Source organism: Syntrophomonas sp. DTU019 (assembly GCA_913757435.1).
Lineage (GTDB): Bacteria > Bacillota > Syntrophomonadia > Syntrophomonadales > Syntrophomonadaceae > DTU019.
Genome location: CAJYDM010000001.1, coordinates 230687 through 288357 on the forward strand (window position 1 = coordinate 230687; position 57671 = coordinate 288357).

Below are 57671 nucleotides of genomic sequence, written 5' to 3' on the forward strand. Positions count from 1 at the left end.
TTATTGTCACCGTGTCCGTAGGAATGCATCATAATGTCCGGGTTTTTCTCCAATATGATCTCTTCATTTATCATCGGATACAGATCCTTTGAGGCGCCGATTATATTCTCACCGCCGGATAATGATATCAGTTCGCCGATTAAGGTATGCTGGGAGGCGCTCATCAGGGGCTCATGCCATATTTCATAGAATACCTGGGGTTTTTTACCCTGGGCTTGAGCCACCTTTTGAGTGACCGCCTCGACCCGCTGGCGCAGGCCTCCTACCAGGCTCTGGGTGGCCTCTTGCTTACCGGCCGCCGTACCAATAGTGGTCATGGTCGAAAAAATATCTTCTATAGTCCTGGGAGTAAATACCAGTACTTTGACTCTGGCCGCTTCCAGGGCAGTTATGGTCTGTTGGTGCATATCCCCCGCCAACACCAAGTCGGGGCTGACCTCGATAATCTTCTCTACACTGGGGGTGGAGAAACCGCCGATTTTAGGCTTGGTTTGAGCTTCTTGAGGATAGTCACAGTAAGTCGTGACCCCTACCACACGTTCTCCCAAGCCCAGGGCAAAAAGTATTTCAGTATGGCTTGGCGACAGCGACACTATCCTCTGAGGCTGCTTGTCCAGTACTACTGTACGCCCGACATCATCGGTAATAGTCATAGGATAGCCTGCACCCGTATCTGGGCTGGTCTGAGGCTGGGTTTGACTTTTTTCACACCCTGTCGAGTGAGCTAATAGCAATACCATTAAACATAGAGCAGCGATCCTCTTCACTCTGCTATACAATACCACCGTCTCCTTTTCCCCCCGAATAAAGCATTCCCCTATGTACAAGAACCTTTCTTTTCATTTTATTGCAAGTGTTGCAGTTTGACAACTTGAAGCAGGTGGGTGGTAAAAGCTTTAGCAGACCAATTATACAGGCAATCCTGGGGAAAGCCTGCGGCGACCTGGTTCAGTCTCAGTCAGCTTGACCAGCATTGCCTGGCTTGCCAAAACCGTCTGAATAAGACACAATAAATCTAAGTTTACCTGCCGATTCAGGAGGGATGTGTACAATGCAATCAGAATCTCCTAAGACCGCACCACCCCAACCCTCTGATGAACTGCGTGCACAGGTTATCGGCTTCTGCCGTGAAAACGGGGCTGATCTTATCGGTTTTGCCCCAGTTGAGCGCTGGGATGAGTATGATGAAGTGCCGGTGCCATTTCGGCCGCAGAGCCTGTTTCCACCAACCCAAACGGTGATTGTCATCGGTATGGCTATGCCTCTGCCGATCGTTGAAACGACGCCATCATTTTTGCATAAAGAACTATACACTGCGGCCAATCAAGAACTGGACAAAATCGCCTACAATTTGACCCGTTTTCTGAATCGCCGCGGGCAGGCCTCATATTTCTTTACCAGAGATGGTTATGCCAGCCTGAGTGCATTGAAGCAGAAGCCCCAGGCTGCCTTCGGCCACGTAGCTGCAGCCCGCTATGCGGGGCTGGGCAGCATAGGATTGAGCCACAATCTGCTCACCCCGGAATATGGCCCCAGGGTCCGCTTTGTATCGGTATTTACCGCGGCTAAGCTTGATGGTCAGCCAGTTATGACCAAAGACCTGTGCATTAAATGCGAGGCTTGTGCCAAATGTTGTCCCAAAGATGCTCTAAAAGGGCGCGAAGACCAGATACTGGGGGATTACGACCTTAATGCCTGTATAGATCAGCACATTGATCTGGTAAGGAAGAAATGTTATCCTTGCGGGATCTGTATCAAGGTATGCCCCATCGGATCTGACCGCAAACTCTACAAACAGAAGGGCATAGTAAAAAAATACCTGAACGAAGCCGATAAGCTGGCGTCTGATCCCGACCATCCAGACTACCGGTCCTGGACCCATGTACGCCGCCACGGCTGTCGCTTGGTGGAATGAGGAGGATGGATTATGGATTCCTATCGGTTAGAGCATTTTATCGAAGATATGGAGGATTTTTTAGCTAAGCAGCCTGATCTGTCACAAATAATGGCTGAGGGTAAGCAATATGTTCAGAGCTTGCTTACCAATTCGGCTATACTGGATGATATTTTGACCAGCCTGGTCCTTGATGATGCTTTTTTACAGGCCCAATACCAGGCCATCGATCCTAATGATATCATAATTTACCGTAGTCCCCAGCGTACTTTCTCGCTGCGGGCTTACATATGGGAACCGGGAGTGCGTTACCCCATCCACGATCACGGTTCCTGGGGAATCGTGGGAGCATATCTCAACCCGGTGCGGGAACGCAAATACACTCGCCTGGATCACGGACAGGATGCCAATAGCGTAAGGTTAGAGGTCAAATCCGATGAAATACTGCCCCCCGGGCAGATAACTACCGTATTGCCTATTGATGATGGCATCCATCAGATGGAGAATCCCGGAGACCGCGTAGCGGTATCTTTGCATGTCTACGGTAAGGCGATACGCAAAGGCTACATTCAATATTACGATCCGCATTTCAACACCGTAAGACGGGTTTATCCGCCTAACAACTATACCCGCGCACTGGCCATCCGCACTCTCGGCGCCATAGCGCAGCCCTGGGCCAAAAAGGTTCTACAGCAGGGAACCCAGAGTAATCTGCCCGAGTACATGAAAGCTGAATGCCATGATGCTCTGCTGAGGTGATTTAATTTACAGCAACAAAAATACTGCCCACAAACTGCAAACACAGGCTGGATCGCTTCCCATCAGGGATGACCATCCGGCCTTTGACTTTCTTGAGCCATACCTGCCAGGGCCTGCCAATACTGCCAGAATATAAGCTGATATATCCAATCCAGCCAGGTCAAACTACATAGTGATACTAATTATGCAAAGGAGCCCATCATGAAACGAATCCTGGTGATAATGTGCCTTATATTGATTTTATTATCTGTATCAGCCTGCAACCAAGCGCCGCAGAGAAAACCTACTCTGGTAAATGATGATGTCCATCCCCGCGGGGGGCAGATGACCACAGAAGTATCTCCGGTGGCTTCTTCCCCAGGCACCCTGAGCTGGTACGTAATGCGCAACAAAGACCATCAACCTCCCAGCATAGACCGCAATATCGGCTTTAAGTTGAACGACTACCAGGCATATTACATCGGCAGCCGCAATAAAACTATCTTTCTCACCTTTGATGAAGGTTATGAAAACGGTTATACCGCCTCAATTCTGGATACTCTAAAATCCCATCAGGTCCCGGCGGCCTTTTTCGTTACCGAGCCCTACATCAAATCCAATCCCGATCTTATCAAACGTATGGTCAATGAAGGTCATCTGGTAGTCAACCACAGTAAAACTCACCCCTCCATGCCTTCAATGACCGGAAGTAAGGAAAAATTCAGCCGCGAACTCCTGGATACAGCTCAGGCTTTTAAGGATTTGACCGGGCAGGAGATGCCCCTATTTTTTAGGCCGCCCAAAGGTGAATATAGTGAAACCAGTCTTAAAATGACCAACGACCTTGGTTACAAGACGGTTTTCTGGAGTTTTGCCTATCAGGACTGGATGACTGATCAACAGCCCGACCCTGAAAAATCACTGCGCTTGATACTGGATAATCTCCATCCCGGTGAAATAATGCTCCTGCATGCGGTATCCAAAACCAACAATGACATCCTAAGCCGGGTTGTCAGCGGAGCACAAGCTGAAGGCTATCGTTTCGCGCCTCTGCATGAACTGGAAATGGTGGATTAGGAATAGGCATATATGATCACAAGGAATCGCATTTCAGTGTAGCCCCAACTGAAAAAGGAGTATCCTATGTTATTTCGCCGCCAGGTAGAACAAGTAATCGAACAACGCCGCAGCCAGAAATCTCAACCAGGCGAATCACACAGCGCTCTGGATTGGTGGGATCTGTCTCTGATCGGGGTGGGCGCAGTAATAGGTGCCGGTTTTTTCTTGGGCACTGCGCTTTCCATACAGCGAGCCGGGATTTCAATTTTAATAGCGTATATTATAGGAGGATTGGTTGCCTTTAAGGTCTTCAGTTCACTGGCGGAAATGTCGGCTCGCGATCCCCAGCGGGGTTCTTTCCGAGTCTATGCCCGCAAAGCATTCGGTCCTCAGATGGGCTTCACCAGCGGTTGGATGTACTGGTTGGCCGGCGTCTTGATCATGTCTACCGAGGTCGCCGCTCTGGCCATCTTCAGTCAGTTCTGGTTGCCGACTGTCCCTCTGTGGGTGTTTGCTGCTATTTATTCCGTCCTGGCTCTGGCCATAAATCTGCTCGGGGTAAGGGATTTTGGTAAAATCGAATCACTGTTCGGAATTGTCAAGATCTCGGCCCTGTTGATATTTATTGTTTTTGGGCTGCTTATGGCTCTGGGAGTAGTCAACCTGGTGCGCCCCCCAGCCTCGGACCTCACCAGTTTAGCGCAGTGGTTCCCGGATGGTTTGAGCGGGTTTTTGAGCGCCTTGATCTTTGTGCTTTTCTCCTACGGAGGTATTGAGGTTATGGGAATATTGGCCTACGAACTGAAGCAATACAAGGACATTGGCAAATCGGGGCGGATTATGCTCAGTTCTTTAACTGCGGTTTATGCTCTGGCCCTACTGCTGATTTTTGTAATGATTCCCGGATATGCAGTCAGTACGGCTGAAAGCCCTTTTGTTACAGCTCTGTCGACATTCGGATTCGGATTTGCAGATTCACTCCTCAACCTTATAATCATCAGTGCGGCTTTTTCCACCATGGTAGGGGCTTTATTTGCGGTTACAAATGTCCTGGTCTCACTGGCGGATGATTTGGATGCGCCTATTTTGATGGCCTGGAGGAATAAACGCGGGGTGCCGGTCCCAGCCCTCTCCCTCACCGGTTTGGGACTGCTTTTCGCCATCATCATGTCCTTCCTGCTGCCCAATACAGTATATGAATACCTGGCTACTGCAGCCGGAGTTATGCTGATCTTGAACTGGATTACCATCTTGCTCTCAAATCTTAAACTGGCTCCGGGTTATAGATACAAAAATGCGGACATGACCATGCACCGTCTTCAGCTGGGCTGGTTGTCCTATTTGGCTATTGGTATGATCATTGTCACTATCGCCGGGGCTACTATACATCTGAGCGAGCGAATCGGCGTGATGTTCAGCTTGAGTATGGCCGCCCTCATCTTCATAAGCGGGAAAATTAAAGCCCTGGGCGAACAACCCGGGTCACTGGCACCAGCCCGCAAACCTAACCCGGATTCTTAAAGATTTTTATAAGCCGTATCAAAAAAGGAGGCCTGACGGCCTCCTTTTTTCCAGGAATCGCTACTTGGGGGCGAAGGTGCTGCAATCGGTTTGATTTGAATTGCTGGCATTACGAGGTTGGATCTCAATCTGGGATGCCATGCAACAGTCTCCCTCTCCATAGTAATAACAGGAGTTGACAACACACTTGACCCCGTTCAGCATGGAGTCTTGTTTTTTTACTTTGCCCTTCAAAATAACGCCTCCTTTGTATAGGACTAAGGTTAGTATCTTTGAAGAACAAGGACAGTATACCTGAATCATGATTGTAAATATTTCATCCCAGCTATCATCTAAACGACAATTTACAGTTTCATTATTTGTAGGTCCGCAGAGTTTGGAGGTATTTATCCCTAATGGTTCAGGTCCCAACATAGCTCATCAAGTGTTTACCCTCCGCTGGCCTGCTGGTCTAAGCCTGCCAATACCTTATTGAGCATCTCTCCCAGGGTGGCTTCCTCGCTCTTATCGGCGTATTTTGCCTTGGGAACGTCCGGGAAGAAGCGAAAGATACCGTCGATAAGCACCTCGGAATGAGGAGGGCAACCGGGCAGGTGTAGTCCCAGTCCGGCATGGTGCTGCTGGCACAAACCCACAAAAACATTGTTCTGCTGTGGATCGATATCCGCATCCAGGGTGGGACCCAAAAAAATGTTGACCTTCTGCGGTAAGGGGCGATCAATGATCATGCGCTTCGGATCCTGGGGATCAGGTTTGCGCAGTTTGCTAAGGGTGAAGTGAAGATAACCCTTGCAACCCGGGCAAGCCTGGCCAGCGTGGACCACCACATCCTGACCGCTGCTGATATCAAGCTGGGGTCGTTTAAAGGCATCACACAGGGTCTCTGGATCGGGACCGAGAACATTAATGAGCTCGCTTTCGATCGGTCCGAAGCCCTGGAGGTAGGCCAGCAAAACCGGCGGTGATTCGGTGGGAGCGATGCCCATAACACGCATAGTGACAGCATCTACCGCCACCGGGTTGGTGCCCCCGATGAGCAGGTTCATGGCTTTGGGGGTGCCGGAGATAGGGCCGAAATCCTCCTGTGCGGTGGTTCCATCGATTATGATCAGGTCTGGTTTGACCAGATGGCTGATATTAACCAAGTTTTGCCAAAGCCCGAAGAAATGCGACATATATTTCTCCAGGGGTGGAACTGCTCCTTGCAGATTCTTGATGCTCAAAGACACGGTGGCCGCGAAGTGAATTTTCATCACCGGCATGCTTATTATTACATCAGCCTTTTCCAGGGTGACCGGAATCTGCCGGGACAACATGCGCTTGCCGCCCGGCACAGTTTTTTCAACCAGTTGATCGGTATTCAGGTCCACCAGACTGACTCTGGCTGGATCTAAGGCCACCACCTCGTCGTAGCCATAATGGACAAACATCTTGGTGGTGGCGCTGCGGTTGATGGAAGAGCCTTCAGCAATGATGACCCGTGCTGCAGTGGGCAGGAGTAGTTCCACCATGGCCTTAACCACCTTTTTGTCGGTCACTACCCCGCCTACTACCGTACCGTCCTTCTTTAAACCGTGGTCACTAACAATGTTAGGCTTGATCAGCACCGTTTGTCCAGGCTTCACGTAACGCTCCAACCCGCCCAGTTTATCTATAAGACTGCTCAAGGCTCTCTTGATCTCAACATACTCTAACGACTCGGCAACGGATTCAATAGCCACCGTTTCTTTGCTCTGATATGGCTTAAAGGCCGGTCGATCCTTGATCTTGTCAAGTAGTACGGCGGTGCTCAAATCCAGCTTGATGGCCTGCCACTTACCCCGCAGACACCTGTGAGTGGGGCGAAAGCCATAGTCCACCAGCATGTCATAGCGCTGCTTGTCCTGTGCCCAGACCTGGCAGGCTATCAGATTTTCCCTCTCTATCAGAGCATCTAGTATGGCCGTTTCCAATCCCTGACCCTGTTGCCGCCACACCCATAGTTCCGTAACCAGGCTGTTGTCCCGATCAAAAACCACCAGCCCAGTTTTTTCATTCTGATGGTAGGCCCAGTAAAACTCTATATGAGCCTGTTGCTGCCAACTCTCCCAGCTTTGTTGGAGGGAGTCCGCTTCTAACCCGAGCAGTTCATAGGCTTCCTGCAAAGATCGAAGCATCTGCGGGTATTCTTGGATCTCGGCCAACCTCAAATCGATACGCAATACTATCATCCTCCCCAGACCTTACTCCTCTGTTCTCTGTCTGTTACGGTTGCAACCGTATAGCGGTAATTTGGTTCTGTTGCCTCCCCTCCATATCGTCAATAAGACTCCATTTTCGACCTAGTTCTTAATTCTAGCATACTTGAATACTTGATTAGAATAAAGATGCTTAAGCCTTTTCAGTCAGTTGGTTATTTATAAAGGTTGGGGATATAAGGAATGAAAGTGAGAAGTGGGGTTTAGCTAAACCTCCAGATAACCACAAGGAATTGAGCGTATTGAGTACACTCCCCAGCCATCGGGTTATCCTAGAGTTGAAGGCGGGTGACGGTGCAGCCGGGCAGAGGTTCTTGCCAACCTGCTTGCACAATCCAGCGCGGCATCCCTGCGGTTGACCCGGACTCCCTTAATAATATATTATATGCTCTAATGCAAGCCGATCAGTTTAGCATATTAATAAACCAGTAGCCGTCTTCTTCAAACGGTTCCCCGAAGCGTATGGATAGCGGGGCTGAGAATATCGGACCATTAGTGACGACGGTATGGTATTCACCATTTTCACCTGCCGCATCAGCTCCCTGCGCCTCGATTTCCTCCAGCAGGTCTGCATCCAATTCACGCCCCAAGAAACTCTTATCCAGCTTGCTAGCCTGAACCACAACAATAGTGGCTTTGAAACCGGCTTCCAAAAAATCCTTCAACAGCTGTTTCCGAGGCCGCTGCCATAATGGATGGTGAGGCGTGATGCCAATCGGTTTACAGACGTCTTCGACCCATTGCAGATGATCGTCAATATCTATGTCACCAAAGACCCCATTGTCGATTTGTCTGGATTTGAATTCCCTTAATACTTCGGTGAACACAGAGGTGTAATCTTCCCAGGAGGCAGAACGTACCACCAGCGGAATTCCCAATGCCCGGGCTTGATTCTGCAAGACTGACAAAGGCAAACCATGGGAGCGCGATTTTTCTCCCCCTTCAGTCAACATGGTAAGCAGGCAAGCGGGCCGACCGCCTTTTAAGACCGCTCTGTATAAGGCCAGACAGGAGTCTTTCCCCCCGCTCCAGGAACAAAAAAACGCTTTATCCTTAATTGGCATAACATTATCCCTCCCAACTATATTTCCGGGGACCAACGGCTGGGTTCAGCTAGCAGCTGTATATGCCTGCAACAGCAAGCTTGCACTTTATATCACATATTCTAACAACAGGCCTTAAAACCCTTTTTTTCAGGAGACCTTTGTCAAAATTGATTCTATTTTCGAAAATTTCTGTTAATTCAAAGAAAGATTCTCCCACCATATTAAAATGAGTATCGAGCTGCCACCGATAACAGGAAAATCAAGCATTGACTGACTGTCTGAGATAGTGGCCATTCTCAATCAGGTCCGTACCGAACCAACCTGCCTTTGCCTTGCTTACATTATAATATAATAATAGCTAGCTAGAACCAACTGCAGGATCAGTATCATCGGAAGCCCATATTTAAAACTGAGATGGCGGGTTTTATGGCTGAACTGATACATAGCCAGGAGGCTGCCGAGACTGCCACCCAGAATGGACACCGCGAACAGGGTTTTCTCCGCTATTCTCTTTTCCCCGCGTTGTGAGTAGCCTTTGTCCAGTGCAAACAAAACATAGCTAAGGGTATTGATCGCCAATAAGTAATAGAGCAGAACTTGATACGCTAAACCGGTGTTGCTCATGCGTATTCCTCCCCCGGAAAACTCTCCCTTTTACTTGGCAATCCGCTGCCACCCCAGGCTTGCTGTGAATAAAAGCTTATAAAGGTGTGACTTTGGAGTTTTCGACCGGGTTCCCCTGGATAACCATATTATACCCAACAACGTTGCTAGCTGTGAATATTTTCGGCCATCAAAGCAGCAGATCTCCCGCTGCCGCAGAAGCTGAAATAACCATATGTTTTTACAGCCCGGTCCTAGTAGTTTAACATATAAGTAGCATAGGTGAATTCTGGACTTAGGTAGGTGAAATCTGCTTGCGTGAGGATATAATGGTAACATACGGTGAAGGCCGCCTGAGTATTCAGCTTCAGGCTATTCTGACCGCAGACGGGGTAGCAGTCACCCTTACCGGAGGCGAGAAACCTCATGTGGGCGGAATGGCGCTGAGTGTGCCCCGTCACCCCCCAATCATTCCGGCTCAACGTCCCCACACCTGGATCATTCCCCGCTGCGGGCATCGTGATTCTGATGTGGCTGCCCTGGTGGCCGAACAATTGTGCAAAGATACAGGTTGTTGCGTTGCTGTTATTGCGGGGATTCATATCGATTCGGCCACTCCGTCGGAGATTGGTATGCTGGTTCAGAACAGTCAGCAAGCAACCCGCCTGCTGGCAGATAGGATTAAAGAGATAATGGAGATTAGAGATGCATAACAATCTGCGTTCCTTCATGGAGCAATTACGGCGTGAAAAGGAAATCGTGGAGGTCAACGCCGAAGTTGACCCATACCTGGAACTAGCTGAAATCCATCGCCGGGTGGTCGAGGACAATGGCCCTGCCCTGCTTTTTACCCGAGTCAAGGAGAGCCGCTTTGCAGTTGTCACCAACCTGTTCGGATCCCCACGGCGCATGGAAATGGCCATGGGACCCAAACCGCAGGCCATTGTAAACCAGGCTGTCGATGCTCTGCACCGCCTCGTGCCGCCCCGCCTCCAAACCTTATGGCAGGAAAGGGGCTGGCTGCTGGATGTGGCCCGCATCGGCTTGAATTTCATTCCCTCTCATCGGGCCCCGGTGACCAGACAGCTGATGCAGCCCGTAAATATAAAATCCCTGCCCGCCATCACCAGCTGGCAGGAGGATGGCGGGGCTTTTTTCACCCTTCCTCTAGTATATACTGAAAACCCACACAACCGGGAACACAACCTGGGTATGTACCGTATGCAGGTATTTTCTGAAACTCAGACTGGAATGCACTGGCAGATCCACAAAGGCGGCGGATTTCATTTTCATGAAGCCGAGCGGTTGCAACAGGCCCTGCCGGTTACGGTGTTTCTAGGCGGACCTCCGGCTTTGACAGTGGCTGCGATAACCGCTTTACCTGAGCCTTTGCCGGAATTGCTGTACGCTTCATTTCTTTTGGGAGATAGAATAGCCATGACCAGAGTGGCGGGCCATCCTCATCCCCTCGTGGCTGAAGCTGAATTTGCCTTGTGCGGGGAGGTGCCTCCAGGAGTGCGTCGGCCTGAAGGCCCTTTTGGAGACCATTATGGTTACTATTCACTGGTCCATGATTTCCCGGTTTTCAATATCAAGCAGATTTATCATCGCCCGGATGCTATCTATCCTGCCACCGTGGTAGGTAAACCCAGACAGGAGGACTATTACATCGGGGAATGGATGCAGGATTTACTCAGTCCGATCTTCCCCTTGCTGATGCCAGGGGTCAAATCCCTGCGCAGCTATGCTGAAGCCGGTTTTCACACCTTAAGCGCGGCAGTGGTGAGGGAGAGCTACTTCCGCGAAGCGCTGGCTCACAGCTTCCGCATCCTGGGTGAAGGCCAGCTCAGCCTCACCAAAGTATTGTTGATAACCGATGTTGACCTTGATCTCCGGAATTTTCCACTGCTCTTGGAAAACATCCTGATGCGCCTGGAACCAAGCCGCGATCTTATCATCCTGCACCATACCTCAATGGATACCCTGGATTACACCGGGCGCCAATACAATCAGGGCAGCAAGGCTATCATTATGGGTATTGGCCACCCCATAAGAGACCTCCTCAGGGAGTATCGAGGCAAGCAGCTCCCCGGCGTCACCAAGGTAAAGGCCTATTGCGGCGGCTGCTTGCTGATCTCCGGTGCAAGTTACAGGGACAACCCGCAACTGGCTGCCGAATTGGCCCAGGCATCGCTGCCCGACCTGAAGAACTGGCCACTGGTGGTGCTTGTGGACGATGTAGCGGCGATTGCCGATCAAACCTCTTTTCTGTGGTCGGTATTTACTCGTTTTGATCCCATGCTCGACATATATGCGTGTCAACAGATGCGCCAGAATGCCATTGAGTACCGACTGCCCTTTATCGTCGATGCCCGCATGAAACCGGAATATCCTGCAGAGTTGATACCCAGGCCTGATATCGTCCGGCAGGTCGACCGACGTTGGAGTAGTTTATTCAACCATCCCTGAGCTATCGCACCAAGATTATGAAAAGCGGAAGCCGTCTCATCTATCAGATCGGTATTGAGTAAGCTGTAGGAGATGGGTAAAGTGGGCATGCAAGGCAAGAACCGTATCCAACTGGCCGCCATTTATGGTAAATAGCAGAGGCCTCAGCCGCTGCTATTTTCTGTCTTATAAGGACCTATATCTTAAGTCCTGTAAATATTATTACAAAGAACATCAATCTTCTGCATTTTTTATCGAATATATAAATAGAGGCAACATGGAAGTTTCTGATGCTGTAAAACTAGATATATTGATTATTACATATGGCCGCACTACCGGCCAGAAAGGATACTGCGATGAAAAAAACCACCTTTTGGCTTGCGTTTTCATTTACCCTTCTGCTTGCTTATATAGCAGTGGCTGATACATCACTGCACAGCTATCTGACCGGCATTACCCCCGCCAAGGCTTTATCCGGCAGCGAAGCCATACCAGCAACAGGTACCAATCAGCCCGAACAGGTTTTGCCTGAGGCAGAAAAGACTACTCCTCCGGCTATTGCCGATCCTCACCAAAGTCAATCCCCTGATCGTGCCTCTATGACCGAAACATCGCCTGACAGAATCGGGTCAGTGACACCTGTTCCGGCGCTTCCTGCTGGGGATCAGGCAGTTGGTGCCCAACCCCAGCCAGCACCTCCGGCACCCGCATCCCAACCTAAACCCCAGCCTAAACCTAAATCGGCCACCTCCCCGGCTGCACACGATAAATCGACGCAGCCGGCAGGTTATGCTCAGGAAATGCTGGGCTATATAAACACCGTCCGTGCACAGAACGGGCTTTCCCCGCTCACTCTCAGCAGTACGCTCTGCAATGGTGCTTATTTAAAATCTAAAGATATGGCGGTGAACAATTACTTCAGCCACAACTCTCCCACCTACGGGGACCCCTTCACCATGATGAAAGGCCAGGGCATAACCTACCGCCGGGCAGCAGAAAACATCGCTAAGAATTTCAGCGTTCTGGCCAGCCATAATGCTTTTATGGATTCCAGCGGGCACCGTGCCAATATCTTGAATGCCTCGTTTAAAAGGGTCGGGTTGGGATTCTATCAACAGGGCAGCTACTTATATGTAACCCAGTGGTTCACCGATTGAACCAGGCCATTTAATCAAAAAGCTCCCTTTTTGTGACAGCCGAGGTGGCGAAACGCCACATCATTCTGGAGCGGGAAAGCCATACCAGGCGTACATTGTTGCGTTGATTACTAAGCATCCGCTCTACCAGGTATTGAGCCACTGTTTCCGGTTTATCCCCCAAAATATTAAAAATCCTGCGGGTCTGTTTATCTACAGGCTGGTTATCGCGGGGTCTTTTGATGAAGTCAGTAACCATCATACCAGGGCTGAGGGCTCCCACCAGTATCCCGGTGCCTTCGGCCTCTCTGGCTAAAGCCCGTGTATAATAGGTCACCGCCCGCTTGCTAGTGCCGTAAAGGCTCATTCCCGGGCGCAGCATATCGTTGCTGCCAAAGCCTTCCATATTGAATATCTGACCACTGCCCTGCTTTAGCATGCCCCGCATGGCTACTGCGCAGCCGTACATTGTTCCCAAGAGATTGATACCAATTACGTTCTCGATCTCTTCATTTCCCAGCTTCCACAACGGCTGATGCAGTTGAGCGATGCCGGCATTATTGATCCAGTAATCGACCCGCCCCCATCGCATTTGAGCACTCTGCCACAGGTTTTGCAGTTGTTCGCTTTGCTGCACATCACACAATACCGCATCCACATTGCTGTAACCCTGAAGGACTTGTTGGGCCGCATTCAAATTGGCAGGATTCCTTCCTGATATGGTAACACTACACCGCAATTCTAAAAAACAGCGGGCCATCGAGAGTCCCAATCCCCGAGTGCTGCCAGTGATAACCACTTTTTTCATGCTACTCCTCCTCTGTTCATAGGCTTATTGTGTTGAAAAAGCAGCAATTTTATTATAACTCCTAATCGAGGGCGCAAGAAAAAAGGCCCGAAGGCCCCAATGGTATGGCGTGTATGGCTATGATTTCAGTGTATCATCAAGTTTGAAAATGGCGGCAATGGTCCGGTGTACATTATGCGGAAACCCTGCTTTAGGGTGATGCAGAAATACGCAAGAGTTGGTATAGTATAAGCCCATCTGCTGAGCCAGGCGCAGGACGGTATCATCTGCCGTCCCCTGCTGAAACCATACCCGCCTGATGCCCTTATCCAGGCACTGCGGCAACAGGGTTGCCGTTACCTGAGGATTGGTAAAGAATATCACCCCATCCACCTCAGGAACCTCTGTTAGCGATGGCAAACTTTTGATTCCTCCGATGTTTGTCTCTCGAGGGTTTACCGCCACCAGCTTGCAGCCCTGTTCAATCAAGAATTTGCAGGCCCCCCGACTGAATGACTTAGGGTTGCGCGACAGCCCCACCACCGCAAAGCGTTTATACTTGGTAAAGAAGTCTTTCACGGTAGTGCTCCTTTCCTGCTTATTGACTGGGTTCATCATAACATTTCCTTTTTATGTCATCAAGCTATGGCCCCTGCCGTATAAAACGGGGTTCTCCCCAATGCCAAAAATTTACTTCGAAGGCATTCCCTTTTATTTGGGCAAGTGGGAGCCAATGGAAATAGTGTTGAGACTGCACCCACTTTCCTCTTACACACAAATGGAATAAAAGAGAAGGCTGCCACTTTTGAGACAGCCCTAGCAATTACAGTTTTGTGGTCAGGCTGAGGCGGCCTGTATGTTGAGTCACTTTTCTTAGATGACCCCCGCAGAACGCAGATCCTTGACTTCTTGCTGTGAATAACCACCTACTGCCATCAAGACTTCATCATTATGTTCGCCCAGGATGGGGAATTTCAAGCTCAGTTGCCCCGGAGTCTCAGACAATTTGATGGGGATTCCGGTCATGCGTACGGTTTTCCCGGTATTGTTCACATTCTCAAGTTCTACGATCATTTCGCGCGCTTTGACCTGCGGGTGCTGGCATACTTCATCCAATCCCAGCACCGGAGTGAAGCAAATGTCACTGTCGGCAAAGAAATCCACCCACTCATCCCTGGTCCGCTGTGCGATTATCTCAGATATTTCGGCGATAATCTGTCGCTGGGGTTCTTTTTCAAACTGTTTTTCAATGAGATCGGGACGGCCGATTTTTCTGCAGAACTCGGCATAGAATTTTTCCTCAACAGCTCCCAGACTTACATATTTGCCGTCCTTGGTGGCATAGACCTGGTAAAAACCATAACCACCCGACAATAAACCATCTCCGGAAACCGGCAGGGTGTCCAGACCGGACCACTCACCCAGGGCATAAGCCATCAGACTTACCGAGGCATCCAGCATGGACACATCGCAGAGCTGTCCCTGACCGCTCTTCTGGCGGGCAGCCAGGGCTAACAGAATGCCGATGACCGAATGCAAGGTTCCTCCTGCAATATCGGCAATTTGAGTTCCGCATATGGCCGGCTGGCTATTATACACCCCGTTTACACCGGTGATACCTGCCAAACTCAGGTAATTGAGATCGTGCCCGGCAACATCGCGCAGGGGACCGTCCAGTCCATAGCCGGTGATGGTGCAATAAATAATTCCCGGGTTTATGGTTTTGAGCTGCTCATATCCCAAACCCATCCTGTCCATTACACCGGGTCTAAACTGGTCCACCACCACATCGCTATTGAGCGCCAGGCGTTTGAAAACCTCCTGCCCCTGCGGCTTTTTGAGGTCTAGGGTGATACTCTTCTTATTGCGGTTCACGGTAAAGAAACGCGCGCTTTCACCACCTATCAACGGCGGGAGCATACGGCCCAAATCCCCTCCTTTGGGATCCTCCACCTTGATAACTTCGGCCCCGAAATCGGCCAGCATCTGAGTAGCAAAAGGGCCGGGCAAATATCTTGATAAGTCCAATACACGGATGCCTTCCAAGGGTAAACTCATTCTCTCTCCTCCTCTTCATACGTTTCACTTCTGCTTGGCATGTAAGTCTAAAGACATCACCTCTCTTGCGGCGCCATTGCGCCTAAATTGGTATAGTCAGGCGGACCATTTTATCTGCCAGAAACATGGACAGGGCGTATCGCATTAACCCGTAGGAGAGCTTCCCCGGGTATGGCCTAAGTGTAAGTGCTGATCAAGTGACATAGACTATTATTACGATCCATAATATTCATAACATGGCAATATAAGCACAAAAAGCATACCCTTCGGTATGCTTGGTAGGATTAGGTAAATTCTAATACTTGAATACATTGTATAACAATCAATTTTTCAGTACAACACGCTCTATCTTGCCACTGCAGTCATTTGCAGCCGAATGCAGGGGTTTATACGAAATCCCTCGGGATAAAGTGTACCCTGTAGTTTCCGTAACCGATATTTATCGTTTTGACACCGATTTAATAATCCCCACAAAAAACCGGCCGACCAACGTTTGCTTCGGGCACCGACCGGCTGATGACCAATAATATTCGTCCAGACTGCCTTGCTTACATTGACACCTATAGCGCTGCAGCCGGATCTAAGAGCCTCCTTTTTATAGGCATTCCTGCACTCGTTTGATCAATAGATTCACACACAGGGTTATGTTTTCCGGGGTATATATCTGCAGGTCGCCACGATAATAATGCCTGAATAAGATGTCCACCATTTGCTGATGATCAATTCCGTTATCGCTCATGACTCGTATCCTTTCAAAGGCATCGCGGGCTGCACCCAGGGCGCGCTCATAGAACGCTGGAATCTGCTCCCCGGTCCACAGGGTGCCGTGGGCTATCCCAACAACCCGGGCGGGGTAGCCTTGTATGCGCTTTATAGAATCCATATACATCTCATAGCTCTGAAAGAATATCGGGAAAATGGCTTCATCAGAGATTTGAAATCCTGCCACATCAGATGCGAACAGCACTTTATCTTCGGGCATATATGCTGCCAGACTGCAAGGACTGTGCCCCGGGGCAGCGATTATCTTCAAGCGGCAACCGTCTCCGCTTTCCAGCATATCACCATCTGCTAGTATGATCTGTACCGGCAAAGGCTGGGGTTCCGGCACCTCAACCGCTGCCTCCAGCATTCCCTGCGCCATTAGTACCTTTACCATCTCCCCATCCTGAGTAAAAAATCCCTCCATGACCTGCTGCTTCTGCATCACCTTGCTGGCATAAGGGCTGGATGCCACCAGGGCTTGTGGAAACATCTCCCGCAGATAGGGTATACCACAAATATGGTCAAAATGGGCATGCATTGCCAAAAGGGTTGAAACTTCAGGCTGAGCACTGAGGCTATGCCATTGCTTCCGCAGATTGGCCACTGCGCCGCTGACTCCGCATTCTACAATGATAGCTTCCCGTTTGCCAACTACAAAAAAGTGAAAGAGGCGGTTGCCCAAACAACTGATGTTTTCTGTAAGTTTTTGGTTCATCAGGTTCCCCTCCTCAATTGCCCCAAGAAATAGTAAACTAATTCTATTATATTCCATTCAGCCGAGAAAATGAAAAGCAGCGCCATGGCACCCAGGGGAGTTCTCCTCATTTAACCTGCTGGCTCTAGGGGCTGCGGATTATAAGAATAGGCCGCTGAATTAGCGGGAAGGGCGATCATGTTAAAAAGAAAAATAAGTGAGATTGATCTTTTACGGGGTGTTTCTTTTTTAGCCATAGCATTGCAGCATGCTCTGGCCAGCTTTATCTACCTGCCGGCAACATCACAATCGAATGCGCTGATTTCGGCTTTTCTGTTATTGTTGAGCCGCTTTGCAGTCCCTATGTTCGTTTTCATCACTGGTTTGGTGTTGTTCTATAACCATGGCGATGACGCTCTCAATTACCCGGAGATGGTCAAACGCCGCTTTTCACAGGTTTTCATCCCCTATTGGGTGTGGACCATGTTCTTTTTTGTATGGACCGGTCTGTTATCGGGGCTAGATCCTAGCAGTGAAACCGATATACTGGCCCGGATCGCACAGCTGACCATCTCCGGGGATGGGTATTACCATCTATGGTTCATCGTGATGATACTGCAATTCTACCTGCTCTTCCCCTTATTCAGATATGTAATACGCCGTGGGAGCGTATGGGCGATATGCACTCTGCTGGTAAGTTTCTTGCTTTATCTGGCCTATCTGTGGGGGTATCACCACTTGGCCCCGCTCCTTTATGCCAACAGCAACTCGCCGCTTATTAAAGATATTCTGGATTATCGGGACCGCCTGTTTGTGAGCTGGTTTTTCTATTTCATGCTGGGCGGGTTTGCGGGCTTATACATTAAAAAACTGCGCAGTATGGTGCGGCGCATCCAGCGGTTGAATTGGGTGGTGAATATCACTGCTTTCGCCGTGATCTTCTATCAGATGTCCCAGACCCTGACGCTTACACCCGCAGGATTCTACACTATCAATTACCAACTCACCCTGCCTTTAAGCTATACTATGACGGTTTACCTGGTGTCATCTCTGATTACCGTTTACTACCTTGCCATTACCTGGCTGTATCGGGTCAGAAGGTTGCGGCAGCTGTTGCGCAGCTTCGGGCAATGCTCATTTGGCTGCTACTTTGCCCATCCCTTTATTCTCCATTACACCGATTCTTTTACCAGGTTTGCTTTTTCAGGTTTTAATACCATAATACAAATCATTATCACCTTTACAGCCTGTTCTGCGTTAACCCTGCTATTTAGTTTTGGCTTAAGCAGGATGCGGACTCCGGTAGGCGACCTGTTTGTAGGCAAGGTTCCGGGGGCGCGCCGCAAGGCAAGTCAAAGCCCAAGCCATTCGGCCTCTTTAACTCTGGAGAGGTAGTCATTACCCAGCCGGTTTACCGGCTTGTTTCATCGACAGGGCTACTTTGTGGCGCTCCTTATCCACCGTAAGCACCATCACTTGTATTACCTCCCCAACTGCTATTACGTCAAGGGGGTGCCGGACAAAGTGCTCTGCTATTTCTGATATATGAACCAGGCCGTCCTGTTTGATGCCGATGTCGACAAAAGCGCCGAAGTCGACCACATTGCGCACGGTGCCTGGCAATATCATCCCCGGGTGCAGTGCTTCTATATCCAGGACATCACTGCGAAACAGCGGTGGCGGCAGATCCTCGCGAGGGTCGCGATGCGGTTTTAAAAGGCAGGCAATAACATCACGGATAGTCGGTTCCCCTGCTCCCAACTGCTGGGCCAGTGCTCTCACATCCAACCGGGTGGCTTTCTCCTGCAAAGAACCGCCCCCGATCTCCACTACAGAAGAACCCATCCGGTGAAGTACCTCCTCAGCCAGCTGGTAAGACTCGGGGTGGATAGCAGTGCTGTCCAGGAGATTGTCCTGCCCATAAATGCGCAGAAATCCGGCCGCCTGTTGGAAGGCTTTGGGCCCCAGGCGCGACACTTGCAGGAGTTCATGGCGTCGGGCAAAAGGGCCATTACTGTCACGGTGGCGGACGATGTTGCGGGCGGTGGTTTTCGACAGGCCGCTCACATAAGAGAGCAAAGCTGCCGAAGCAGTATTCAAGTCTACTCCGACCTGGTTCACTGCTGTTTCCACCACTGTACTCAGACTTTCGTCCAACTCCCGTTCGGGCAGGTCGTGCTGGTACTGGCCTACCCCTATGGAACGTGGTTCGATTTTTACCAGCTCAGCCAGCGGGTCCTGCACTCGGCGGGCGATAGAAATTGCGCTGCGCTGTGCTGCATCCAGATCAGGGAACTCCTCCGCACCCAGAGGTGAAGCGGAATAGACGCTGGCCCCGGCTTCATTGACAATGGTATAAGGCACCTCTATAGCGTGATTTCTGATCATATCCGCCACAAACCGCTCTGTCTCCCGTGATGCGGTACCATTGCCGATGGCGATGGCATCCACTCCATACCTGTCAATAACTTGCAGCATTATGCTTTCAGCCTCATCATTTCGACGATGTGGCGGCGTGGGGTAGATAACCCCTACCTCCAACTTCTTGCCGGTGCTGTCAACCACCGCCCACTTACATCCGGTTCTGTAGGCAGGGTCTATCCCCAACACGGTTTTTCCGCGCACCGGGGGCTGCAAAAGCAGGCTGTTGAGGTTGCGGGCGAAAATGTCTATGGCCTGGCGGTTGGCCTGCTCGGTCAGTTCATTGCGCAGATCCCTCTCTATGGCCGGTTTCAACAGCCGAGCCAGGCTGTCTTCAACGGCCTTACTGATATATAAGGCTTTTTCCTTGGTTGCAGCGTATTGTCTGTTCAGTTTTTCTCGGGGTTTATCGCTATCATAAAGCAGAGCTACTTTTAAATAGTCCTCACGTTCGCCACGGTTGATGGCCAGTATGCGGTGAGCGGGGATCCTCTTCACCGGTTCCTGATAATGGTAATACATCTTATAGGCTGACTCCGCCGTGGCCTCCCTGGCCTTGACCGTTATAACCCCGTTATTCCGGACATAATCGCGCAGCCAACTCCGGTTGCCAGCATCCTCAGCCACCTGTTCAGCGATGATATCCATAGCACCCTGTAGAGCCTGCAGCGCATCAGCCACCTCTTGGTTAACAAATTGCGCTGCTATTTGCAGGGGGTCGCCATCCTGGGGTGAGAGCAGCCATTGCGCCAGAGGCTCCAAACCTTTATCTCGCGCTACCGCAGCACGGGTGCGGCGTTTGGGACGAAAGGGCAGGTAAATGTCCTCAATCTCAACCAGTCGAACCGCATTTCTGATTCTAGCCTCCAGGTCAGGCTGCAATTTACCCTGCTCACTGATGAGACGGATCACCTCATTTTTGCGGTTTTCCAGGTTGCGATGCCATTTGAGTCTTTCTTCGATGAGTCGGATAGCGACCTCATCCAAGCCTCCGGTCATCTCTTTACGGTAACGGGAGATAAACGGTACGGTGTTGCCGTCCTCCAACAATTTAGCCACCATACTGATCTGATGGGGCGGTAGGTTTGTTTCCAAGGATATCTGCTCATAAGTGAACTGCATTGATTCTGCCTCCATAACTGATAAAGCCAGCCCAGTTATTTACAATACTTTTAACTAGTGCTGGCAGCAATAATCATTTGTTTAGCCGGTTAAGATTGATTTCCCATTATCAGCGGAATTCAACCTGCCAGTATTCCTTAAATAATTGACATAAAGAATTCCACCTGCGGGGATAAGAATTCGAACCGCTTTTCTTGATTCTGAAACCTTCAAATTCGATTCGGACTACCCATTCACCGCCCTTGCCCTCATCTGCTTCATAGCGCTCCCCCCAATGGAGCAGCCCGGCGTCCTTGAGCCCATTTATAAATCCCTCTAAGTCAGGATGTTGCATATTGATGACCTGTTCTTCAAGGGCAGGTTCGTCGCTGCTGCTCTTGTTCCAGCATTGGTATTTACGCCACAGGCCACGCCTGGCCTGGATGTCGAGTTTCACCTCTACGGTATCTGAGTCCGGGTGGGAGGAGGCTGCGTGTATAAAGACAATGTCTCCATAATCCTTGTCTAACGGCACTTGGTCAACCCATATACACTCCTCACAGTCCTGGCAGGGGGGATGATGATGCGGATGGGCCTGTAAACACAGCCCGCGTCTTTTGAGCGGGCTCCCCTTCGAGCTGCCGGGTTGGAATGCTGGTTCCTGGCCAAATTGACTCTTATTGTCCTCTCTACCCATTGATATACCTCCGCAAATGTCTCTTTACCAATTCCAGGACCCGTCTGCGTTCCAGCGGCTGGGAGGCGCCTCAGCCAGACCTGTTTTTATCCTCAACCTGTCATTTAAGGTGCTCTTCTGCTTGAAATATCCTTGTTCGACGCACACCGGATCGGCCTGGTAGGATTTTTGTTCAGCTTCGGCCAGGCTGAGCGCTTTGAGATTGCTCTCATCCAGGCCAGCAGGATATTTTTTGCCTAAAATGTATGGGGGCGCATAATAAATACCGCTGCTCTGATCCACATAGACCACCGCTTGGGGCGGCGCTTTGTCAGCAATAATAATAAATTGGCCTACCAGTCCCAGTAAAATCATTATCCCTATCAGGATGGCCAATACGCTGTATACTCTCTCCGATTTAGGCATCTCCAATTGCATCGAATTTATCACCTCGCCAGTGTTATTATCTCAGTTTTATCCAAGTGTCAGGTTGTTAAGCATAAGACCCGCTAAAATTAGCAGGTCTTCCATAAAAAATGCGCCAATCTCGAATTGCTCTGGCCAATCCGACAGCCTACGCCTTAAGTCAACCGTTTTGGATAGCAGAAAAAACGCCAGAGTAGCCCTGCAACTGGTTTCCGCGCTCTTAATCCCAGCCTTAATGTATTTCGTCATGGGGATAATCGTTTCCTGCTTAAAATTCCAGCCACTCGGTGAATGGCACCCCAAGGCCGTAGCTCTTACTAACTACAGCTCGGGGGTAGGAGGCTGACCGCTTACGGACAGCCTCTTCAGTGCTCAACTACTGGCAGGCTATTCAATATGAGCCGCTTTGGCGAGGGCATTTACATAGGCCAGTGCACTGGCTTCAAAAATATCAGTGCTTATACCCCGACCAACCACCAGGCTGTTTTTATAACGTATCTTAACGGTAGCATCCCCCATGGCTTCTGACCCGCGGCTGACTGACTTGAGGGAATAGTCTTCCAGCTTTACCGTTTTGCCCACAATACGATCAACAGCTTTGAAAACCGCGTCCACCGGACCAGCGCCGCAAGCCGCATCACTGCTTACCTGGCCATCAATTTCCAATGTCACTGTGGCGGCAGCATGGGCTGCCCCACTGGAAGTGACTGACAGCTGCTTGATGGAGATGCCGTTGACTTCCTTAGTGGCATTGCCCATTAAGGCGTGCAGGTCATCGTCAAATATCTCGCTTTTCAGGTCGCCTAATTCCAGAAATTTAGCATATATATCATCCAGATTTTCCTGTACTCCGGTATACCCCAATTCTTCCAAACGGTGCTTCAGGGCGTGCCGTCCGGAGCGTGCACTGAGCACTATCCGGCTGCGCGGGATGCCCACCACCTCAGGGTCTATGATCTCATACGTGTTGCGCTCTTTTAGTACCCCATCCTGATGGATTCCCGAAGCATGCATGAAAGCATTGGCACCCACGATGGCCTTGTGGCTTGGCACCGCTACTCCGGTAATCCTTGAGACCAGGCGACTGGTAGCGGCAATTTCACGAGTGTTGATCATCACATCCACCCCATAGAGGTTCTTTTGGCTGTAAACCGCCATTATCACCTCTTCCAAAGAAGTGTTCCCGGCCCTTTCACCAATGCCGTTAATGGTACCTTCTACTTGAGAAGCCCCAGCCCTGATGCCCGCCAGCGAATTAGCCGTAGCCAGACCCAGGTCATTATGGCAGTGGATACTAATGACTGCATGGTCTATGTTGGATACGTGGTTCTTCAGGTAGGAAATCAACTCCTCATACTGCCATGGGGTGGAGTAGCCTACCGTATCAGGGATATTAACTACCGTCGCACCTGCCGCGATGACTTTGCTGACTATTTCTACCAGGAAATCACGCTCACTACGGGAAGCGTCTTCGGCGTAGAATTCAACATCACTGACGTATTTCTTAGCCCGCTTGACTGCTGCCACCGCGGCTTCGACAACCTGAGAAGGCGACATTTTCAGCTTTTTGGCCATATGCACCGGAGAAACCGCAATGCCAGTGTGAATACGAGGTGCTTCGGCATCCCTCAAAGCCTCGGCACATGTATCAATATCTTTTTCAACTGCACGGGTAAGACCACAAATGGTGGCCCCTTTGATCTCTTTGGCGATAGTCTTTACCGAATTGAAATCGCCAGGTGAAGAAGCTGGAAAACCCGCTTCAATAATATCAACGCCCAGTTTTACCAGTTGGCGTCCAATAACCAGTTTTTCTTTGACATTCAGGGTGATGCCCAGGGATTGTTCTCCATCTCTCAAGGTGGTATCGAAAATATACAGCTTGCGCATAGTGTAAGTCCTCCTTTTTAGTATTCAACGCATTTTTCACTAGGTCAGCAAGGTCTGCTTCCATCGCGACCACCTCCTCAAAAAATATAAAAACCCTTCGCTCAAAACATTTTGAGACGAAGGGTATACTCCGCGGTACCACTCAATTTAGCGACCCGAGCCGCTCACTCTTCTAGATACGGGATTATTAATCCGATATCCGCTTCCTTTTAACGGTGGAAGTCTCCGTCCGAGCCTACTTTATATTTCGGTCGGCAACTCCAGGGGGAGTTCGGTATATTGAACCGGCCGCCTCACACCAACCGACGGCTCTCTGTGTCTCCATCATATATACCTAATAATCCCTGTCATGGTCTTTTTAGTGATATTTACAATATTATACTTAATGCAATTGGGGCGGTCAATTTTTTTACCTAGACTTCTAATACTGAAATATATGCCACCGGGGTTGAATTATTCCCTATATGAATCTGATTTTGTATTGTCTTACTTTCCCCACAATGACTGGTCGACGGTCCCGGAAACAATACTTAGCTCAATTGACCATGCCAATTCAGCCTTCTACTCCGTGTTGTACCCTAAATAAACAAATACTTAGCGGTTTTCCATAATCTGCCCAAGCTGCTGGTAAATAGCCACTATGTCAGCGTCCTTGATGCGCACCAACCCACTGCTGGAGGGTGCCACAAAATCATCTACCCCAGCCACCATCTGCCAAGGCTGCAACCCCCATGAAATCAACTTTTTATTGGAATAAGCCTGGTATACTCCTTTTCCCACATAGCATACCACCCGGGGACGGTATTTATTGATCTTGTCCTTCAACATCTCCCTACCTCGGGCATACTCTGTTGGGTTTATATCTGCCGCCGCTCTGGTGGGACGGTCCACGATATTGGTCAGCCCAAAACCTAAATCCAGCAGGCAGTGGCCTTCCTCGGGTTTGTACTTGCGTGGGGTCAAACCGGAGCGGTACAATATGTTCCAAAATCGGTTGCTGGGATTGGCAAAGTGGTGTCCGGTTTGGCCGGAACGGATGCTGGGGTTAAAGCCTACGAAAAGTATATTTAACCCTGGTTTTATATAATCCGGCACTTTAAGCAAGTGTTTATCCATGCTTACCATCCCTTCTGCCCCGATGAGCTTTGATCAACTCCGATGTATGGTTATAGCCTTGAGGTTAGTTCTCCCACACGGTTTATCCCTAATTATAATCTTCTTAACACGAAATAGCCTCCCCGACCTAAACTAAAATTTTTGAACTATCCATTTTATTCATATCATGAAACATATTTCAATCTCTGACAGTCTGTAAAGCAGGAACAAGCCTATGTTAGAATTATTATATAGTTTCAACCGTTATTTCATCACTGTTTGTCCTTCGGGGGGAGAAGTATTGATTAGGCGTATTGCTGTAATGTTTTTGGTGCTGTTAGTTCTGATTGTAAGTGTTAGTTCCATTTCCGCCGGTCAGCATACATACCTTAATATCCCCTATGGTGAGTCATCAGCGCAGAAATTGGATATATTTTTGCCTGACGGTTTTGAGGGGCCCTATCCGGTCATTATCTCTATCCATGGCGGCGGTTGGTGCTCCGGTGACAAAGTGGGCCCGGATACGGAGATAGCCAAATCCGGCCTTAAACGCGGATATGCCGTGGTAGCAGTAAATTACCGTTTGAGCCAGGAGGCCCTGGCTCCGGCGCAAATTCAGGATGTCAAAGCCGCCATCCGCTTTATCCGCGCCAATGCAGATCGCTACCATCTGGATGCGAATAGATTTGCAGTCTGGGGAAGCTCAGCCGGCGGCGCCCTGGCTGCCTTGGCAGGCACTACTGCAGGGGTTGCTGCGCTGCAGGATTTGAGCATTGGCTGTGCTGATGAATCTGATCGCGTGCAGGCGGTAGTTGATTGGTGTGGACCAATTGATCTATCCACTATGGATGCGCAGTTTTTAGCCAGCGGAATAGACGGTGAAAAGATGGACCTGCCCACCTCATATGGCTCTAAATATGTTGGCAATAGGATCGGCCAGGCTAATGATCTGGTACAGCTGGTGAATGCCGCTAATTATATCACATCTGATGATCCCCCTTTTTATATACAGCACGGCACCGCAGACACCCTGGTGCCTTATCAGCAGTCTCTGCAATTTGCCAAAAAATTGGAGGCCATCCTGGGCGAAGACAAAGTTCATTTGGTTACTATGCCGGGAATGGGCCATGACGGCCGTGGCTTCACCAATTCCGAAAGTGTTGAAGAAGTACTGAACTTCCTGGACAAAGCCTTGCAGAAGTGATCTGGGCCAGTTTGAACCACTGTATATTTTGACCCAGGCCTGGTTCATCCATCTCCTCTATCTGCTTTAAATAATAATACCGTCAAGGCTGGGCCCAATATCAGGCAGAGTATTCAGCCAGCAGAGCAGAAAATGCGGAAGTTTCTTTCCACCTATGAAAGTTTGCCTTTTGAATTATTTATAGACCCCCAGATGAATATTCTTTATCATAGTAAATAAGGAAGGTCTTATTCCTCCGATCATTGATTTAATAACGAGCACTAAACATAATATACGTCACGCCATGTGCTGTTTATGGTTTTCATTAGACTACAGATAGAAAACCACAAGGGTAAGGGTAGGTATCAAACAGCAAAGGAGGCGGTTGGTCAAGTAAGCGAGTTACTATGCTGAGGAGTAGGTAAGTTTTAAGGAGGGGAATCAATGAGCGAATTCGTGGAAAAAGTCAAAGACAATGCAGCCAATAATTTTAAAGTTGGCCTCAACTGCGCTGAATCAGTGTTTAAAGCGGTTATGGATACCGGGGTGGCTCCTGAGTTTCCTGCAGAAGCAGTGGCCATGGCTACCGGCTTCGGAGGTGGAATGGGACTGGCCGGCAACAATTGCGGTGCCCTGGTAGGTGCGATAATGGCTGTAGGAGCGGTGCATGGGCGCAAAAATCCGCTGGAGGGTGAATTTGCTGAACGCGTGGATCGTTTATACGGTAATCCCGGACTGTACAGATTCTTCAATGGAATGTCACATGAATTTAAAGAAAAATATGGCGCTCTAGACTGCAAAACTCTTAACGAGGGCTATCCTGAGTGGCAGGACAAAGGTCGGTTTAAAGCCTGCATGAAGATGGTTATCGCAGCGGCAGGAATGGCGGCAGAATATATAGAAAAGGGCAACACTGAGGGTTATACTCAACCCTTCGGAGAAAACGTGGCTGGCAAAGTATAACCTATATTTTGGTCAATACACAAGTATAAGAAAGCGGCATTGAGCCGCTTTCTTATTTCACATTCTATGCAGTCACAGAACGTTTATCTGATTATCCTGGATTGCTGATGTCCAGACAAGATATCCCAATATTCAATGATTTATCTTTAATAAACCCAATCTTGCTCGGCGCTATGTACCGCTTCTGCAATTTGTAAAGCGGCTCCATTTGTGCTATTTTGTTATGTAGACCATCATGGGGATAATCAGTCACATATTATCAAAGACAATAACATGATCAGCATATGAGACAGTATTCGAGAGGCAATCCCATAAGAGTTTGGTTTATTTTGTTCCATTATATTAATAAATTAACTAAAAGCAGATCATCCAAAGTCACTGATGTTGGGAATAATAAACATGAAGGGTTATTAATAAGGTTAATTACGGGTAACAGAGGAATTGTACTTTAGTAAAACACAAATGGGATCAGAAGTGTTGTCCCTTTCCCGTAACGGAAAGGGACTATCTTTTCAAGCTAAAAAGAAGATTACCAGGCCATCAACGATGATAAACATGACACCTAATTAAGAAAAGTGACTGTCCGCAGTGAAGATATCTACTAAGCCAATAGGTTAAACATCTTCATCCTGGTCAGTATCGAGTTCCACGCAGGTAAAATCTTTGACAATATCCTCTATTACCTCTACCTGTAAGGTTTCATTATCTTTCATGAATTTATAGATGCCATTATTAAAATCGGTACCGATTTCTTTAAAAAAGATGCCTTCACAGACCGCATCTTTTGAGCATTTGAAAACCAGACGAAAGTGATCGTCTTCCTTTATCAAATAAGAGCGTATGCCTTTTTCGTAATTTAGATGAGGATCTTTGAGATAACGGGCTACTGATATGATGTGCAAGTCTACAAAGGGTATTTCGCGTAATAATAAATTTACAATCGATTCTTTGGTCATTTGTTCCCAGCGGCTTTGGGCGGTCTGGCCTATAATTATTTGAGTTATGTTTCTTTGCCGTGCAGTCTCGGCAATCACTTTATAGGTGGGCCGTCTATCATTATCCTTCAGGATAAAACCATCAGCATTCATCTCAGCCGCCAACTGTTTCCACTTGGAGATATAATTGGACTTTTCGGCATCCAATTCGTCAAAAGGTTTGGGATCTACAGTCAGAATATAGAGCGGGCAATCAAATATTTTGGCAATTGCACAGCCCCGCCGTATGAGCCGTTCACCATTGGGTCCATAATAGACACAAACGAGGATGCTTTCGTCCATGCGGTTTTTTTTCTTCTTCAGCATTTACATCTACCTCGGAATCGCTGTAAAGTCCGTCTAAACCCAAAGACAATTGAGTTAACAATGACTATAACTCATGGCACATCAACAGTCAATCTAATTTATCTCTTAGCAGTCCCTTAATAACCATCAGTAAGGAGGGAGGATCAATGTCCTGGTTCTATCCCATAATGTCTACACCATTTTTATCTGCTCTTCTAGTCCCTTTGTTATATAAGAGATTTAACTCTCGCATTCACACAGGCTGGTTCATCCTTCTGGTTCCGTTAACGATTTTTTGCCATCTTCTGTCTTATGTACGTATGATTGCTTTTAGAAAGACCTTCAATCTGACCCTTCCCTGGATTCCCTCCTATGGTATTAACTTAACTGTCAATATCGACGGACTATCCTTTATCTTTGGCCTAATCATCGCAGGGATGGGCTTTTTGGTCGTATTGTATTCCATCTATTATATGTCCAGGCATAAGGAAGCTCTGGACAATTTCTATATCTATCTGCTCTTATTTATGGGATCCATGCTGGGCCTGGTTTTTGTTGATAATATATTGGTTTTATACCTTTTCTGGGAGCTGACCAGCATTTCTTCTTTTTTATTGATAGCCTTTTGGTTTGAACGGCAGAATTCAAGAGCTGCTGCCGGGAAGTCACTGCTGATTACAATTTTCGGGGGATTATCGATGCTGGCCGGTTTCCTCCTGCTTCATATCATTACAGATACCTATAGCATTGGCGCAATGATGAGCCAGGCCGAGATGATCCGGTCCCATTCCTTATTTATTCCGGCCATGATCCTGATTCTGATTGGGGCCTTTACAAAATCAGCTCAATTCCCTTTCAGCATCTGGCTGCCAGCTGCTATGGAAGCACCTACTCCGGTAAGTGCTTACCTACATTCGGCCACCATGGTTAAAGCAGGAATCTATTTGGTGGCTCGCTTCACTATCATTTTTGGCGGCACTTCGGAATGGTTCTGGCTTGTATCTGGTGCCGGTCTGATCACACTGTTATATGGCTCCATCAGCGCAGTAAAACAGACCGATTTAAAAACCCTATTGGCTTACTCCACCATCAGCCAATTGGGGCTGATTATGACCTTATTGGGGTTGGGATCTGCGGCCTTGTATTTTGACTCCATACAGGAAGGAGCCATATATGCTATAGCCACCTTTGCCGCCATTTTTCACATGTTGAACCATTCTACATTCAAAGGTTGTTTGTTTATGGTGGTGGGCATTATAGACTATGAACTCGGGACTCGAGATATTAAGAGATTAGGGGGCTTGTTCCACTTAATGCCCATTTCTTTTCTACTGACCCTGGCCGGAAGCCTGGCAATGGCAGGCTTCCCCCCTTTTAATGGATTTTTAAGCAAGGAGTTATTTTTTGCAGCACTGTTAAACGCAGCCCAAATGCCCATTTTTAATATGCCCTATTGGGGTACTATATTGGCATTTCTGGCCTGGTTTGCGAGTGTGTTAACTTTTGTTTATTGCCTGACCATCCTGCTCAAGACCTTTATGGGCAGAGCAAGAGGTCATAAATTGAAAAAGAAACCCCGTGAAGCTTCGATGGGCATGTTGATTTCCCCGTTTATACTGGCAGCTCTGGTCATAGGGATCTTTTTCTACCACCAGGTTTTTTCCCAATATTTGCTTATTCCTGCTGGGGAGGCGGTTCTGCCCACATTGTCCGGCTCTATGCATATTGAAGTCAAGGCCTGGCATGGTTTTAGTACCGAATTATTAATGACCCTGGGAGTAATAGCGGCTGGAATATTGTTGTACATAACAATGAGCCAATGGTTGCGGATCTATAATTACTATCCGATGGGTTTGACCTTGAATAGTCTATATGAATTGTTTATGGAAAAGCTGGAAGGGGGTTCTCTGGCCATAACCAAAGGCTTTATGACCGGCTCGGTAAGGCATTATCTGCTTTATATACTGACATTTATTATCCTGGTTATGGGAGCCGCTATGCTGCTATTGAAAGGCATATCATTTGACTCATCCCAGGATGCAGTGGTCAGCTTTTATGAACTGGCCTTGCTGTTGGGAATGATCGCTACTGCCGTAACCGTTCTGTTGGCCGGGGCAAGGCTGACGGCAGTCATTGCTGTAGGGGCTTTGGGGTTTCTGGTGGTTTTCTTTTTTGTCCTCTTTCGAGCACCTGATTTGGCCCTTACTCAGTTGGTGGTGGAAACTGTAACCACGGTATTATTCTTGCTGTGTTTTTACCATTTGCCGCAACTGCGTAAGGAGAGCATTCCCATAGGCTCTAAGGCAGTAAATGCTGTAGTCTCGGTAGGGGTCGGTATGATTATGGCCGTTGTGGCTCTTTCGGCCAATGGCCTGCGATCATTTGCACCAATTTCCAGCTATTATGAAAACGCTTATGTGCTGGCTGGAGCCAAAAATATTGTAAATGCCATCCTGGTTGATTTTCGGGGATTTGACACCATGCTTGAAATCCTGGTGCTTACCCTGGCCGGGCTAGGGGTATATACACTGATAAAACTTCGCTGGGCAGGGGGGAAAGAGGATGAAGCGGCCTAATGATGTCATTCTGCGAACCGTTACCAAAGTAGCGGTGGTGATTATACTCACCTTTTCTATCCATCTCTTTATTTCCGGACATCATTATCCCGGGGGAGGGTTTATTGGAGGGCTGGCTTTTACGGCAGCTATTACTCTACTCTTCCTGGTTTATGGCATTGACACCATCAGGAAGAATATCTCTGTGGATTTTAAAGCTGTGGCTGCAATTGGGGTGTTGATATCTGTTCTTACCGGGGTGGGAGGAATGATGGCCGGGAAACCCTTTTTGAACCAAACCAGCGGGCCTGTGGATCTACCGCTTTTGGGGGACACAATGCTGGCCACTGCGGTTTTATTCGATGTAGGAGTTGCCCTAGCTGTCATAGGAACAGCTTTGACAATTATTATGAGCATAGGTGATGATCATTAAATGGAGACCTTAATGTCAATAGTGGTGGGGATTTTATTCGCCATTGGGACTTATTTGATCTTATCGAAAACGTTGTTGCGGATTATCTTAGGGACATCGATTATTGGCCACGGGGTAAATCTGCTGATTTTAACCATGGGCGGATTAAAAAAAGGCGGTCCACCTATAATCGGTTTAAATACGCAGTATTTTACCGATCCTCTGCCACAGGCCCTGATATTAACCGCGATTGTTATCAATTTTGCCACCACGGCACTTCTTCTGGTATTGAGTTATCGTGCCTATGCAGTAGTCGGAACCGATAACGTCGAACAATTAAGAGGGCTTGAGGATGAATAACTTAATCATAGGCCCCATTATTATTCCTATTATTATTGGACTGGTCTTGGTGGTTTGCAGAAACAGCCTTGGCCTGCATAGGTTCTTAAGCCTGCTCGCCACAGTCCTAATTGGGTTGGCAGCAGTTTTATTACTGGAGCAGATCAGAACCGGAGGGATGCAAATCCTCAATTTAGGCGGATGGGAAGCACCGTTGGGCATTACCCTGGTTGCAGACATGTTTGCCGTTCTGCTGGTTTTGGTAACAGCCCTGATAGCTTTCTGTTGCTTGTGGTATGCTTGTTCATCTATTGGGATGGGGAGAGAAAGACACTACTTTTATCCCCTATGTTTGTTCCTGATTGCCGGGGTAAATGGCTCTTTTTTGACCGGTGATATTTTTAACCTGTTTGTATGTTTCGAAGTCATGCTGGTAGCCTCTTATGTATTGATTTCCCTGGGGGGAACCAAGATCCAGCTAAGAGAGTCTATTAAATATGTTTTGATCAATATGATCTCTTCTTTTCTATTCCTGGTAGCGTTGGCTTACTTATATGCCATCACCGGAACCCTAAACCTGGCTCACCTGTCTATTCGGGTTGCGCAATCAGGACAAGGCGGTTTGATGACCGTGGTGGCCTTGTTGTTTCTAACCGTTTTCAGTTTAAAAGCGGCCTTGTTTCTTTTCTATTGGCTGCCTGGCTCTTACAGTGCCCCTCCTACCGCAATAGCAGCCATATTTGCCGCCTTACTGACCAAGGTAGGAGTCTATGCCATTGTCCGCCTGTTTTCCTTGGTTTTTTATCATGACCTTGGAGCAACGCATCTCTTCATCGGGGCTTTGGCTGCAGCATCCATGGTGTTGGGGGCCATGGGTGCTGTGGCCTATGATGATATAAAGAAGATCATCACCTATAATGTGGTGATATCAATTGGATTCATTTTAGCTGGTTTTGCTTCTTTTTCATTGGTGGGCATGAGGGGAATGGTCTATTATTTGCTTCATGATATGATTGTAAAGGCTTTACTCTTTCTTTCGGGGGGCACGGTAATACATCTGACCGGTACGGCCAAAATCAGGGAGGTGAGCGGCTTGATCCGCCTGCATCCCCAATTGGGCTGGATGTTCTTTATTGCCGCCCTGTCGGTGTCGGGTATACCCCCATTAAGCGGCTTTATCGGCAAGGTCTTCATCACCACCGGGGTTTTTCAAAGCGCATACTATTGGCTGGGCGGAATCGGTCTGTTTACTAGTCTCATGGTGCTGTATTCGGTTATGAAGATATTTATGAATGTATTTTGGGGACATACCAATCTTACCGAAGAGACGGAAAAGGGAACAACTCAAGGATTGCTGCCGCCAATTGTCGTCTTGACAGCTTTAACCATAGCTCTTGGCTTAGGAGCAGAAGGCATTCACGAGTATGTGGATTTGGCCGTAGAAGGGTTGCTGAATCCGAACCTCTATACAGATGCAGTTTTGGCCCAAAATGGAAAGTAAGGGAAAGAAGGTGACTTACCAATTTCTCTGCAAGTATTAATAAATATATTAATCGGCGTTTTATGGATGTTTTTTCAGGACAATTGGAGTGTTTTGAGTTTCACCAGCGGTTATTTGATCGGCTTATTGATTTTATTCGGTTTGCAACGCTTTATCAGCAGTAAGTATTATCTGTTTACTCTACTGGATGTGTTAAAGCTATTCTTGCTCTTTATTGCTGAACTATTTACGTCCAGTATGGTGGTTATAGGTAAGATTTTACAGCCCAAGATCAACATCAAACCTGGAATACTGTCTTTGGATACCAGTTTACAAGGGGATGTGGAGGTGACCTTACTGGCCTTACTGCTTACTTTAACCCCGGGTTCGGTGGTAATAGAGATTTCCCCTGACAATAAGGTTTTATACGTTCATGCCATGGATATTCCCGAACTGAGTGATGGTGTTCGCCGGTCACAAATCAGATTCGAAAGAGCGATTAAGAAGGTGACCAGGCCATGATACCGTGGATATTGTTTTTTTCCTTAAGTTTTTTGACATTCTCCATATTGGCAACAATTTACCGGTTGATAAAGGGGCCCACCGCTTCTGAGCGGGTTATGGCATTGGATGCCTTGGGAATTTATCTGATTTCAGGGGTAGCGATATTTTCCATTTTGCTTAAAAGCAGGGCATTTTTTGAAATAATACTCCTGATTGGCATTCTTTCTTTCGTTGGTACTATCGCTTTGGCAAGATTTCTTGAGAGGGGTGCTGTCTTTGAGCGAAACCAATCTGATTGAATTGGGTATTGCGATCATTGTGTTGGTTGGGACAATATTCGGCTTTATCAGTTCCATTGGCTTCATCCGCTTGCCGGATATTTACAACCGCGCCCATGCCCTTTCGAAAAGTTCTACTTTAAGTGTGCTATTTGTTCTTCTGGGGACTTTCCTTTTTTTTGTAATGGTAGAGGGATATTTTAGTATTAAATTGTTTTTGGGGATTTTCTTTGTCTTTCTAACCGCTCCTGTGTCTAGCCATGTTATCTGCCGGTCTGCATATCGTTGTCATGTAGAACTGGCCCCAGAAAGCGTGCAAGATGATTTAGAAGCGTTAATAGAAGAGTATACCTGTAAGTCATAAGGCAATACCAACATGCTGACAAAAAACATATTCCTTTAGGCCAGGGGGGAGTAGCCCAAAGGAATATGTTGTGTAGGGTAATCATTTGTCCATTAAAAGCCCTATAATCCCAGGTAGGCCTTTTTAATGTGAGGGTTGTTGAGTAGTTCAGTTGAAGGACCATCCATTGTAATAAAGCCGTTCTCCAGCACATATCCCCGTTTGCTTAGGCCAAGCGCTTTCTTGACATTTTGTTCCACCAAGAGAACTGTAATATTTTGCTCACTTATTTTCCTGATGGTCTCAAATACGGTTCCTGCCAGCAGGGGAGATAATCCCATGGACGGCTCATCCAGCATCAAGAGACGTGGCATTGCCATCAAGGCTCTTCCTATGGCTACCATTTGCTGTTCGCCTCCACTCATGGTGCGGCCGATCTGATCCTTACGTTCTGCCAGCCGGGGCAGCAGTTCAAAAACATATTCCAGGTTCTCTTTGACCTTGCTGCGAGAGCGGGGCAAGGAAGCCCCGATCAGGAGGTTTTCATAAACTGTCATCAGTGGGAACAGCCTCCTGCCCTCTGGAACCTGAACAATACCCAATGCAGTGATCTTATGAGGTGGAAGATGGTCGATTCTATAACCATCAAGCCATATTTCACCGTTATTAGGAGTGATTATCCCGGAGATAGTATTGAGGAGGGTGGTCTTGCCTGCACCATTGGCACCGACTATGCTTATTACTTCCCCTTCTTCAATGTTTAAGGAAATATCTTTTAGAACCGTTACATCACCATAACCGGAATTTAATTGTTTTATGCTAATCATTGTCATATTCATCACCCAAATATGCTTTAATTACCTCAGGATTGCTGGTAACCTCCTGAGGGCTTCCCTCGGCTATCTTCCTGCCGTAATCCAAGACCACAATACGGCTGCAAATTGCCATGGTGGCCTGTAAAACATGTTCGATCATCATTATGGTGATCCCATCTTCATTGATAGATTTGATTAGTTTAATCGCCTCTTCGAGTTCTGTAGGATTTAGTCCTGCCAAAACCTCATCTAGAAGCAGCAATTGGGGATTGGTCGCCAGGGCTTTGGCCATCTCCAGTCTTTTTCGTTCTGGAATGGTTAGGTTGTGTGCCAAAACGTTTTTCTTGGCTTGTAATCCCACCTTTTCCATAATATTGGAAGCAATCTGTCTAGCCCCCCGAGGGCTGGAGGTTTTAGCAAAGGCGCCAACCATAATATTCTGCTCTACGGTCATGTTGCCGAAAGGTTTAACCACCTGGAAGGTTCGCCCTATTCCTTTGTGGCATACCTGATAGGGCTTCAGGCCAGTAATATCCTCACTATTGAATAAGACTTTCCCAGAAGTCGGTTGATAAACCCCGACAATGAGGTTAAAAGCGGTAGTCTTACCAGCTCCGTTGGGGCCGATCAAACCGAGGGCTTCGCCTTCCTCAAGATGCATATTGAGATGATTAACTGCTGTGAGGCCGCCAAATTTGATGGTTAAATCTTTAAGCTCCAGAATCTTTGACACCGCTTACACCTCCTTCTACGGTTTTAGGGCCAGAAAAGCGCTGCACTATCTGTCCCAGCAGGGCCACTATTCCCCTGGGCTGATACATGATAACCAGCAAAACGATTACTCCATAAATGAATAGATGCAAGCCCATCAATTGACCGCCGAGATAAAACCGTATTACCTCACTTATTAGTGAAAGCAAAATCCCGCCAATGACTGGACCTAATATGGTGCCTGAACCGCCTACAATACTCAGGAACACCATCTGCGTTGACATGCTGCCGCCGGCAATGGCGTTTGGTTCCAGATAGCGGATCAATACAGCATAGAACACCCCGCCTAATGCAGTCATAAAGGCGCTGATCATAGCGGCAATCAATTTGTTGTTGCGCACGTTGATTCCCATGGCTGCTGCCGCGTCCTCATCTTCTTTCAGAGCGATCAGACAGTAACCCAGCTTGGAGGTTTTTATCCAGTACGATACGGCAATGACCAAAAACAACATGAACAGAATTAAATAATAATAGGGAATTTTAGAGCTAAACTGCAAGGCTGCCGCTGAATCACCCACCATTTTCACGATCAGCCCTTCAGCGCCGCCAACCGAGAATGGCCCCAGTTCATGAGTGCTGTTAATAATAACCACGATTCCTTCGGAAATGGCTACCGTGGCAAGAGCGTAATAAGCGCCGCGCAGGCCGAAAGTTGGAAACCCGATCAGCACACTGATTAATACCGCGGCCGCCCCGCCGACGAATAAACCTAACCAGGGTGAAATACCGAAAGTATTAAACAGCATCATAGTCACATAAGCGCCGGTGGCGGTGTATATCCCGTGTCCCAATGACAACTGCCCGGCAAAACCGCCAATAATGTTCCAACTTGAAGCCAGATATGCCCACAACAGACACATGATAATAACATGGAGAAAATACGGCCTGGTAACCATCATCGGAACCAGAAGCAGGATTACCACCAGACCAATTAATAATAATAATTTTTTATCGAACTTCACCATCTCACCTACCAATCATAACGGGAGCCAAACATTCCTGAGGGCTTGACAAAAAGCACCATGAGGAAGACGGCGTATACCAGAACCACAGTCAGAGTGGCAGTCATATACTGGGCTCCGATGGACTCGATCAAACCAATTAAAATGCCGCCTAGAATGGCACCCGGTACACTTCCCAATCCGCCTAGAACTACCACGATAAAAGCTTTGGTCATAAAAACCTGTCCTACCGAGGGATGCACATAATAGAAGGGAATTAAGGCTACAGCAGCAACCGCCAGCAATGCCGTCCCCAGTCCGAAGGCAATGGCAAACGTATTGGGTACATTTATGCCCATCAAGGCGGCTGCATTGCGGTCCTGGCCGGTAGCCCGGATATTGCGGCCAGTTTGAGTTCTTTGCAAAAATAGCCAAAATACCCCGGCGACAACTAAAGCGATAATCAATCCATAAAAACGTGCCGCACTTACCGTGACCGCCCCCAGAGCGATGGTTTGCTCAGAAAAGCTAGTTTTGGCCATAACATAATCGGCACCAAAAATCATCAAGGCTAAATTTTCCAAAACTATAGCCAGTGCTGCGGTCAAGAGCAATACACTAACCGGTTCGCGCACATTCTTTTCTGAATCAAGCACAGGCCTGACTAGAAAACGTTGACACAGGTAACCCACTACAAACATGATTGGCCCAACAATAAGGATCAGGATTAAAGGGTTTAGTCCGGTTAGTTTCCACAACCAGTATGAAATCATCATGGACAACATCAACAAAGCGCCCTGGGCAAAATTAATAATTTTCATGATACCAAATATCAGGGTCAGGCCCAGTGCAATAAGGCCATATATAGCTCCCATACTAAGACCGTTGGCGACAACTGACATAAATCCCACTTAGGTTTACACCCCTTTCCAATCGGGAGGAGGGGGGAGATTGACCAGGGTGCGGTTAATCTCCCGCCCATCTCAGGGTAGAATTACTTGCCTGCACCCGGGTATGGCCATACTATATGGGAGCCAACTCGAGCCTCTTCTTGCGGCCAAACAGTAATACGTTCCATTTTGCCATCGACCTTCTGATACTGGCAAATTACTATGGGGGCATTTATCATTTGACCGGTTTCGTCAAATTTAGTTTGGGCCGCATACATCTGGGTCACGCCTTGGTTAATATCCGTCGCTGCCAGAGCTTCCCGAATCTTTTCGGGTTCAGCGGAAGCGGCTCTTTCCAAAGCATCTGCTATTATATACATGCCTACATAGGCTTTTACCGCCTCAGCATTCATGGCATAGCCATATTTTTCTTTGAACTTATTATTAACATCTTGGGATGAGGGACGGTTGACATCGGGTTCCCAGGTTGAAATATCGAAATAGTACTCACTGGCATTACCGGCCAGGTCGTAGTAGGTAGGATCGGCAAAACCGCCGCTGGTGCCGATAAATGCCAAGGGTTTAACCTGGTGTTCAGCAAAAGTCTTGGTTAAAAGGGCTGCGTCAGATACATAAGAAACCATCATTATGATATCAGGTTTGAGCTGTTTAGCTTTCAGCACTACCGGTGTAAGGTCTGAAGAGTTGGTCGGATACGGTTCTTTCATAACGATTTCCAGACCAGCTTCAGGCAGGTATTTTTCCCAGGCCTTGACTGCACCCTGGCCCCAGGCAGTATTTTCATATATCAGGCCAACGGTTTTTACTGGTGTGCCGTATGTTTTCGCCATCTCGGTAATGAATTTGGTCTGGTCACGATTACGCCAACTAGTCTTTTCGGCAAGACGGAAGACATATTTAAAGCCGCGTTCTGTGATTTTATCTTCAGAAGGTACATCAACAAAATAAGGAACCTTATACCGCTCGGCAACCTCAGTGGATGGCATGGCAACTCCGCTCTGATAACATCCGGTTAAGAGTGCTACCTGCTCCATGGTGATTAAACGTTCGGCTTCAGATACGCCTGTAGCCGGATCGCCTTTGCTGTCCGCATAGATCATTTTAATCTGGGCACCGCCAATTGACTTGATACCGCCGGCGGCATTAATTTCTTCAATCGCCATATCGCGTGCCTGCTGGCCGATTTTTCCCAGAGGGGCGGCTGAACCGGATAATGGCAGTATCGTACCTATCTTAATTTCTTTAGCTTTATCAGCGCTATTGCCTCCGCCGCCGCAGCCTGCAACCAGAGAAATCAACATAACCATTGTTACCAACAAACCGATAAACCTGGTACCTCTTTTTTTCATCTGAAAGCCTCCTTAATAACTAAAGGATTCATACTGTGGTTAGAACTTGACCATAACAACATTGTGCTTTTGTGCAAATCACCTGCCTTATTAGACAAGCAGAGGGGCCTACCGGCGGACAACAGCATTAATCCATGGCATTTTACCCATCCACTCATTTTTTGGAAGGGACTATGAATCATCTACCAATACTTGTGTCGATTACAATTTGTTACCCTTCACATACATTCACAGTATTAATGCAAGCAATATGCCATTAAACACTTACGGGTTTCTTACGCAATATTTGTGATTATAATAACAATTATCTAACTACATTGACCCATTTTTGGTTCATATAAATCATGTTTTAACCGACTTTATTCCCATAATTACGGATTTATAGGCGAGTGATTCATTTTGTGTTCACCATTTGAGTTTTGAACCGTTTTTGGGTCAGTTATTAATTTAAACGGATTTTTATGGCTTTTCTGTATTTTGTAAACCAAATAAGGTTTGTCTAAATAAATGATTTGCCGCACATCTTCAGGGTACGAAAATCACCTAATCCTCTAGGAATCGGCCATAAACCCGTTATCTTTTTATCAAAATTGAAGTAATTTAAGTTATACTCACCAGCTAGCAATTGCATATTAACTGACAAACAATTAAAAAAGGCTGGTCATTTGACCAGCCTTTTGCAGAGCTATTTATTACTTGAATTCGAACCCCAATATATTATTGGGATCAACCAGTTTCAGAGCTCTCAGTTCTTCTTCGGTAGGTGGATCCATTACCGGTACGTTTGTCTCATCTATTTGCCACCCGGTGTTTTCTTTGACCTCTTCGAGTGTGGTGTACGGGAAAATAGTGTGAACCTTCAAATATTTCTCACCTGCTGGCTTCTTGAAGATGCACAGGGTGGTTATTACCGTGAACTCCTTGTTCACATCCGGTGAGGTGGTGGCGAATTCAACATGTTCCACAAATGTGCGTTTATCATGCTGTGGCTTCCAGATGATGGTCTTCTTAGTCACCGGAGTCAGGGTAGCGCTTCCGGCCCCTCCCGGTCCTCTCAGTTTGGGGTTGTCGTAGGTTCCACCCAGATAAGACATGGCGATACGCCCGCTTTTATCCATCTGTAAGCAGGATAGGAAGGCGATGTCACCTTTGCCGGAGGAATAAAGGTCAAAGATTTCATCCAAACCGAATGTGGCTACTGAACCCTCATAGGTGTTAGCGGTCAAGGTTGATGCTACCGTGGGCGGTTTGAGATAGTCATGGTCTACTCCATCGGACAAGGTGAGATAGGTGAAGGTTTTACCCATGGCCTTGGCGGCTTTCATGGCCACCATGGGGGTTGAGGAAGCCAGGCCGTGAAATACGATATCACCATCGGATATTGCTCTCATGATGGCAACAGCCATCATTTCAGGTTTTCCATATTCCATTGCTTAAAGCCTCCCTTCCAGCATCGAATCAGCATATTGCGGGACTTGACCCTCTTTTACAGCCTTCTGGTAGGCCTTGTGTTTAGGCCATTCCACAGCCTGGTATTCGGGGTAGCATATACCCGGCTTGGCCCCTCCAGGCAGTTCCACTACTGCTTCTACCAGGAAGTGAGGAACCGCTGTCAATTTAGGTTCTTCTTTCATACGGTAAGTTCCCACAATGCGCTCAGTGGTGACAATGGTCTTCTTAGCCGCTCTGGCCATCAGCGCATCTTGATAACTGGGGCCGAGTATGCGGCAGTTGCCATAAATATCGGCTTCCTGAACGTGGATGATAGCATAATCAGGCACCAAGGCCTTGACGCATACCACTTCAGTGCCATCGAAGGGGCTCTTGACGACCTGGAAGAATTCAGGACGTTTGGCCACCAGATCACTTCCCCACATACCACCTACTGGAAGGAATGGAACACCATAAGCTCCCGCACGGAGAGCGTGAATCATGGCCGTTCAAGAGCCTTCAATGGCCTTGGCTTTGGGATTATCACCTTCCATAGACTTGCGCATTCCAGGGGCTAATCCAGCTTCGTTTTCCAGTCCAAAAAACCCGAAGTATGCTGTGTCAGCCTGAAAGCTAGCGAATAGAATGTCCGAAGCCAGACCCGGGGCAGCTCCACAAACCTTAAGTTCTTTAACAGGTTTCTTGGTCAAAGCCAAGGAAAATATGGATGGCGTACGGTGCATACCGTTGCCGCCTATGGCTAGTAACATACCATCCTTAATCAGATCAGCGGCCTGACTAAGTGACATAGTTTTGTCATACAATTGATTTCCCTCCTTAGAAATAGATTTTTAACGATTAGCTAGGCTTTCTGGGGTCTTTTCTGCGTAAACATAACCGCCACAGCCACAACCAGAGCGATCAGGCAGAACATAAAAGCTGATCTGAATCCTGAAGAAGCTATGATCTTGTTTACTACCGGTGCCTTCGCAATGATTATGGAAGTAATCTGTTGGAAGGTTGCCCCGCCAACAAAAACGAAAGTGTTTAAGAACCCTGTTGCGGTACCTTGTACTGCAGGTTCAACATTTTCTTTAAGGTTGCCATACATTACCACAAACCAGCCGTTAAAGAAACCATAAAGGAACATCAACACGCTGATGGTGCCTTTGGAAAGAGAATCGACCATAAATACCATGGGAAGCCACACCAGAATGGAACAAATCAGCCCCAAAACTACGACCTTCCACTTGGATTTGAGCACCTTGTCAGCGATTATGCCTGATAAGGGGCATCCAAAAACCATTCCCAAGGCCACCAGGCTTATAATGCTGCCTGCTTCGGATTTAGTCAGACCATAGACATTGATCAACCAGGGGCTGGCCCACAAGCCCTGGAAGGCCATAATGGTGCCATACCAGATGAAGAAAGCAATAATTATGGTCCATACATTCCAACTTGAGGCAGACATTCCGATAGCCTGGCCGATTGAATAGGTAGAAGATGCCTTCGGCTCCGGGCGTCCTTCAATCTGCGCCGGGGTGGCTCCGCCCACTTCACCAGGCTTATTGCGAATAATCAGATAGGCCAAGACCGCGACCGCTATGGAAACCACACCTACTGAAGTCATGGAGGCTCTCCAGCCGATCCCTGCCATCAGCGCCACTAAAGGGGCTGCAGCGGCCAGTGCGCCCACATTGCCCACTGCCAGGAGAATGCCGGAGTAAGTAGCAAACTCGGTGGATTTAAACCAGTCTGCCAAAAATCGCATTGCCGGAACATAGACAAAGCCTACGCCGAAACCTACCAGAAAACGCCCTGCCAGCGCCATGTTGAAAGATCCAGCAGCGGCGAACAAAAGCGCACCTGCACCAGCCACTGCCATAAATATCGCCAAGGTACCCCTGATGCCAATACGGTCAGCCAGGATGCCGGCCGGCAGCTGGCCTAGAGCGTAGGCCCAGAAGTACATGGAGCCAAACAGTCCCAGGCTGGAGGCACCGATATTAAAAGCGGTGGTTAATTCCGGAGCCATAACGGAAGGCGACACCCGGTGGAAATAAACAAAGAAGTAGGCGAGGGCTATCACCAGGAATATAACATAGCGATAGGACATGGTTTTCTGGACTGCTTGGGGTGAGAGATTGCTGTTATCCATTCAAGGTCTCCTCTCTGATTTATTTCCCAGCCTTTCCGGGGGTGAGGCAGATAGCGCCGCCCCCCGTATGGCCCGGGATGCAACTTATTTCTTGCGCAGTGAACCGGTTTCGTCCACAGCCCTCAAATTTTCCAGCTCTTTTTCAGTTGGTTCAGGGATCATCTTGACATTTGGTGATACTTTCAGGTCCCAGCCGGTGTTTTCGATAATCTCTTCAACTGAGGAGAATACGAAATAGCTGTCCAGATAGAACTCTTTGGTTACCGGATCGGGTCGCAATATTCCCAGATTGGTTACGATTGCACTGGGTCCGCCTCCCGGAAAACCGTACTTTTTCCTGTCATCACCGCCGTTGATATAGCCCGGGGAAGAAATGTAGTCAACCTTTTCAGCAAAGCGTTTCTTTTCGTGTGCTGCCATAATGATATACTTTTTGGCTCCGACCGCGATCTCATTGGCTCCGCCGCTGCCATTCAAACGGACTTTGGGCAGAGTGTATTTACCTACTTTCCATGGCTGAGTCCCTTCTGTCCATATCCCCGTAGTATTAACGTTGCCGAATTTGTCTATTTGAGCCGCTCCTATAACGGCATTGTCAACTCTTCCGGAGGCAACCAGCATACCCAAGGCATCAATGGCATTAGTAAAACTGGTGGCATTAGCTGAAATGCGGTTGTCTTCAATACCCCAGGGCAAGCCGCCGACCGGGGTCGATCCATAAACACCGCCTTCGGTAAAGGCTATCATGTTGGGAGCGTGGTTTCTCTGTGCAAAGAAACCAGCCAGCATGGAGAGACCCACTCCGAATATTGCCAATTCTCCGTCACTAAATTCACGTCCGGTGGCAATAGCCATCATTTCATTTTTTGAATAATCCATGTTATTACCTCCCTCCCATCAATTCCTTGATTTCAGCGTCACTCTTGATCCATTTGCGATAAGGATCCACCAGGAAATTGGTGGCGGACTTGCATAGCTGATCAACCTTTTCTTTACCAATAACATCCAGGAATTCTTCGGGAGTGCTGTAGGATTTGACATATTTGTCGATGTATTCGACGGTGCCTTCCTCGGTCTTGAGAAGCTTGTTCATATAGAACATATGCTCTTCGTCGCTGTCATAGACACCTGTGGAACAAGCCGGCCAAACGCCCATAGGCCAATAAACCACAGCGTCAACGACCAGATCGGGGATGCGAACCAGGTTGGGGAATTGCCGCATGCAGTCGGTATCCACGATATAATCGGCCTGGATTACGACCTTTTTGGCAGCGCGGGAAAGTTCGAAACGGCTCCATTCGGTGCCAAGCATAATGCAATTCCCGTAGATATCGGCCATGGTGACATGGATACAGGCGACCTCCGGATTCAGGGACTTCATAGCACCCATGGTGACTCCGGTAAAAGGATCTTTAATAGCGGGAATTTTCTTATCATTTGGATAGGTGTCAGGTTCATCTGCGGAAGCCCAGGCTTGGTCTGAACCCCAGCTTACAAAGGTAGGAACGAATGGCCATCCCATGGCGCCACCAAACAGGCGATTAGGTATACCACCGTTAGAATAGTCTTCAAGAATGGTTTTTCCACTTTCAACAGCTCTCTTTAGCCCATTGGCAAAGCCATAAACTTCAAGGCCGGAAAATCCGACTTCCATCCTGGCCACACCACCGGCTGCTGCTAATAGATTGGAACCTTGCGTATTGCAGTTAGAGATCAGGTTTACGTTCTTAACTCCCTGGCGGACCATTTCACGGAAAAAGGCAATACAGTCGGAGCCGACCGGCAATGCGCCACCGTGGGCAAAGGTCATACCGTCCCAGGTATATTGAGCAACTGCTTCCTGCATGGTGATCAACTTGTTTTTCAATATAATCCCTCCCTTTTCAGGCGGTCTTTTTGTTTTCTTTGTTCTCTACGTAAAGTACAATATAATGTGAGTTTGTTTTTGGCTGACTGTAACCCGCAGGCGGCCTTTTTTTCACCTCCAATTGTAAATTTATGAGGCAGCGCAGTCTTTCCCGCTGCCCCATAATACATTTCCCTGCAGGTTGGGTTGACCATACTGGGAAAATCTTATTCCTTAACCAATCCTTTACTTTTAAGTAAAGCTGTCGGAGAATTGAATAGTTTATTTATACCCAATTGACCCGGTTTATACCCAAAAGCCAGGCCCATCAATTGAGTAAAATAGATAATAGGCATTCTAAAGTCCAGACCCATGGCTTTTTGCCGCATATCCAGATTACCCTGACACATCGGGCAGGCCACTACAATAGCGTCTGCTCCGGCTTTCTTGGCAGATTTCAGTACCTGCCCGCCCAGATCCAATACGATGTCAGTGTCAGAGGCGGCATATCCCCCGCCGCAACACTCCGCTTTGTGTCCCCAGGTAACAGTTTCGGCCCCCAAGGCTTTCAACAGATTGTCTAATGATACCGGCTGTTCAGGATCATCGAATTGCACCACCTTCTGCGGACGGGTTATAAGACACCCATAGTACGCAGCCACACGCAATCCTCGCAACGGTTTGACCACCTGCTGCGCTATGGCTTCCAGTCCGGTTTCTTCCACAAGCAGCTGCAAAAGATGCTCTACCTCTGGTTTAACCGGGGCCGGAGACTGCAACATTTGTTCTACTTCGGCCTTCATGTGGGGATTATTGCGGATCTCATGCGAAGCCGTCTTGAGCCGGCTGAAACATCCGGCGCATACTGCCATCACCTTGTCCATTTTCATATCCTCCGCAATGCTGAGGTTTCGGGCTGAAAGGCCTACCGCCAGCGAGTGATCAACGGAGTGAGCAGCGGTGGCGCCACAGCAATTCCAATCCTCAATTTCCTGCAAATTAATATTCAGATGTTTGCATACCAGACGGGTGGACATATCATATTCTTTTGACATGGAATGCAGTGAACACCCCGGAAAATATGCTACATTCATTCTGCTACCCCCTTTTGGCCAGGCTTCGGTCTGAACAGCCTTTTGACTTTATCCATCCTTTTGACCCGGGCCGGAATCGGGTTGAGTTTTCCTTTGAAAAACATCTGCGGTCCCAGTTCAGCATTATTAAGATACTGTTTAGACTTAAGATTGTAATTTAAAATTAGATACAGTTCGGATACTCGCCCAATTTTCTGCACTTGATCCAGCATCAACTCATGGAACAGCTTCACATTTGGCCTGGTTGGAACTATACCCCGGTCAATAGCCCTTTCGCGCAAGTAATCTATAATGCGGGGAATGTCGATCCCCGAAGGGCAGCGATCCACGCACAACTGGCAGGCCACACAGCACCACAATGCGTCCATTTGCAGCAGTCTATCTTCATTGCCAACCTTGATCAACTGCACGATTTTACGCGGCGTATAATCAAATATATGGGTATTGGAGCATCCACCCGAACATTTGCCGCATTCCAGGCAGCGTTCGATTTCCACACCGCAATTTTGCAGTATCTCCTGGCTCAGGCTATTGCTCTGCTCATCCAGCTGCAGAGCCTTAAAATACTGGTTAACTGGTGAGGTTGTTGCATTCATCAGCACTTCCTCCTTAATCGGCCTGATTCAACACGGCCATAGCCTGCGCGGCTGCAGCCGCCCCCTGCTGCAGAGCCCCTAGAGTCTCCACCGCAAAGCCGCATGATCCGGCCAGAAATACGCGTTCTTGGACCTTCACTGCCTGGAATGGCTCGGGCTCTATAAACCCGTAAGCATCAGTTTCCAGTCCGAACATCTCGGCCATCTCGGTAGTCCCCCGGCTGGGGCGTATGGCTGCTGCCAGGACGATGTAATCGGCTCTAACTTCAATTGGGACCCCCATCAGGGTATCTTCGCAGCGTATCAACAAGCGGTCATCTTCCGGCAGAACCTTGGCCGGGCGCCCCCGCACATAACGGACGTGTTTATCTTCTATCACCGAACGCACAAACTCTTCATACTCTTTCCCGCTAGCCCGGTAGTCCATGTAGAACACATAGCTCTTGGCCTCCGGAAGCAGATCTTTGACCAGACCGGCCTGCTTGGCGGAATACATGCAGCAGATCTTGGAGCAATACGGATACCCTTTAGAACGGTCTCTTGAACCTACACATTTGAAAAAGGCCACCACCGGTGGTTTTTCCGGTTTCTTTCCTGCTGACCATTCCTTTAATACGGCTTCAAATTCCAGTGAATCGTAAACATTTGGGAAGGCCCCATGGCCGTATTCACCATATCCTGATAAATCCATCATCTCAAATCCGGTGGCAATAATTACTGCACCTACCTGAAGCTCTTCAACTGCTCCGTTAATATTTTTAATTTGTACCTGGTAACCATTTTCAGTCTTCTGGCAGCCGATGACGGTGCTTTCCAATAAAACCTTAACTGAAGCACTCTGCTCAAGGTCCTTTATCCGCGGCTCTACAAACTTGACCGGGTCCTCCCAACGAGGAAAACTGCTGGCCAACTGATTGAGGACTCCGCCCAGACGGTTGCTCTTTTCAACCAGCACCACAGGATACCCAGCCTGACCCAGCATGCGAGCCGCCTCGATCCCGGCTGCTCCCCCTCCAATTACCAGTGTTGTTTGCTCTTTATGAACTCCCATCACTTAAGCTCCTTTCCCCAATCCAATTCGCTCCAAAACGCCTTCCATGGGAATGGTGTTGGCTGCAAATCCTAATTTGTCAAGATCAATACCCATTGCCAGCCCAATCAATTGACCAATGTCAATAACGGGGATATTATACGGCCCGAACCCTCTATTCGCCAGGGCCACCTGTTCCCGGTCCAGGGCAGTATTGCAGCCTGGACAAGTGGTGGTCATAAGTTCCACTCCCTCTTCTTTGGCGCTGTCAAACTTACGTCCCAAATGCGGTTGTACCACGCTTTCTTTATGCGTAAAACCACGTCCCACCGAATAGCCGCAGCACATTCTGCGTTCCTTGTAAAATACCGGGGTGGCTCCCAAGGCTTCGTATATCTCTTCATGGAAAGTAGGCAGATCACCATCGTCTAATATCTCATACTGCTGGGCCAAATAATGGCAGCCATAATGGCTGGCGATACGCAAACCATTAAGGGGGCGAACTACTTTGGCCCGGATTTCATCCAGGAGCAGATAATACAGCTCTTGAACGTGGCGTATTCTAACCTTGCCTTGATACTCAAAACCCCATTGCCCGACTATATCATTTGCCATCTTCATGTAGGCGGGGTGGTGTTTCAATATATGAGACAACTCGGTATTGTACCCGAAACAGCCATTGCAGAAACAATACATATCCAGCCCGGCATATCTTTGCTCCACAATGGAAAGATTGCGGGCAGTAACCGCCAGTGAAGGTTCGGGAGTATGCCCTGAACAGGTTAGAATATAACCTGAACAACAGGTCTGGTCAGAGTCCATAACCACTTCTATATCTAGCTTTTTCAAGACTTCCTTTATAGCGCTCTCGGTTCCCGGATATTCCATACTGCCGGTACAGCTGCGAAAAAGGAACAATTTCTCCGGTTTGGTACCCAGGCGCTCTTGAGGTGTGATCACCCTGGGACTATTCATTTACAATTCTCCCTTCCAGATAGCTCAAGCGCAACGGCTTCTGCTCAGAATCCTGAAGCTTCTCCATAAACTCTCTAGCTCCGGTTTGTTCAAAAATGGCCTGATATTGAGCTTTAGCCTCATCTGATACTGTCGGCCAGGGTTCTGCCCCAACGCCCGTTCTGAGGCGCCCAATTTTTTCTATACCTTTCTGCCCAGGCACAAAGGTTAGACCGTGATCAAAAGCTTTAAAAACGAATTTGTTTATGCCGTTTACATATTTCTGCCCGTATCCATTTTCCAAAGCCATATAGCGCAATTGCATCATCAACAGGGGATAATTAATGTCCACCGGGCATACCCGATAGCAATTGGCGCACCAAAAACAGCGCCAGATCTCCTCACTATCCAGCAGGCGAGTTATACTGCCTGATAAAACGTCATTAATAATCGCTCTGGGATTGTATGAGGGAGTGATGGCTGCCACCGGGCAATTGCCTGTGCACTTACCACACTGCAGGCATTGCTCCAAATTCTCCACCAGGTGGTAGCGATCCACTTTGTGAATTAGTTCGGGATCCCATTCCCGGTCATGCTCTCTAGGCATTTGCATCGCTCCTTTATTATTTGGGAATATTTATTTTGGTCGATCTATTGTCACTAGTTTGCATAAACCATGCCAACTCATACAAAGCCCTATATTTCACAAACCCAGCAATAATGACAATTAAAAAGTGTCAGGTTTCAGTCTTTTTGTCCTAATTCCTGACACTTCATTAAGTATGTTCAAATTAATATGCTTAATATGCGGTTTTTCGCTGGTTACAATAAAACATCAGCCTCCTGACTTTTGCAAAATAGAGGAAGAAGAAAGCTCTCCGCGCCCCTAGATGATAGGCAATTGAGAGCTTTTCTTTTAATTGTAGGATTGTATATCTAAGCTTTGCGGATGTCTTTCAGTTTACCATACGGTAAGATTTCAGGAAGTTGTAAAGTACTTAGGATTGCCGAAAAGTCTTCATTTGATTGGTTCTTTAGATAATATGAGCTGTTGCTTTTTGCATCATCAATAACAGTAAGATTAGCACTTCGAAGAGCATCTTGGATCTTTTCGGTAGACAACTCAAGTTTTTCTTTTCTGAGTTTGTATTCTAGATACCGCTGGATTACCAAAGCCAGGTAGCACATTACGAAATGGCCGCGAATACTCGATTCTGTCCAAACAAAGATGGGTCTGGCCTCTAAATTGCTTTTCATAACCCTGAAGCTCTCCTCAATCTTCCAAAGGCCTTGATAGATCCCTATCACCTGCGCCGCTGACAGGCTTTTGTCCGAGCTTTGAATTCCATAATATCCATCGAATTGTGCATCCATTTCAACCTGATTTTCGTTGAATGAAACGTGATCGTCATCAAAAATGGCCAGTTGCACATACTTTTTGCCACCCTTTTTCATTTCTGCTTTGAGACTGGATTTGGAGTCCACAAGGCGCCGGGACTTCTCTATCAATCGTTCGCGGTCTCTACGGTCTTTCTCAGCACGTTTAGCTGACCAAGTTATCACCATATTGTCATCGAGCAAGACTTTTTCGCCATTAATCTTAACACTGTTCTGAAAATTGCAGACCTTCCATTTAAATTGCGGGCTCTCCACAGTGTAGCCCTCGTCCCCAAGAACTAGGTTCTTAATTGCTTTACTTGCAGATCGGATTTTGTATGCCATGACATAATCAAAACCTTTTGACCTGAGGTAGGCCAGGTTCTGTTTAGAATTTAGCCCACGATCAGCGGTTATTATAATCTTCTTTATGCCATAGGTTTCCCGTAAGTATTCCATAACTGGCACCAGCGTCTTAAAATCATTGGTATTTCCGGGGAACAGTTCATAGCTAATTGGGATGCCCTCATCGTCAATTAAGAGCCCCATTACGACTTGGACCTGATTTACTTTGTTGTCTTTAGAATAACCGAACTTCTTAAGTTCATCGGCTCTGACTGACTCAAAGTAATAAGTGGTAACATCGTAGAAAGCAACTCCAAGGTTGCGTGTCATTTTAAGTGATAGCTGCTTGTTCAAGTGCCTTTCCAGAGATTTCTTTTCATTGGCAAGAAAAGAAAGACTCCGGTATATTTGTTCTAAATTCATTTCCTTGGAGTTGATAAAGAACTCCTTTTGTTCAAAGCTCTTTTTCTTTGATGCCGGTTTTAGCAGCCGGAAGTAAACGAGCATAGATGTCGTATCTTTGACTTTGAACTTAAGGTTGGAATCACGCTTCTGGCGATAATCGAAGAAGTAATCAAGTTTCAATTCATCCCAGATACTCTCGTATACCTTAACGCCGTAATTACGAATAGGAAAGCCTTTAGCAGCGTCGTTATCAGATCCTTCCAGGTAATGCTGGATATCTTTAAATATTGCTTCTTGTTTAAGACTCTCGTTGAAAGCCCTGGACTCCCGGCATTCTCTGCGCAAACGATTCAGAATTCCAGGCTCCTGCGCTTCCAATTCGTCTGCACGCCCTAATACCTTAAGTACCCTGGTCTTGGGCTTCTTATTAACTGGATCCCGATAAGACTCCACGATTCTCACATATTTGATCCCTCGGCTGTTATATACCTGTAGACTGCTCATGCCTGCACCCCTCGTATGAACCAAGTATAGTATAACCATATTATAACATACATACGTTAGATATACAGTAGAGGGATATAAAAAATACCCGATAAATACTAATATTACAGCATTTACACGGGTATTCTTTTCAGCTTATCTGCAAAAGTCAGGAAAAAGTGTCAGGTTTCAGTCTTTTTGTCCTAATTCCTGACACTTCATTAAGTATGTTCAAATTAATATGCTTAATATGCGGTTTTTCGCTGGTTACAATAAAACATCAGCCTGGGCCCCACGAAATGGATACTAATGGTTCTTCTCATAAAAGCAGTGATATCGGAATATATCTCTCAAGGAATTATGCCATAGGCAGTCGGGGCTCGGGCCGGGAGGGTTTGCCGTCAATATTTAAAGCCCTCATTTTATAATACAGGGTGCTGCGCGGGATCCCCAAGAGCTGCGCTGCCTTGGCCTTGTTATATCTGGTCTGCTGCAGGGCCTGGGTGATGGCTGCCCGCTCATGCTGATCCATGATGTTATCCAGTTGTGAGGTGGCCGCTTCCAGTACATGCCGGCTGTGACTCACAGAGCTTTTCTCTACACCTTGTAAGACATCCATTACCCCTGCTTCCTCCAGGGAAAGAGCGGTAATATAATCGTCCTCCATCAGTATAACCACACTCTCCAAGAGGTTTTGCAACTGTCGTACATTGCCGGGCCAGTGGTAATCAGTCAGCAGTTTCAGAACCTCACGGTCGATGCCCTTGATATTACGTCCATACTCCATGCCTAATTTGCGCAGGAATAATCTGGTCAGGCCAGGAATATCATCCCTGCGCTCCCTCAAAGGCGGTATCTCCAGGACTACGACACTCAGCCGGTAATACAGATCACTGCGAAACAATTTCTCTTCTACCAGTTCGGCCATGTTGCGATTGGTGGCAGCTATAATACGCACATCGGCGTTAATGGGAGAAGCCCCCCCCACTCGGTAAAAACGCCGTTCTTGCAATACCCTTAGTAATTTGGCCTGCATTTCTAGTGGCAGTTCGCCAATTTCATCCAGAAACAGAGTTCCTTCATTAGCCAATTCGAACTTACCGGCTTTTCCCTGCCGATTGGCCCCGGTGAATGAGCCTGATTCATAGCCGAACATTTCGCTTTCAAAAAGGGTTTCAGGTATAGCGCTGCAGTTGATCTCTATATAAGGGTTTTTGGCCCGTTTACTGTGGTTGTATATCACCTGGGCCATAATCTCTTTTCCAGTGCCGCTTTCACCCTGTATCAATACCGTGGCGTCTGTAGCAGCCACCCTCTTGGCCTGCTGCAATACCCGCCGGGTTTCAGGGTTGACAGTGTAGAATGGTTCATCCCCTAATATATCCTGAGTTTCAATTATGCGCTCCAGCTTTCTTACTTTAACCTGGGCATTTTCTAGTCTATCTATCAACCGGCGGATATGACTGACATCCAGAGTAGTGCAAACCGCACCCAAAAAAGCTTGGTCAGAAAAAACCACCGGCACTGCGTTACGAATTACGTATAATCCATTATTCAGTTCGGTAAGTACATGTTGATAGGACTGCCTATTGTTAATGACTTTTAAAAGCAGATCGTCAGGGAAAAAATCCTCTAGTTTACGGCCGATTATCTTCGCAGCAGGCACATCAAACAGCCTTTCGGCGCCGGTATTCCAGAAATTGACCCGACCGTCGCAGTCTATAACCTGAATACCTTCGGCTATGTTTTCCAGAACTGCGTACATATGCTCACCCAGCATCTCCAGCTTGGAAGAAAAGCCGTTACAGACATCGCGGGCAGTGAGGATGCCTACCACTTCGCCTTTTTCGTTAAGCACCGGAAGGCGGCCTATGTTCCTGGACCGCATGATGTCACGTGCTCGAGTCAAACCTTCATCTTGAGTAGTTGTAATGGTTGGGTGGCTGCACAGGCTTCTTATGGGAATGCCTTGAGGCAATCCATTAGTGACGGTCCGCACCAAGGTTTCTCTGGTAACCAGGCCCATAAATACCCCTTCATCATCGACCACCACCACTTCTCCCCAGTGGTTCTTAAGGATCTGGTCCAGGACGTTTTCCACATTTTCGTCATGTTTGACCAGCCCATAGTCCTGTGTCATGGCTTCCCCAACACACAAATCAGTTATGCGCAAATCTGGCATTTTATCACATCCTTGCTACTTAAGCGGTCTGTTAAGCTGTCCCTAATTCAAAATAAAAATAGCATTGTCGATATCTTGTCCAATAAAACCAATATATAACTCTTCCTAAAGTATGAATCCATTATGATTTATGGGTATTTATGCCATATTTTGTCGAATGTCTCTGCCTAGACTACAGCTTCATCTCGCATCTTTAAAGCAATACGGATTCCAGCAGCAATTGTATATATGCATGTCTGACTGTTTCATCCTTAAGATCTACACCCATCATTTCAGTAATATAACTTCCCATTAAAATGGGGAACGACAATGCGCTCAACAAATAAAGGGTGCGCATATAGAGGGCATTTTCATCTGCCTCAGGCTTGATCTCAGACAGGACCTGTTTGATTGAGGCTATACCTTCAACTTTTAGAAATGTCATGTATTCAGCATGCTTATCGAGCGGTTTATTGTGGATGGCATGGTCGATCATTTTTTTTATTAAATCGGGATACTTATTAATTATCTCAGTATATTGATTAATAAATGCTAACAGCCTGGTTGCCGCATCTGTTTGGTCGGAATGGAGCACCGCAAAGGTTTTTCTAATCTCACTGTTGACTGTTGCCAGAGCGGTATCGATCACGCCATCTTTAGAACCGAAGTGGTAGTTTACTGCGGCTAAGTTGACATTGGCTCGGGCGGCGATTTTGCGTATGGTGATATTATGAAACCCCTCTTCGGCGATGATGTCCATGGTTGTCTTTACAATTTTTTGTTTAGTGGTCAGGTTTTCCCAGTTATTCATTACACATCCCGATTTGTTTTAAACATGGTTTGATATCAGCATAGTACATTACCCCATCAGATTCAACACTGATAATGTTACTGATTGACACCACGGGTATTCTAACCTACCATAAGGATAAGCTGAATTCAAACATCGTTTTAATTTTGCTGGATTGGGGAGGAACCATGATGGGCAACCATCTTAAGATTGGACTTGATGTTGGATCGACCACCGTCAAGCTGGTTATAATGGCTGAGGATCAGGTGATATACTCTGATTACCGTCGCCATTATGCTGAAACCAGAAGGCATACCATAGAGATACTTCAAAAAGCCCGGGAACAAATCGGCAACCGGTCCTTCACTGCTTTGATCAGCGGATCAGCCGGATTGTCTATTTCCTCCTGGTCGGGCATTGAGCATATTCAAGAGGTTATCGCCTGCAACACGGCCATAGCTCGATACATCCCGCATACCGATGTCGCCATCGAACTGGGGGGCGAGGATGCTAAAATCACCTTTTTCCGCAATGGTCTGGATCAGAGGATGAACGGCATCTGCGCCGGAGGCACCGGCGCTTTCATCGACCAGATGGCAGGCCTGTTAGGGACCGATGTCAATGGTTTGGATCGATTGGCGGCCCAGGCCCGGACAGTGTATCCGGTAGCAGCCCGCTGCGGGGTGTTCGCCAAAACAGATATACAAGTGCTTTTGAATGAAGGCGCAATTAAGGAGGATATTGCCCTTTCGGTGTTTCAGGCGGTAGTGAATCAGACTATCAGCGGTCTGGCCTGGGGCCGGTCCATAACTGGAAATGTAGCCTTTCTGGGAGGCCCCCTGGCATTTCTCCCTCAACTGCGACGCAGATTTCAGGCAACTCTGGGATTGAGTGATGATCAGGCGATTTTCCCGCTTAATGGTCAGTTCTATGTGGCCATCGGAGCAGCCCTGGCATCTGAGCATAATCAACCTTTGCGTTGGCCGGCCTTGATGAAACGCCTGGAAACCGCCTGTCAGACTGACGACCAAAAGGCTCCCCCTTTAAGCCCCTTGTTCGAAGACGAGCATGATTACGCCCGGTTCTGCACCAGGCATGAACAGCATCGGATAAAGCGTCGTGACCTGGCAGACTTTATTGGGGACTGTTATCTGGGCATAGATGCTGGTTCGACCACTACTAAAGCTGCTCTCATCGATTCCGAGGGGAGTCTGTTGTATTCTTATTATGCTAATAATTCCGGCAGTCCCCTCGGTTCAGCCCTTAATATTTTGAATGATCTGTTTTCTTGCTGGCCGTCAGAGGCCAATCTAGCCTGCACGGCAGTGACCGGCTATGGCGAAGCTCTGCTTAAGGCAGCCCTACATACTGATGTAGGTGAAGTCGAAACTGTAGCCCACTATACCGCCGCCAAGTTTTTCAACCCTGAAGTCGACTTTATCCTGGACATTGGCGGACAGGATATGAAGTGCCTGCACATAACGGACGGGGCAATAGACAACATCATGCTAAATGAATCCTGTTCTTCCGGGTGCGGTTCATTTATCGAGGGTTTCGCCCATTCTTTAGATATAAGTGTACAGGATTTCGCTTCTCTGGCAGTCAGCTCCAAATCACCGGTCGACCTGGGTTCACGCTGTACCGTTTTTATGAATTCAATGGTAAAACAAGCCCAAAAAGAGGGGGCCTCGGTGGGCGACATCTCCGCCGGGCTCTCTTATGCGGTTATCAAGAACGCTCTATTCAAAGTAATAAAAATGAGGAGTCCCGCTGACCTGGGACAAAACATAGTGGTGCAGGGTGGTACTTTCCAAAATGACGCCGTCTTGAGGAGCCTGGAGATCATCTCTGGCAAAGAGGTTATAAGGCCGGATATAGCTCCCCTGATGGGGGCTTTCGGGGCCGCCCTGATCGCCAGGAATAGCAGCCGCCCAGGGCAGAAGAGCTCACTCTTGAGCCCCGACCAACTGCAACAGTTTTCAATTCAAACCCGCATGAAACGTTGCGGTGGCTGCGAAAACAACTGCATGCTCACTTTGAACAGGTTTGCCGACGGAGGGCGCTTCATTTCCGGGAACCGCTGTGAAAAGCCGGTCGTCAAAGGCAAGACACAGAATACCCCACCCAATCTGTTTGCCTACAAATATCAGCGGCTGCTGAGCTATCAACCCCTGCCTGAAACAGCGGCATCCCGAGGAGTTATCGGCATTCCCATGGTCTTGAATATGTATGAAAACTATCCCTTCTGGTTCACCTTCTTCACTGCCCTGGGATTTAGTGTCCGCATTTCACCGCGCTCTTCACGTTCGCTGTATGAATCGGGCAGTCACACCATTCCCTCGGATACTGCTTGTTTTCCTGCGAAACTGGCCCATGGCCATATAGCTGCTCTGATCGAGCAAGGCATAAGAGTTATTTTTTATCCTTCCATCATTCATGAGCAAAAGGAACAAGCCGAGGCCAACCACCATTTCAATTGTCCAATGGTGATCTCTTATCCCGAAGTAATCAGAAACAACATGGAAATGATCGGGGAGCAACAGGTTGTATTTATGAACCCCTTCCTCCCCTACAGTGATCCCAAGAGGCTCATCACCCGGCTCACTGAGGAGTTTAGTGGGTTCGCTATCCCTAAGGCAGAGGTAGCCCGTGCTGTGGCTTTAGGCTTGCAGGAAGACCAAAGTTTTAAAGCCGATATCCGCCGTAAGGGGCAGGAAACACTTGATTACATTCGTAACCATGGCATCCCGGGCATCGTCCTGGCAGGCCGTCCGTATCATATCGACCCGGAGATAAACCACGGCCTGCCGGAAATAATCACTTCGTTGGGCATGGCAGTCTTGACTGAAGATTCCATAGCCTACCTGGGACAGGTTGAACGGCCTTTGAGGGTTATTGATCAGTGGATGTATCATTCACGGCTTTATGCTGCGGCTAGTTTTGTCTCCACACAGCCTGATTTGGAATTGGTTCAGCTGAACTCCTTCGGATGTGGCTTAGATGCCATTACCAGTGATCAGGTGCACGAAATCCTCAGATCCCGAGGTAAGATATACACCCTGCTTAAAATCGACGAAGGCTCCAACCTGGGCGCCGCCAGGATCAGGCTGCGCTCGCTTCAAGCCGCCATCAGGGGCAGGTCGGGCGCAGAGGTAGTTAAAACACCACATTCCTATGTTCAGCAGAGGATAGTATTTACCACTGCCATGAAAGAGCAGCATACCATCCTGTGTCCGCAGATGTCACCTATTCATTTTGAATTGCTGCAAACGGCGATGCAGAGCCACGGATATCGGATCGAGGTTTTGCCCGAAGTCGACCGAGCGGCCATTGATGAGGGCGTGAAATATGTGAACAATGATGCTTGTTATCCGGCCATCATCGTTATCGGGCAGCTCCTTTATGCCCTGCAATCAGGACGGTATGACCTGAACAACACTTCCGTAATCATTAGCCAGACTGGGGGAGGATGCCGGGCTACCAATTATATCGGCCTCTTGCGCAAAGCCCTTAAAGAAGCTGGCTTCCAGGGGATACCAGTCCTATCCGCCAATCATTACGGGTCGGAAAAAAATCCGGGCTTTAAGATCAGTGCAGGATTGATCAAAAAGGCTTTGGTCGCGGTAGTATACGGTGATTTGCTGATGAGAGTGCTGCATCGTGTACGTCCTTATGAGATCATCCCCGGCTCAGCCGACATGCTCTATAAGAGATGGGTGAAGCGCTGCCAGGCCCAGATACACTCCGGTGACAGACATGAATTTGAGGCCAACGTGAAAGGTATAATTGAAGAATTTGACCGTCTGGAGATTTCCTCACAACTCAAGCCCCGGGTGGGCATCGTGGGGGAAATACTGGTTAAATACCACCCCGCCGCCAACAATAATATCGTTCGTTTACTGGAAAATGCCGGCGCTGAGGTAATTGTGCCCGAACTGCTGGATTTCTTCCTCTACTGCGCTTACGACTACCTGTACAATTACCGTTACTTATACGGAAAGAAGCGCTATCTCTTGATTGGTAAATACCTGATCAATTACCTGGAAAAGCAACGCCGCCTGGTCAACTCCCTGCTTAACCGCAGCCGCCGTTTTTCTGCCCCCGCTTCCATATATCACAAGGCCGAGCTAGCGCAAGAAGTAATGTCACTTGGCCACCATTGCGGAGAAGGCTGGTTTCTCACCGCAGAGATGATCGATATGATCATCAGCGGGATTCCCAATATTGTCTGTTTGCAGCCTTTTGGTTGTCTGCCCAATCATGTCACCGGCAAAGGCATGTT

At 47.9% G+C, this 57671-nt stretch carries 53 protein-coding genes and 1 other annotated feature (2 of these 54 running past the window's edge); of the genes, 19 read left to right on the plus strand and 34 right to left on the minus strand.

Features of this window, described 5'->3' with window-relative positions:
• Positions 1–653: the 5' portion of an ABC transporter substrate-binding protein gene (locus AC15IQ_RS01185; RefSeq protein WP_483176795.1), read on the minus strand. Its footprint begins 172 nt before the window's first position; 653 of the gene's 825 nt are visible here — the first part of the coding sequence; it begins with the start codon at positions 651–653; its stop codon lies beyond the left edge, outside the window.
• Positions 654–1051: 398 nt separating this feature from the next.
• On the opposite strand from AC15IQ_RS01185, the gene AC15IQ_RS01190 reads away from it, so the two are divergent.
• The 4 genes from AC15IQ_RS01190 to AC15IQ_RS01205 all read left to right on the plus strand — a co-directional run bounded on the left by AC15IQ_RS01190 (position 1052) and on the right by AC15IQ_RS01205 (position 5212).
• Positions 1052–1915 (plus strand): 4Fe-4S binding protein, encoded by an 864-nt coding sequence (locus tag AC15IQ_RS01190; protein WP_483176796.1) that lies wholly within the window; start codon positions 1052–1054, stop codon positions 1913–1915.
• Positions 1916–1927: 12 nt separating this feature from the next.
• Positions 1928–2653, plus strand: a complete 726-nt coding sequence (locus tag AC15IQ_RS01195; RefSeq protein WP_483176797.1) for a cysteine dioxygenase family protein — start codon at positions 1928–1930, stop codon at positions 2651–2653.
• Between the two features lie 201 nt (positions 2654–2854).
• Positions 2855–3709 (plus strand): delta-lactam-biosynthetic de-N-acetylase, encoded by an 855-nt coding sequence (pdaA, locus tag AC15IQ_RS01200; RefSeq protein WP_483176798.1) that lies wholly within the window; start codon positions 2855–2857, stop codon positions 3707–3709.
• Between the two features lie 66 nt (positions 3710–3775).
• A complete protein-coding gene (locus AC15IQ_RS01205) occupies positions 3776–5212 on the plus strand; it encodes an amino acid permease (RefSeq protein WP_483176799.1) in 1437 nt (478 codons plus the stop codon).
• 60 nt (positions 5213–5272) lie between these two features.
• On the opposite strand, the gene AC15IQ_RS01210 is transcribed toward AC15IQ_RS01205, so the two are convergent.
• The 4 genes from AC15IQ_RS01210 to AC15IQ_RS01225 form a co-directional block, all read right to left on the minus strand.
• Positions 5273–5416: a DUF1540 domain-containing protein gene (locus tag AC15IQ_RS01210; RefSeq protein WP_483177718.1), complete on the minus strand. Its 144-nt coding sequence runs from the start codon at positions 5414–5416 to the stop codon at positions 5273–5275.
• Between the two features lie 224 nt (positions 5417–5640).
• Positions 5641–7413 (minus strand): DUF362 domain-containing protein, encoded by a 1773-nt coding sequence (locus AC15IQ_RS01215; RefSeq protein WP_483176800.1) that lies wholly within the window; start codon positions 7411–7413, stop codon positions 5641–5643.
• Between the two features lie 440 nt (positions 7414–7853).
• Positions 7854–8513 (minus strand): Dph6-related ATP pyrophosphatase, encoded by a 660-nt coding sequence (locus tag AC15IQ_RS01220; RefSeq protein ID WP_483176801.1) that lies wholly within the window; start codon positions 8511–8513, stop codon positions 7854–7856.
• 318 nt (positions 8514–8831) lie between these two features.
• Positions 8832–9119, minus strand: a complete 288-nt coding sequence (locus AC15IQ_RS01225; RefSeq protein WP_483176802.1) for a DUF1294 domain-containing protein — start codon at positions 9117–9119, stop codon at positions 8832–8834.
• A gap of 308 nt (positions 9120–9427) precedes the next feature.
• Between AC15IQ_RS01225 and lpdD the strand changes: the two genes are divergently transcribed.
• The 3 genes from lpdD to AC15IQ_RS01240 all read left to right on the plus strand — a co-directional run bounded on the left by lpdD (position 9428) and on the right by AC15IQ_RS01240 (position 12703).
• Positions 9428–9811 carry a prenylated flavin chaperone LpdD gene (lpdD, locus tag AC15IQ_RS01230; protein ID WP_483176803.1) on the plus strand — a complete coding sequence of 128 codons (384 nt, stop codon included), beginning with the start codon at positions 9428–9430 and terminating at the stop codon, positions 9809–9811.
• Positions 9804–11567, plus strand: a complete 1764-nt coding sequence (locus AC15IQ_RS01235; RefSeq protein ID WP_483176804.1) for a UbiD family decarboxylase — start codon at positions 9804–9806, stop codon at positions 11565–11567. Before lpdD ends, AC15IQ_RS01235 begins: the two co-directional genes overlap by 8 nt.
• A 335-nt stretch (positions 11568–11902) precedes the next feature.
• Positions 11903–12703, plus strand: coding sequence for a CAP domain-containing protein (locus AC15IQ_RS01240; RefSeq protein WP_483176805.1), 801 nt, complete (start codon positions 11903–11905; stop codon positions 12701–12703).
• Positions 12704–12713: 10 nt separating this feature from the next.
• On the opposite strand, the gene AC15IQ_RS01245 is transcribed toward AC15IQ_RS01240, so the two are convergent.
• From AC15IQ_RS01245 to AC15IQ_RS01260, 4 genes are all read right to left on the minus strand, one after another.
• On the minus strand, positions 12714–13490 hold the full coding sequence (locus AC15IQ_RS01245; RefSeq protein WP_483176806.1) for an SDR family oxidoreductase: 777 nt from the start codon (positions 13488–13490) through the stop codon (positions 12714–12716).
• A 117-nt stretch (positions 13491–13607) separates the two neighbouring features.
• Positions 13608–14087 carry a CoA-binding protein gene (locus AC15IQ_RS01250; protein ID WP_483176807.1) on the minus strand — a complete coding sequence of 160 codons (480 nt, stop codon included), beginning with the start codon at positions 14085–14087 and terminating at the stop codon, positions 13608–13610.
• Between the two features lie 255 nt (positions 14088–14342).
• Positions 14343–15527, minus strand: coding sequence for a CaiB/BaiF CoA transferase family protein (locus AC15IQ_RS01255; protein WP_483176808.1), 1185 nt, complete (start codon positions 15525–15527; stop codon positions 14343–14345).
• A gap of 595 nt (positions 15528–16122) precedes the next feature.
• Positions 16123–17007, minus strand: a complete 885-nt coding sequence (locus AC15IQ_RS01260) for an MBL fold metallo-hydrolase (RefSeq protein ID WP_483176809.1) — start codon at positions 17005–17007, stop codon at positions 16123–16125.
• A 177-nt stretch (positions 17008–17184) separates the two neighbouring features.
• Between AC15IQ_RS01260 and AC15IQ_RS01265 the strand changes: the two genes are divergently transcribed.
• On the plus strand, positions 17185–18381 hold the full coding sequence (locus tag AC15IQ_RS01265; protein ID WP_483176810.1) for an acyltransferase: 1197 nt from the start codon (positions 17185–17187) through the stop codon (positions 18379–18381).
• 3 nt (positions 18382–18384) lie between these two features.
• On the opposite strand, the gene AC15IQ_RS01270 is transcribed toward AC15IQ_RS01265, so the two are convergent.
• The 3 genes from AC15IQ_RS01270 to AC15IQ_RS01280 all read right to left on the minus strand — a co-directional run bounded on the left by AC15IQ_RS01270 (position 18385) and on the right by AC15IQ_RS01280 (position 21622).
• On the minus strand, positions 18385–20529 hold the full coding sequence (locus AC15IQ_RS01270; protein WP_483176811.1) for a Tex family protein: 2145 nt from the start codon (positions 20527–20529) through the stop codon (positions 18385–18387).
• Positions 20530–20638: 109 nt separating this feature from the next.
• Positions 20639–21043, minus strand: coding sequence for a hypothetical protein (locus tag AC15IQ_RS01275; protein WP_483176812.1), 405 nt, complete (start codon positions 21041–21043; stop codon positions 20639–20641).
• Positions 21044–21229: 186 nt separating this feature from the next.
• Positions 21230–21622 carry a hypothetical protein gene (locus AC15IQ_RS01280; RefSeq protein ID WP_483176813.1) on the minus strand — a complete coding sequence of 131 codons (393 nt, stop codon included), beginning with the start codon at positions 21620–21622 and terminating at the stop codon, positions 21230–21232.
• A gap of 157 nt (positions 21623–21779) precedes the next feature.
• Between AC15IQ_RS01280 and AC15IQ_RS01285 the strand changes: the two genes are divergently transcribed.
• The gene (locus AC15IQ_RS01285; protein WP_483176815.1) at positions 21780–21956 is read left to right on the plus strand and encodes a hypothetical protein; all 177 of its coding nucleotides are present in this window, start codon (positions 21780–21782) and stop codon (positions 21954–21956) included.
• Between the two features lie 41 nt (positions 21957–21997).
• On the opposite strand, the gene AC15IQ_RS01290 is transcribed toward AC15IQ_RS01285, so the two are convergent.
• Entirely contained in the window at positions 21998–23500 is a 1503-nt protein-coding gene (locus tag AC15IQ_RS01290; RefSeq protein WP_483176816.1) for a 2-isopropylmalate synthase, read from the minus strand.
• A gap of 109 nt (positions 23501–23609) precedes the next feature.
• Positions 23610–23860: a binding site (T-box leader), on the minus strand.
• A gap of 234 nt (positions 23861–24094) precedes the next feature.
• Positions 24095–24616 (minus strand): mismatch-specific DNA-glycosylase, encoded by a 522-nt coding sequence (locus AC15IQ_RS01295; RefSeq protein WP_483176817.1) that lies wholly within the window; start codon positions 24614–24616, stop codon positions 24095–24097.
• Between the two features lie 280 nt (positions 24617–24896).
• Between AC15IQ_RS01295 and AC15IQ_RS01300 the strand changes: the two genes are divergently transcribed.
• Both AC15IQ_RS01300 and AC15IQ_RS01305 read left to right on the plus strand, forming a co-directional pair.
• A complete protein-coding gene (locus AC15IQ_RS01300) occupies positions 24897–25799 on the plus strand; it encodes an alpha/beta fold hydrolase (RefSeq protein WP_483176818.1) in 903 nt (300 codons plus the stop codon).
• A gap of 423 nt (positions 25800–26222) precedes the next feature.
• Positions 26223–26741 (plus strand): C-GCAxxG-C-C family protein, encoded by a 519-nt coding sequence (locus AC15IQ_RS01305; protein ID WP_483176819.1) that lies wholly within the window; start codon positions 26223–26225, stop codon positions 26739–26741.
• Positions 26742–27355: 614 nt separating this feature from the next.
• Here the strand turns inward: AC15IQ_RS01305 and AC15IQ_RS01310 are convergent.
• On the minus strand, positions 27356–28042 hold the full coding sequence (locus tag AC15IQ_RS01310) for an adenine nucleotide alpha hydrolase family protein (protein WP_483176820.1): 687 nt from the start codon (positions 28040–28042) through the stop codon (positions 27356–27358).
• A gap of 167 nt (positions 28043–28209) precedes the next feature.
• Here AC15IQ_RS01310 and AC15IQ_RS01315 point away from each other — a divergent pair, with 167 nt between their 5' ends.
• From AC15IQ_RS01315 to mnhG, 7 genes are read left to right on the plus strand one after another with little or no spacing between them, the layout of a single operon-like run.
• The gene (locus AC15IQ_RS01315; RefSeq protein ID WP_483177719.1) at positions 28210–30597 is read left to right on the plus strand and encodes a Na+/H+ antiporter subunit A; all 2388 of its coding nucleotides are present in this window, start codon (positions 28210–28212) and stop codon (positions 30595–30597) included.
• Complete coding sequence (locus AC15IQ_RS01320; protein ID WP_483176821.1) at positions 30584–31009, plus strand: Na(+)/H(+) antiporter subunit B; 426 nt, start codon at positions 30584–30586, stop codon at positions 31007–31009. The genes AC15IQ_RS01315 and AC15IQ_RS01320 overlap by 14 nt, the downstream gene beginning before the upstream one ends.
• Before the next feature lie 12 nt (positions 31010–31021).
• Positions 31022–31348 (plus strand): Na(+)/H(+) antiporter subunit C, encoded by a 327-nt coding sequence (locus AC15IQ_RS01325; RefSeq protein WP_483176822.1) that lies wholly within the window; start codon positions 31022–31024, stop codon positions 31346–31348.
• On the plus strand, positions 31341–32828 hold the full coding sequence (locus tag AC15IQ_RS01330) for a Na+/H+ antiporter subunit D (RefSeq protein WP_483176823.1): 1488 nt from the start codon (positions 31341–31343) through the stop codon (positions 32826–32828). The genes AC15IQ_RS01325 and AC15IQ_RS01330 overlap by 8 nt, the downstream gene beginning before the upstream one ends.
• A gap of 51 nt (positions 32829–32879) precedes the next feature.
• Positions 32880–33329 carry a Na+/H+ antiporter subunit E gene (locus tag AC15IQ_RS01335; protein WP_483177720.1) on the plus strand — a complete coding sequence of 150 codons (450 nt, stop codon included), beginning with the start codon at positions 32880–32882 and terminating at the stop codon, positions 33327–33329.
• Entirely contained in the window at positions 33326–33610 is a 285-nt protein-coding gene (locus AC15IQ_RS01340) for a Na(+)/H(+) antiporter subunit F1 (protein WP_483176824.1), read from the plus strand. The genes AC15IQ_RS01335 and AC15IQ_RS01340 overlap by 4 nt, the downstream gene beginning before the upstream one ends.
• Complete coding sequence (mnhG, locus tag AC15IQ_RS01345; protein WP_483176826.1) at positions 33588–33953, plus strand: monovalent cation/H(+) antiporter subunit G; 366 nt, start codon at positions 33588–33590, stop codon at positions 33951–33953. The genes AC15IQ_RS01340 and mnhG overlap by 23 nt, the downstream gene beginning before the upstream one ends.
• Positions 33954–34054: 101 nt before the next feature.
• On the opposite strand, the gene AC15IQ_RS01350 is transcribed toward mnhG, so the two are convergent.
• The 19 genes from AC15IQ_RS01350 to AC15IQ_RS01440 form a co-directional block, all read right to left on the minus strand.
• The gene (locus AC15IQ_RS01350; protein WP_483176827.1) at positions 34055–34759 is read right to left on the minus strand and encodes an ABC transporter ATP-binding protein; all 705 of its coding nucleotides are present in this window, start codon (positions 34757–34759) and stop codon (positions 34055–34057) included.
• The gene (locus tag AC15IQ_RS01355) at positions 34752–35480 is read right to left on the minus strand and encodes an ABC transporter ATP-binding protein (protein ID WP_483176828.1); all 729 of its coding nucleotides are present in this window, start codon (positions 35478–35480) and stop codon (positions 34752–34754) included. Before AC15IQ_RS01355 ends, AC15IQ_RS01350 begins: the two co-directional genes overlap by 8 nt.
• Positions 35458–36483, minus strand: coding sequence for a branched-chain amino acid ABC transporter permease (locus AC15IQ_RS01360; RefSeq protein ID WP_483176830.1), 1026 nt, complete (start codon positions 36481–36483; stop codon positions 35458–35460). Before AC15IQ_RS01360 ends, AC15IQ_RS01355 begins: the two co-directional genes overlap by 23 nt.
• 5 nt (positions 36484–36488) lie before the next feature.
• Positions 36489–37361 carry a branched-chain amino acid ABC transporter permease gene (locus AC15IQ_RS01365; RefSeq protein ID WP_483176831.1) on the minus strand — a complete coding sequence of 291 codons (873 nt, stop codon included), beginning with the start codon at positions 37359–37361 and terminating at the stop codon, positions 36489–36491.
• A 92-nt stretch (positions 37362–37453) separates the two neighbouring features.
• Positions 37454–38719, minus strand: coding sequence for an ABC transporter substrate-binding protein (locus AC15IQ_RS01370; RefSeq protein ID WP_483176832.1), 1266 nt, complete (start codon positions 38717–38719; stop codon positions 37454–37456).
• Positions 38720–39411: 692 nt separating this feature from the next.
• Positions 39412–40149: a CoA-transferase gene (locus tag AC15IQ_RS01375; protein WP_483176833.1), complete on the minus strand. Its 738-nt coding sequence runs from the start codon at positions 40147–40149 to the stop codon at positions 39412–39414.
• 3 nt (positions 40150–40152) lie between these two features.
• Positions 40153–40653 carry a CoA transferase subunit A gene (locus AC15IQ_RS01380; RefSeq protein WP_483176834.1) on the minus strand — a complete coding sequence of 167 codons (501 nt, stop codon included), beginning with the start codon at positions 40651–40653 and terminating at the stop codon, positions 40153–40155.
• Between the two features lie 6 nt (positions 40654–40659).
• Positions 40660–40974 carry a hypothetical protein gene (locus tag AC15IQ_RS01385; RefSeq protein ID WP_483176835.1) on the minus strand — a complete coding sequence of 105 codons (315 nt, stop codon included), beginning with the start codon at positions 40972–40974 and terminating at the stop codon, positions 40660–40662.
• 38 nt (positions 40975–41012) lie between these two features.
• The gene (locus tag AC15IQ_RS01390) at positions 41013–42308 is read right to left on the minus strand and encodes an MFS transporter (protein ID WP_483176836.1); all 1296 of its coding nucleotides are present in this window, start codon (positions 42306–42308) and stop codon (positions 41013–41015) included.
• 84 nt (positions 42309–42392) lie between these two features.
• Complete coding sequence (locus AC15IQ_RS01395; protein WP_483176837.1) at positions 42393–43187, minus strand: CoA-transferase subunit beta; 795 nt, start codon at positions 43185–43187, stop codon at positions 42393–42395.
• A gap of 4 nt (positions 43188–43191) precedes the next feature.
• A complete protein-coding gene (locus AC15IQ_RS01400) occupies positions 43192–44175 on the minus strand; it encodes a CoA transferase subunit A (RefSeq protein WP_483176838.1) in 984 nt (327 codons plus the stop codon).
• A 206-nt stretch (positions 44176–44381) separates the two neighbouring features.
• Positions 44382–45248, minus strand: a complete 867-nt coding sequence (locus AC15IQ_RS01405) for a CoB--CoM heterodisulfide reductase iron-sulfur subunit B family protein (protein ID WP_483176839.1) — start codon at positions 45246–45248, stop codon at positions 44382–44384.
• Positions 45245–45844, minus strand: a complete 600-nt coding sequence (locus tag AC15IQ_RS01410; protein ID WP_483176840.1) for a 4Fe-4S dicluster domain-containing protein — start codon at positions 45842–45844, stop codon at positions 45245–45247. Before AC15IQ_RS01410 ends, AC15IQ_RS01405 begins: the two co-directional genes overlap by 4 nt.
• 13 nt (positions 45845–45857) lie before the next feature.
• Complete coding sequence (locus tag AC15IQ_RS01415; protein WP_483176841.1) at positions 45858–46895, minus strand: FAD-dependent oxidoreductase; 1038 nt, start codon at positions 46893–46895, stop codon at positions 45858–45860.
• Positions 46896–46898: 3 nt separating this feature from the next.
• A complete protein-coding gene (locus tag AC15IQ_RS01420; RefSeq protein ID WP_483176842.1) occupies positions 46899–47849 on the minus strand; it encodes a CoB--CoM heterodisulfide reductase iron-sulfur subunit B family protein in 951 nt (316 codons plus the stop codon).
• Positions 47842–48435 (minus strand): 4Fe-4S dicluster domain-containing protein, encoded by a 594-nt coding sequence (locus AC15IQ_RS01425; RefSeq protein ID WP_483176843.1) that lies wholly within the window; start codon positions 48433–48435, stop codon positions 47842–47844. The genes AC15IQ_RS01420 and AC15IQ_RS01425 overlap by 8 nt, the downstream gene beginning before the upstream one ends.
• 329 nt (positions 48436–48764) lie before the next feature.
• A complete protein-coding gene (locus AC15IQ_RS01430) occupies positions 48765–50459 on the minus strand; it encodes an IS1634 family transposase (protein ID WP_483176844.1) in 1695 nt (564 codons plus the stop codon).
• Between the two features lie 337 nt (positions 50460–50796).
• Positions 50797–52620: a sigma 54-interacting transcriptional regulator gene (locus AC15IQ_RS01435; RefSeq protein ID WP_483176845.1), complete on the minus strand. Its 1824-nt coding sequence runs from the start codon at positions 52618–52620 to the stop codon at positions 50797–50799.
• Positions 52621–52813: 193 nt separating this feature from the next.
• Positions 52814–53410: a TetR/AcrR family transcriptional regulator gene (locus AC15IQ_RS01440; protein ID WP_483176847.1), complete on the minus strand. Its 597-nt coding sequence runs from the start codon at positions 53408–53410 to the stop codon at positions 52814–52816.
• 170 nt (positions 53411–53580) lie between these two features.
• Between AC15IQ_RS01440 and AC15IQ_RS01445 the strand changes: the two genes are divergently transcribed.
• Positions 53581–57671: the 5' portion of an acyl-CoA dehydratase activase-related protein gene (locus tag AC15IQ_RS01445; RefSeq protein WP_483177722.1), read on the plus strand. It continues 199 nt past the right edge of the window; only the first 4091 of its 4290 coding nucleotides appear in the window; it begins with the start codon at positions 53581–53583; its stop codon lies beyond the right edge, outside the window.

Excerpts from the sequence above, each read along its gene's own strand:
- AC15IQ_RS01360 (WP_483176830.1), bottom strand. The coding sequence starts at position 36,483 with ATGGTGAAGTTCGATAAAAAATTATTATTATTAATTGGTCTGGTGGTA.
- AC15IQ_RS01405 (WP_483176839.1), bottom strand. The coding sequence starts at position 45,248 with ATGAATGTAGCATATTTTCCGGGGTGTTCACTGCATTCCATGTCAAAA.
- AC15IQ_RS01270 (WP_483176811.1), bottom strand. The coding sequence starts at position 20,529 with ATGCAGTTCACTTATGAGCAGATATCCTTGGAAACAAACCTACCGCCC.
- AC15IQ_RS01250 (WP_483176807.1), bottom strand. The coding sequence starts at position 14,087 with ATGATGAACCCAGTCAATAAGCAGGAAAGGAGCACTACCGTGAAAGAC.
- AC15IQ_RS01240 (WP_483176805.1), top strand. The coding sequence starts at position 11,903 with ATGAAAAAAACCACCTTTTGGCTTGCGTTTTCATTTACCCTTCTGCTT.
- AC15IQ_RS01430 (WP_483176844.1), bottom strand. The coding sequence starts at position 50,459 with ATGAGCAGTCTACAGGTATATAACAGCCGAGGGATCAAATATGTGAGA.
- AC15IQ_RS01415 (WP_483176841.1), bottom strand. The coding sequence starts at position 46,895 with ATGGGAGTTCATAAAGAGCAAACAACACTGGTAATTGGAGGGGGAGCA.
- AC15IQ_RS01225 (WP_483176802.1), bottom strand. The coding sequence starts at position 9,119 with ATGAGCAACACCGGTTTAGCGTATCAAGTTCTGCTCTATTACTTATTG.
- AC15IQ_RS01255 (WP_483176808.1), bottom strand. The coding sequence starts at position 15,527 with ATGAGTTTACCCTTGGAAGGCATCCGTGTATTGGACTTATCAAGATAT.
- AC15IQ_RS01245 (WP_483176806.1), bottom strand. The coding sequence starts at position 13,490 with ATGAAAAAAGTGGTTATCACTGGCAGCACTCGGGGATTGGGACTCTCG.
- AC15IQ_RS01315 (WP_483177719.1), top strand. The coding sequence starts at position 28,210 with ATGTCTACACCATTTTTATCTGCTCTTCTAGTCCCTTTGTTATATAAG.
- AC15IQ_RS01350 (WP_483176827.1), bottom strand. The coding sequence starts at position 34,759 with ATGATTAGCATAAAACAATTAAATTCCGGTTATGGTGATGTAACGGTT.
- AC15IQ_RS01210 (WP_483177718.1), bottom strand. The coding sequence starts at position 5,416 with ATGCTGAACGGGGTCAAGTGTGTTGTCAACTCCTGTTATTACTATGGA.
- AC15IQ_RS01310 (WP_483176820.1), bottom strand. The coding sequence starts at position 28,042 with ATGCTGAAGAAGAAAAAAAACCGCATGGACGAAAGCATCCTCGTTTGT.
- AC15IQ_RS01290 (WP_483176816.1), bottom strand. The coding sequence starts at position 23,500 with ATGCGCAAGCTGTATATTTTCGATACCACCTTGAGAGATGGAGAACAA.
- AC15IQ_RS01205 (WP_483176799.1), top strand. The coding sequence starts at position 3,776 with ATGTTATTTCGCCGCCAGGTAGAACAAGTAATCGAACAACGCCGCAGC.
- AC15IQ_RS01235 (WP_483176804.1), top strand. The coding sequence starts at position 9,804 with ATGCATAACAATCTGCGTTCCTTCATGGAGCAATTACGGCGTGAAAAG.
- AC15IQ_RS01425 (WP_483176843.1), bottom strand. The coding sequence starts at position 48,435 with ATGCCTAGAGAGCATGACCGGGAATGGGATCCCGAACTAATTCACAAA.
- AC15IQ_RS01295 (WP_483176817.1), bottom strand. The coding sequence starts at position 24,616 with ATGGATAAACACTTGCTTAAAGTGCCGGATTATATAAAACCAGGGTTA.
- AC15IQ_RS01320 (WP_483176821.1), top strand. The coding sequence starts at position 30,584 with ATGAAGCGGCCTAATGATGTCATTCTGCGAACCGTTACCAAAGTAGCG.
- AC15IQ_RS01395 (WP_483176837.1), bottom strand. The coding sequence starts at position 43,187 with ATGGATTATTCAAAAAATGAAATGATGGCTATTGCCACCGGACGTGAA.
- AC15IQ_RS01420 (WP_483176842.1), bottom strand. The coding sequence starts at position 47,849 with ATGAATAGTCCCAGGGTGATCACACCTCAAGAGCGCCTGGGTACCAAA.
- AC15IQ_RS01280 (WP_483176813.1), bottom strand. The coding sequence starts at position 21,622 with ATGCAATTGGAGATGCCTAAATCGGAGAGAGTATACAGCGTATTGGCC.
- lpdD (WP_483176803.1), top strand. The coding sequence starts at position 9,428 with ATGGTAACATACGGTGAAGGCCGCCTGAGTATTCAGCTTCAGGCTATT.
- AC15IQ_RS01440 (WP_483176847.1), bottom strand. The coding sequence starts at position 53,410 with ATGAATAACTGGGAAAACCTGACCACTAAACAAAAAATTGTAAAGACA.
- AC15IQ_RS01305 (WP_483176819.1), top strand. The coding sequence starts at position 26,223 with ATGAGCGAATTCGTGGAAAAAGTCAAAGACAATGCAGCCAATAATTTT.
- AC15IQ_RS01410 (WP_483176840.1), bottom strand. The coding sequence starts at position 45,844 with ATGAATGCAACAACCTCACCAGTTAACCAGTATTTTAAGGCTCTGCAG.
- AC15IQ_RS01435 (WP_483176845.1), bottom strand. The coding sequence starts at position 52,620 with ATGCCAGATTTGCGCATAACTGATTTGTGTGTTGGGGAAGCCATGACA.
- AC15IQ_RS01370 (WP_483176832.1), bottom strand. The coding sequence starts at position 38,719 with ATGAAAAAAAGAGGTACCAGGTTTATCGGTTTGTTGGTAACAATGGTT.
- AC15IQ_RS01365 (WP_483176831.1), bottom strand. The coding sequence starts at position 37,361 with ATGTCAGTTGTCGCCAACGGTCTTAGTATGGGAGCTATATATGGCCTT.
- AC15IQ_RS01390 (WP_483176836.1), bottom strand. The coding sequence starts at position 42,308 with ATGGATAACAGCAATCTCTCACCCCAAGCAGTCCAGAAAACCATGTCC.
- AC15IQ_RS01330 (WP_483176823.1), top strand. The coding sequence starts at position 31,341 with ATGAATAACTTAATCATAGGCCCCATTATTATTCCTATTATTATTGGA.
- AC15IQ_RS01325 (WP_483176822.1), top strand. The coding sequence starts at position 31,022 with ATGTCAATAGTGGTGGGGATTTTATTCGCCATTGGGACTTATTTGATC.
- AC15IQ_RS01380 (WP_483176834.1), bottom strand. The coding sequence starts at position 40,653 with ATGATTCACGCTCTCCGTGCGGGAGCTTATGGTGTTCCATTCCTTCCA.
- AC15IQ_RS01265 (WP_483176810.1), top strand. The coding sequence starts at position 17,185 with ATGTTAAAAAGAAAAATAAGTGAGATTGATCTTTTACGGGGTGTTTCT.
- AC15IQ_RS01220 (WP_483176801.1), bottom strand. The coding sequence starts at position 8,513 with ATGCCAATTAAGGATAAAGCGTTTTTTTGTTCCTGGAGCGGGGGGAAA.
- AC15IQ_RS01260 (WP_483176809.1), bottom strand. The coding sequence starts at position 17,007 with ATGAACCAAAAACTTACAGAAAACATCAGTTGTTTGGGCAACCGCCTC.
- AC15IQ_RS01340 (WP_483176824.1), top strand. The coding sequence starts at position 33,326 with ATGATACCGTGGATATTGTTTTTTTCCTTAAGTTTTTTGACATTCTCC.
- AC15IQ_RS01195 (WP_483176797.1), top strand. The coding sequence starts at position 1,928 with ATGGATTCCTATCGGTTAGAGCATTTTATCGAAGATATGGAGGATTTT.
- pdaA (WP_483176798.1), top strand. The coding sequence starts at position 2,855 with ATGAAACGAATCCTGGTGATAATGTGCCTTATATTGATTTTATTATCT.
- AC15IQ_RS01190 (WP_483176796.1), top strand. The coding sequence starts at position 1,052 with ATGCAATCAGAATCTCCTAAGACCGCACCACCCCAACCCTCTGATGAA.
- AC15IQ_RS01375 (WP_483176833.1), bottom strand. The coding sequence starts at position 40,149 with ATGGAATATGGAAAACCTGAAATGATGGCTGTTGCCATCATGAGAGCA.